This window comes from Caldimicrobium sp. SLHALR3 (assembly GCF_058692735.1).
Genome location: NZ_CP182484.1, coordinates 1,474,072 through 1,531,742, shown reverse-complemented (window position 1 = coordinate 1,531,742; position 57,671 = coordinate 1,474,072). Strand labels below are relative to the sequence as shown.

Below are 57,671 nucleotides of genomic sequence, written 5' to 3'. Positions count from 1 at the left end.
GCGATTTTAGTAAAAAATAAGGAATCAAACATTTTAATTGACACAGGACCTAATTATTCAAAGAATTTTAATTGGACAAAAATCTATTTAGTTCCGGTATTAAACAAACTTGGTATAGATGTAATAGATTTGGTTATTATTTCTCATCCTGATCTTGATCATAGTGGAGGATTAAGCACTATTAAAGAATATTTTTATGTAAAAAAAGTGATTTCAGGAAATTTTAAGCCAGAGGATTGGGAAAAGACTGACATTTTGGTTTTACCAGAGCCTGTTAAAAAGCCAGAATCTATTAAAATAAACGAGGCAGAAATTTTTCTTTTTCCCGGTGATGAAAATTATGAAGATATAAATAGAGAAAGTTTGGTTGCTTATTTAGAATACAAAGGTTTAACGGTTCTTTTTCCTGGAGATGTGGATAGATTGAGATTTTATCGTATGAAAGAAAATAAAGAAATTTTGCCAGCAGAAGTTTTAGTATCTCCTCATCACGGATCAAAATACAGTATGGATAGTGATATTTTAGAATGGCTAAATCCGAAGGTTGTTTTAACTTCAGGTAGAGGAAAAAATTTTCCTCATGAAGAATATCTTAAAGTATTAAAAATTTTTGAAAAACCACATTTTTCAACTGAAAAAGTTGGAGCTATTTTCATTTTTCCAAAAGATGATTATTTTTTAGTATGTTTTGAAAAGGAAAGAAGAAATAATTTTTTATTTGCGACCTTTTTTCCTTTAGTTCCTGTATATTTAGAAGATAATAATTGTAAACGATTTGAATATCATAAAAATTTGATAAAATAATCAAAACTTTAAAAAGGATATTTGCTATGAATAAATTTGAGACCTTTGAGCACGGTGCAGATATTGGAATAAGGGGATATGGTAAAGATCTTTGTGAAGCTTTCTCTAATATTTTAAAAGCTTTAGCTACTTTACTTGTTGAAAAAATAGAGTGGAAAGACATAGAGTTAAAAGAAAAGTATCAAATAGAAGCAGAAGCTGAATTTCTTGATGAATTATTGGTAGTTTTTATAAACAAAGTTTTGAGTCTTTTTTACCTTGAAAAGGTGATTTTTTTTGATTTTAAAGGAAAAATAGAAGAAAAAGAAGAAAAATACATTTTAAAAGGAGAAGTTTTAGGCGAAAAGTATTTTCCTGAAAAATTTGGTTACGGTGTTGAGGTAAAGGGAGCTACCTTTACCATGGCAGATGTTAGAAAAGAAAATGATTTATGGATAGCACAGTGTGTAGTAGATGTTTAAAGAGGCAGTTCAAGTTTTAGAATTAAAAGTACCTAAACCTAAGTTAGGAGAAGCTAATTTTGATTCTCAAAATTTACTTCAAGCCTTAGAAAAGTATCAATTAGGAATAGTGGAAATACCTTTGTATATTTTGAAAAAATTGCCTTTCATTTTAAGAGAAAAAGATTATAAAGTTTGGGTAATTCTTGCTAAAAAAGAGAGGTCTTGGGAAATTTTAGAAATATTTTCTGATTTTCCTGAAAGTGTTTTAGGAGTAGCTATAGATCTTGGCAGTACTACAATAGCTTTTTATATTTACGACTTCATTAAAAAAGAAGTTATTAAAGAATTTTCCATACTAAATCCTCAAATTGAAATAGGAGAAGACATTCTTACGCGTTTACATTTTGCCAAAAAAAGAGAAAATCTGGAATATATAAATAAATTAACCATAGAAGCTATTAATAGAGAAATAGGAGATATAGAAAAGAAAATTTTTTATTTTAGTATATGCGGAAATACAGTAATGACTCACTTTTTTACTGGACTTCCAGTTAATTATTTATTTGTTGAGCCGTATGTTCCTGTTGCTGATTGGTATGATTTGTATAATGCGAGAGAATTGAACTTAAAGGCTCATCCATTGGCTAAAGTCTTTATATTTCCTTCTGCAGGAACATTTTTAGGAGGAGATATTATAGCAGGATTATATTTTAGTGAAATTTATAAGAAGGAAGATGGGTATTATTTTTATATTGACATAGGCACAAATGCCGAAGTTGTTTTAGGAAACAAAGATTTTTTATTAGCTTGTTCAGGAGCTGCAGGTCCTGCTTTAGAAGGAGGGATATTTGAATGCGGCTCTCAAGCAAAAAAAGGAGCTATAGAAACTGTTAAAATAGATGTTTCAAAAAAAACAATTGAATACAAAACCATTGAAAATTCTCCTCCTGTTGGACTCTGTGGTTCAGGAATAATTGAATTAATAGCAGAGCTTTTTATTAACGGACTTTTGTCTTTTGACGGAAAGTTCTTATCATCAAATTTCAAAGAAAGATTTAAAAAAGTAAATAATGAATTAGCCTTTATAGTAGCTTTTCCAGAAGAAACTGCTAATGGGAAACCAATCTATATTAAAGAAAGTGAGATAAAAAGTTTTTTAAGATCTAAAGGAGCTATGTTTACTATACTATATCTTCTTTCTAAAAAAATAGGACTTAGTTTTGAAGAAGTTAAAAATTTTTATATAGCAGGAAGTTTTGGAAATCATATAAATGTAGAATCTGCGGTAACCTTAGGAATGTTACCTGAAGTAGCTTTAGAAAAAACTATAGGATTGGGCAATGCAGCTGGTAAAGGAGTGTTAAAGTTTTTAAAAGAAGCTAATTTTTCCGAAATAAAGGAGATAACAAAAAAAATTACCTATTTAGAATTGAATATAGATCAAGAATTTATGAAAATCTTTCCAGGTGCTCAATTTATTCCTAATGTTGATTTAAATATGTTTCCAAAAACAAAAGAAAAATTGAAAAAGAAGGGGTTATGTTTAAGATAGCTATTGTGGGAAGAGCAAATGTGGGAAAGTCAACACTTTTTAATACCTTAATAGGGGATAGAAAAGCAATTGTGGAAAGAACCCCTGGAGTTACAAGAGACATGATAGAAGGTTATATGGAAATAGAAGAAGAAAAAGGTGTTCTTCTCATAGATACAGGAGGTATTAATTGGGGCGGAAAAGATTTTTTTGATAAAGCTATAATTGAAGTAGTAGAGAGGTGTTTAACCGAGGCTGATTTGGTTTTATTTGTAGTTGACGCAAAAGAAGGATTAACAGGTGAGGATTTAAGCACTGCTGAATATTTAAGAAAAAGAGGTAAAAAAGTTATTTTAGTAGTAAATAAAGTTGAAGGGAAAGAAGATAGAGAAAGGGCTATAGACTTTTACAGCCTTGGCTTTGAAGATGTAGTTTTTATCTCTGCAAAAAATCAAAAGAATATTGAAGAATTAAAAGGGCTTATTAAAAAATATGCTAAGGATAAACTGGAAAAATTACCAGAAGATGAGGCTATTAAAATTGCTATTATAGGAAGACCAAATGTGGGGAAAAGCACCCTTATTAACAAACTTTTAGGCTATGAAAGGATGATAGTTTCTGAAATTCCTGGAACTACAAGAGATTGTGTAGATGTTTTGTTGAGCCTTCCAGATGGCAAAAAATATCTTTTGATAGATACCCCTGGAATAAGAAGAAGAGCAAAAATTGATAAAAGAGTAGAAAAATTCAGTGTGGATAAGGCTTTAGATACTATTAAAAAGGTTGATATAGTTCTTTTAATGATTACTGCTGAAGAGGGTATAACCAATCAGGATCAAAGATTATTAAGACAGGTTCAAAAAAACTATAAAGCCTGTATACTTCTCGTAAATAAGTGGGATCTTTTTGATAACAGGAGAGAAGCAGGAAATCTTATGTTAGAAAACATAAAGTATGGAATAAGATTTATGTCTTGGATTCCAGTTTTAACCATTTCTGCAAAAACTGGAAGGAGAATTAATCAAATTTTTCCTTTAGTAGAAGAAGTTTATTTTCAATATACTACGAGAATTAAAACAGCAGAGGTAAATAAGGTTTTGGAAGAATTAAAGGATAAGTATACTTTTAATGTGAAAGGAAAGAGGGTTAAATTTTATTATGCCACCCAGGTTGATATCAAACCTCCTACTTTTGTAATTTTTACAAATATAAACTCTGAGGACATACCTAAGCATATAGAAAAATTTATAGAAAGTAGTTTTCAAAAAAATTTAAAATTTGATAAAGTTCCGGTAAGAGTAATTTTTAGATTAAGAGATTAAGGAGAATAAGCCTCTTTAGTTTTTTGAGAAAGAGAAGTAGGTGGTTGAAAGTGAATTACTAAAGTAATTCTTCTATTTCTTGGATCAAGGGGGTTATCTTTAAATAAAGGAAAGTTATCGGCATATCCAGCAACAGATATTATTTTTTCAGAAGAAACTCCGTTTTTTTCTAATTCTAACATAGCAGAAAGTGCTCTTGCTGTTGATAATTCCCAATTTCCAAGCTTTCCTCTTTTGGAAGGCACTGCATCAGTATGCCCTTCTACTTCAATAGTAACATTCATATCTTTTAATTCTTTAGCAAGAACTGCTAATATTTTTTTTGCCTCTGGAGTTAATTCAGCACTTCCACTGTAAAAAAGTGGTTTATTAACGAGCTCTATTATTTCTAGCCTAATAGTTTTTCTTTCTTCTTCTACATTTATAAGAACATGTTCTCTGAGAGACTTAAGATAGTTTTCAATGATCTTTTTAAAATGCTCAGCTTCACCTTTAACGGGTGGTAATTCTTGGGAAATAGTGGTTAATTTTGAGGAGGTTATTTTCCCACTTCTATAGTATTCCATAAGCATACTTACTCCTGCTTTCTCAAATATATTAAACTTTCTAAAATAAGCAGCTATTTGAGCTCTTTGCTTTGGTTCCATTATAGTAATAAGTCACATCAGAAGAAAAAAGGTCATCATTCCAGCTAAAAAATCTGCATAAGCTACTTTCCAAGAACCTCCGTGATGTCCAGCAACTATTTTTTTAACCTTTTTGATAATAATAGGAGGAGTGCTCATTTTACTACTTTTTACCTCTTATTAGGCTTTCTAATTCTTCAAAAGATGGTCTTAAATGAGGGGAGATATTTCTTCTTGCGAATTCAACTGCTATTTGAGGAGCACCTCCTCCAATAAAGTGGACAATAGCTACTTTTATTACATTTAAATATTCTCTATGCTGTTGACAAAAAAAATCCATTTTTTGAGCAAGAGGTGCCATAATTCCGTAACAGGTTAGAATTCCAAAAAATGTTCCAGCAAGAGCAATAGAAAGGTGATGACCTAATACCTCTGGAGGCTCATCAATCTTTCCCATAGTTAAAATAATCCCTAAAACTGCAGCAACCAAACCAAGACCAGGCATAGAATCAGCTAATCTTTCCAATCTCTCTACAGGATTTCTAAATTCCTCGTGAATTATTTCTATCTCATTTTCAAGAAGAGCTTCAAGTTCAAAGTGAGTTATGTTAGTAGTCAGAATAGATCTAAAGGTATTTTTTATAAAATCAAGGGCTATGTGATTATTCAGAATTTTGGGATAGGCTGAAAAAATTCTGCTTGCTTCTGGATTTTCTATATCCTGTTCAATAGAGATCAAACCCTCTTTTTTAATTTTTCTGAAAATTTCATTTAAAAGAAGTAAAAGATCTATAAAATCTTGTTTGGTATAAATTTGAGGTTTGGTCATGGCTTGAATAGCTCCTTGAATTATGCCTTTTAAAGCAGGACCAGAGGAGGCAGTAAATAAAGCTCCAAAGGCTGCTCCAAATATAATTAGCCATTCAACAGGCTGAATTATAACTGAAAAATTGCCGCGCTCAAGCGCATACCCTCCAAATACACATACTAATACTACAAATAGTCCTACTATGGATGGCATTATTCAGACCTCAACTCTCTAATTAATTCCCTTTCTTTTTGAAGGATAAAATAACTGATTTTTTTCCTTATATCTTTAGGAAGGTTTATGAATTTTACTGCCACCTCATATATTTTTTCCTCTTTTTTTTCACACCTTAAAACTTCACCATAAAGATAAAATCCAAGAGGTTGATAAATATCCATTACAGTCTTTATTTCAACAAAATCACCTATTTCAAAAGGGATCTCTGAGGGAAATCTAACACCTTTCTCACTAATATTAACCTTTAGAAGAGGTAAATCATTAAAACCTTCTTTTTCTCTTGTTAAAAAATTTATTAGATAATCTAACTTTGCGTTTATTAACTTTAACCAGGAGTTTAAACTTTCATCTATGGTATCTTTAAGAGGAATGTAAGAAAAAATGGGAACATCTCCTACAATACGGGCAATTTTGTTCTTTATATCTTCAGAAGAAATTTTTTTGACTTTAAAAGGTAAAATCACATCTATTCTAACAGCTTCTCTTTCCATAGTTTTAAATTAAATTATCTAATATAAAATTCGGAAAAAGTAAAAAAAACTTTAATTACAAAATACAACTTAGAATTTTTGTAAAAATTCAAATTTTTTTACATTATATTAAGGAAATTTAATCTTGACAAGAGAAAAAGGTAAATAATAATTTATTTTAAGTTTTTTTAAAAATTAAAATTTAGGGGGTGTAACATGCAGCATGGTGTAATTTATGTAGTAGGGCATAAGAAACCTGATACTGATTCTGTCTGTTCTGCCATTGTATTTGCTTATCTTTTGAATGAGTGGAAAAAAGCAGGTTGTAAGATTATGAAGGTTGAAAAAGAGGCTGTTCCTGTTATTCAAGGTGAACCTAATGCAGAAACAAAGTTTGTTTTGGAAAAATTTGGTGCTAAAGTTCCTGAAATTATGACAGATGGAGAAGGGAAAACAGTTGCTCTTGTTGATCATTCAGATAAGGTTCAAAGCTTAGATAACATTGATAAGGCTGAAATTGTAGCAGTGGTTGATCATCACAAAATTGGAGATGTAACCACTCCAAATCCTATACTTTTTGTCAATTTTCCTGTAGGATGCACAGCTACAGTTTTGAAATTCCTTTTTGATAAAACAGGGGTTGCTATTCCTAAAGATTTAGCAGGGCTTTTACTTGCTTCTATTTTAAGTGATACCGTTGTTTTTAAGTCTGCTACCACAACCCCTATGGATAAAGAAGTAGCAGAAGAACTTGCTAAGATTGTTGGGATAGAAGATATTGTAAGCTTTGGTGTAGAAGTAAAATCTAAGCTTTCTGATGTCTCTGGCATGACAGCTAAAGATATTATCATGAGAGATTTTAAAGATTACAACATGAGCGGTAAAAAGGTAGGGGTTGGGCAAATCGAATTGATAGATTTGAAAATGGTAGAAGGTAGATTTGATGAGATTTATGATGAATTAAGCAAGATCAAAGCTGAAGGAGCCTATCATACTGTAGTTCTCATGCTTACTGATATTATGAAAGAAGGAACAGAATTGATGGTTATTACAGATGAACCAAAAATTGTCGAAATTACTTTTGGTAAAAAATTAGAAGGTAAAAGTGTTTGGCTACCTGGTGTGATGAGCAGAAAGAAAGAGGTTGTTCCTCCTCTTGAAAAAACTTTTGCCAACCTTTAAAAAAGAGGGGGCTTTAAGCCCCCTTTAATAATTATAGATAGTTTCTATTTTCAAACTTATATCTACTGCTTTTACAGAATGAGTTAAAGCTCCAGAAGAAATAAAGTCTATTTCAAATTTAGCAAATCTATCTACATTTTCTAAGGTTATACCCCCAGAAACTTCAATTTTAATATCAGGCTTTTTCTCTTTTATCATTTTGATTGCTTTTTTTAATTCATCTTCTGAAAAATTATCTAAAAGCACAATATCAATTGGGGCGTTAGAATTTAAAAGAATTTCCAATTCTTCTAAACTTTTTACTTCTATCTCAACTTTTAAGTAATGGGGAAGATCTTTTAATTTTTCAATAACTTCCTTTATTCCTCCCAGAGCTTTGATGTGATTATCTTTTATTAATATTCCATCCGAAAGAGAAAATCTGTGATTTTTACCCCCACCTATTTTAACAGCATATTTTTGGAGCAATTTTAGTCCAGGAAGGGTTTTTCTGGTATCAAGAAGAATTACGCAATAGGGATTGAGTTTATGAACAACCTTACGAACATAAGTGGCAATACCACTGAGATGTTGAAAGAAATTAAGGGCAACCCTTTCACCTTTTAATATGTTTTTTATATTTCCCTCTACAAATCCGAGTTTAGTTTGAGCTTTTATTTCTGCCCCTTCTTCTACTTGCCAAGTAATTTTTATTTCAGGGTCTATAACATAAAAAACTTCTTCAACAACTGGTTTTCCGCAAACCACTAGGTCTTCTTTAGCTAAGAAATAAGCCTTTCCGTAAAGATTGGAAGGTATCAATATTTCTGAAGTAATATCACTAAAAGGAATATCTTCGTTGAGGGCTGATTCTATTAGTTTTCTAATTTTCCATTTTTCTATCAATTTTTAAAACACCTCTGGAAAAATAAAATATAAGTCTTAATTTTTATCATAACCTAAGAAATTTTAAAGTGAAGTCTGGGGGGATATTTGATGGAAGAAATTGTAAAGGAACCCCAAGCTAATAACATAGAAAATAAAGAGATATCTGAAGAGCCACAAAAGGAAGAGATTTCTGAAAAAGAATTAAAAATGGAAGAGGAAATTAAGTATTGGAAAGAGCTTGCTTTGAGATACGCTGCTGAGGTTGAAAATTTAAAGAAGGCTTTTAAAAGAGAGAAAGAGGAATATTATAAATTTGCTTTGGAAACTGTGTTTAAAGAATTGTTGCCAAGTATTGATAATTTAGAAAGAGCTCTAGAAGCTTTTAAGCATACAGAAAATAAAGAAGCTCTAAAAGAGGGGGTTGAGTTAACTTTGAAATCTATAATTCAAAGTTTGGAAAAGTTTGGATTAAAACAATTTATGCCCTCAATAGGAGAGCCTTTCCAGCCTTACTTACATGAGGCTTTATCAACTGAGGAACATCCAGAGATTCCTGATGGTGGAATAATAAAAGTTTATCAGAAAGGATATAAACTTCATGACAGAATTATAAGACCTGCACTTGTTTGTGTGTGTATGAGTAAAGAAAAGAAAGAAACGAAAGAAGAGAGTTCACCAGAAGAGAACGAAGAAAATATAGTAGAAAATGAATAAATAAAAGGGGGGAGAAAAAATGGCAGGAAAGACACCAATTGTTGGAATAGATTTAGGAACTACTAATTCCTGTGTTGCCATATTTGAAGGAGGGGAACCTAAAGTAATACCTAATCGCGAAGGAACAAGGACTACACCTTCAGTAGTAGCATTTCAAGAAAGTGGAGAAATATTAGTAGGACTTCCTGCCAAAAGGCAGGCTATAATAAATGCCGAAAATACTATTTTTGGAATTAAAAGACTTATGGGAAGAAAGTTTAATGATCCTGTAGTTCAGGAGTGGAGGAAAAGAGTTCCTTATAAAATTGTTGAAGCTCCGAATGGGGATGCTCATGTAGAAGTGAGAGGAAAGAGATATAGCCCTCCAGAAATTTCAGCTATGATTTTAAGAAAGCTCAAACAAGATCTTGAAGAATATTTAGGACAGGAAGTGAAAGATGTAGTAATAACTGTGCCGGCTTATTTTGACGATTCTCAAAGACAAGCAACTAAGGATGCCGGAAGAATTGCTGGACTTAATGTTATAAGAATAATTAATGAACCTACGGCAGCATGCTTAGCTTATGGATTAGAAAAGAAAAAAGAGGGGCTTGTTGCTGTTTTTGATCTCGGAGGAGGAACTTTTGATATCTCAATCTTAGAAATTGGAGAAGGTGTTTTTGAGGTAAAAGCAACTGCAGGAGATACCTTTTTAGGTGGAGAAGACTTTGATATGAGAATTGTAGATTATATTGCTGAAGAGTTTAAAAAGGAGCATGGTATTGATTTGAGAAAGGATAAGATGGCTTTACAAAGACTTAAGGAAGCTGCAGAAAAAGCTAAGATAGAACTTTCAAGCACCTTAGAAACAGAAATTAATCTTCCCTTTATTACAGCAGATGCCTCTGGTCCAAAGCATTTGGTTATGAAACTTACCAGAGCCAAACTTGAAAGTTTAGTTGAAGATCTTATTGATAAACTTGAAGAACCCTGTCGTATAGCTATGCAGGATGCTGGAATTACTCCCAAGGATATAAGTGAGGTAATTCTTGTTGGTGGAATGACTCGTATGCCAAAGGTTCAACAGAAGGTAAAAGAGATTTTTGGGAAAGAACCGGTTAAAGGGGTTAATCCTGACGAAGTGGTAGCAATGGGTGCTGCTATACAAGCAGGTGTATTAAAAGGAGAAGTTAAAGATGTTTTACTTTTAGATGTAACTCCTCTTTCTCTTGGAATTGAAACTCTTGGAGGAGTATTTACAGTTATAATTCCAAGAGGAACAACCATTCCAACCAGAAGAAGTCAGATTTTTACTACAGCTGCTGATAATCAAACTGCAGTTACTATTCATGTTTTGCAAGGTGAAAGACCCATGGCAAAAGATAATAAAAGTATCGCCCGTTTTGATCTGGTAGGAATACCTCCTGCACCAAGAGGAGTTCCTCAGATTGAGGTTACCTTTGATATAGATGCTGATGGAATTTTACATGTAACTGCTAAAGACCTTGGCACAGGAAAGGAACAATCTATTGTAGTAAGACCTTCTTCTGGTTTATCTGAAGAAGAGATTCAGAGAATAATCAAAGAAGCTGAACAATATGCAGAAGAGGATAGAAGAAAGAAAGAACTTGCGGAGGCTCGCAACCAAGCTGATAGTTTGATTTACTCTGTGGAAAAAACTTTAAGAGAACTTGGGGATAAAGTTCCAGAAAATCTTAGAAAAGAAGTAGAAGAAAAAATAGCAGAATTGAAAAAGGTTATGGAAGGAGAGGATATTAATGCCATCCGTAAGGCAAGTGATGAATTAACACAAGCATCTTACAGACTTGCTGAAATGCTTTACAGAGAAAAAGCTTATGGAGCTACAGGAACTGCAGGAGGAAAAGAAACATCAAAAGAAAAAGGTAAAGACGAGGTAATTGATGCTGATTTTGAAGAAATGAAATAATTTATAATAGGGGAAGTAAAACCTTCCCCTCTCTCTTTTTATGGAATTTTCTAAAATAGCTATCTCAATGGGATGCCCCGCAGGTATAGGTCCTGAAATAATCGTTAAAACTCTTTATTATTTTCAACAATATAAGCCCGAAATTTTAAAAAAAATCATTATTATAGGAGATCAAAAGGTTCTTTCAAAAACCTCTTTTAACTTAAAAATACCTATTCCCAGTGAAGTGGAAATAGATTCTATTTCTTATTTAGATGTAATTCCAGGTAATCCAACTTTAGAAGGATATAAAGCTATGGCACAATATTTTGAAAAAGCTATTAAGTTAGCAAAAGAAAAAAAAATTCAAGCTATTGTTACAGCACCTATTAGTAAAGAAGGACTCAATAAAGTTGGTATAAATTATTCTGGGCATACAGATTGGTTAGCTAAGGAATTTAATGTTGATAAATATGTAATGGCATTTTACGGAGAAAAAATGATAGTGTCATTAGTTACTACCCATATTCCTTTAAAATATGTCCCTCAAAGTATAACTTTTGAAAAAATAATAGATACCGCAAGACTTTCTTATGAGTTCTTAAAAAGGTTGAAAATAGATGAGCCTAAAATAGCGATTTGTGGGCTAAATCCTCATGCTGGAGAGGAAGGCTTATTAGGAAATGAGGAAAAAACTATTATTGAAAAAGCTGTTAAAATATGCAAAGAAGAAGGTATTCCTCTTTATGGACCCTATCCTTCGGATAGCTTGTTTTATTGGGCTTATAAAGGAAGATTTCATTTAGTAATAGCTCTTTATCATGATCAAGGTCTAATACCCTTTAAACTTCTTCATTTTGAAGACGGAGTAAACATTACTTTAGGACTTCCTATTATCAGAACTTCACCTTGTCATGGCACAGCCTATGATATAGCAGGTAAGGGAATAGCAAATCCTCAAAGTTTTATCTCAGCCTTAAATCTTGCTTTAAAACTTATTTCTAATTAAATTAAATCTTGCTATTTAAAATAAACAATTTAAAATTTCTTAAATTATGTTTAAAAAAATTTTTTTTATTCTTTTTGGTTTTCTCTTATTTTTGTTTATAATTTCAGGCTTATTAATTTTAAATTCCAATTATTTTTTAAATAGCCCTAAAATAAAAACAAAACTCTTTAGTTTTCTGAAAAAGAATTACCATATAGAACTGAATTACGACAAAATTAAAATTGACCTTTTTAAAAAAAGAGCCTCAATTAAAAACTTATCTTTTAATTCTTCTCAATATGAATTGTTATTGCCAGAGGGGAAGTTTTATTTTTCACTTAGAAAATTTTTAAAACTAAATTTTATTCCAGAAGAAATTATCATCCCCAATGGATATCTAAAAGTTTATAAGAGTAAAAAACCTTTTAAGCTGGAAGATCTTACCAAGATTTTTTCAAGGCTTTATCCTTTTTATTTAGATGTAAATAACATAACCTTAGATTATGAAAGCTCCGAAGGTTGGATCAATTTTAAAAAACTAAATTTAAAACTTAAAGTAGATAAGTATCAAGCTCTATACGAGGTAGAATCCAAATCTAATTTATTTGAAAAAACAACCCTAAAGGGGAGGTTCAATTACAAAAATCTATACTCCGAAAACACTCTTGATGTTAAAAACTTAGATCTTTCTAATTTTAAAAAATTAGCTGATTATGGAATTTCAAAAACATCTTTAAATGTTAAAAGTGAGCTGGTTTTTGAGAAAGGAGACCTTAACATATCATTTGTATTATCAGATCCCTATATAATTTTTAAAAAAGCTCCTTCTGAAAGATTATTAGGAGGTTATTTAGAAGGAATTTTGGTTTCTAATAAAGAGAAAACAGAAATAACTTTAAATCCTTTAATAATAAATTATCCCAAAATAGAGGGTTTTTTAAATTTAATCAAAGATAAAAAAGGATACAAAGTTTTGGTAAGTGCCAAAAGACTCAACTTGGCAGATATTGAAAATCTATTATTAAAATTATTTCCTGAAAACAAAGAGGTCAAAAGTGTTTCATCTATTATAAGAGAGGGAGAGTTTTACGATGTTAAAATAGAAAGTTCAGGTAAAAGTATAAAAGATATTTTTAATACTAAAAATTTGGCTATAAAGGGAGTTTTAGATAAAGGAAAGATAAAAATTTCTGAACTCCCTTTGGACTTTGAAAATATTAATGGAGAACTTACTTTTGAAAAGAATATTTTACACTTTAAAGGGGATTCTTCAGTTAATAAAAAAACCCCTTTAAAGGTAAAAGAATTAACCTTGGATTTGGGGAGAGAAAATCCAGATTTATTTATTGAAGGCGATTTTTATACCTCTGCTGAAGAGTTCATTGATATAATAGCTCACTTTATTAAAAATCCAAAGGATTTAAAAAAATATGAATTTAAAGGGGATTTAAAAGGAAGTATAAAACTAACAGGAAAAGTTACAGATGTAAAAGGTAAGATAGAAGTTTCTTTAAATGACCTTTTAGTTAAAACTCCTTATTGTGAAGATGCGTTTGTTTTAAAAGGGGGAACTCTAAGTTATGATTTTAGCAAAATTTTTGTTGAAAATTTAAATATAATTTCTAAAAATGCTTATGTTGGAGAATTGAGAGGCAATTTTGATTTGAAAAGCTTTGATGTAGAGCTTTTAGCTAAGAATGTATGGATATCTCAGGAATTTGTAAAAAAAGCAAGTGAAAAAAGTGAAAAAATAAAGGATATTTTTTCCAAATATAGTGTTTCTTTTGACAAAATAAATATAGATTATTTAGAATACAAAGATAACTTAGGCTATCTTAAAGGAGGGAACAGTTCTCAGATAGATTATTTTAACAAAGATATTGTAGTTAAAGGTGTTATAACAGGTCTTACCTTCAAAATTCCTTATAAAAAAGAGAGTTTTGATTCGCAAATAAAAGAGCTTCCCTTTATGTACGAAAAAGGAAAAGTTATTTTTGGTAAGAGTTTAGTTAATATAGAGGATTCAATTTTTGAAGTAGAGGGTAAAATAGAGAATAAAAAGGCTTTTATTCAGGGAAAAGGTAAATTAAATGAGGGGTTAAAAAATAAAATAGAAAAATTTTCCAAAATTCTATCTAAAGCTTCTATAAAAACTCCCATAGAATTTAATCAATTTAAGCTTATTTATGATAATGGAACATTGCAGTATTTTGGAGATCAAGACTTTTTTGGAGCCAATGTCATGCTTAGTTTAAATTTAAATAAAAATAAGGATTATTTTGATTTTGATTTAGCATTTTTAGATAAAAATTCAGACTTTAAAGTTCAATTTAAAAAAGAGCTTTCCCAAATAGATTTGAAAGCTAAAGGATACCTTGAACTAAAAGAGTTTTTTAAAATTTTTGAACAAAGAAAATACGAATTTACTGGCAAATTAGAAACCGCCTTAAATTTAAGTGTTACTGGGGATCTAAAAGTTAAAGATGTTAAAGATTTATTCAATTTATACTTAACTTCTAAAGTAATAAACTTGCAAGAAAGTTATTTAAAGCTTGAAAATCTTAAGTATTTTTATAATGGAACTCCTCTTTTTTTAGTATCCTTAGCTGGCAACTTCACTGATGAAAATTTTAAAATACCAAAATTCTCTTTAAAATGGAATACCCACTATATTGAAGGGAATTTTGAGGTTAAAAAGAAAAAAAATTACCTTTATTTAAGTGGGGATCTTTTTGGAGAAAAAGCAGATCTCAGAAAGTTTATAAAAAAGGAAAAGATTACAGAAGAATCCAAAGATGTTTTTCAAATTTTTAACGATATCCCCTTAATAGCGGATTTTAATTTTCATATAAATGAATTGATACTTCTCACATCTCATCAGTTTCAAAATATAAATGGAGAGATGAGTTTTGATAATCTGAATAAAATATTAATGATTAATGTACCTGAAATTCATTTCTGCCAACTTAATTTACAGGCTATATATGAAAAAACTGTAGATACTCAATACATTTTTATAGAAGTCTTACCTTCTAAGGGGGACTTTTTAGACCTTTTCTCGTGTTTATATCCTGAAGAGATGCCCAAAGTTATTCTTGAAGGTCCTTTTAGGCTTGAAGGTTACTATTATGCAGAGGGTGACAAAGAGAAAATGATTAAAAAAGGTGTAGGAGCTATTGAGGTTAATTCTGATAAGGGTTATATATATAGAGCTCCGCTTTTAGCAAGAATATTTGCCTATCTTAGCCCTATTGATTTATTTAGGGGAAAAGTGCCAAATTTAGAAAACAGACTTTTAGAATATGAAGAACTTGATGTAAAGGCGGTAATTAACGATACCAATTTGAGAATAGATAACGGTTTTTTATCTGCTGTTGGTTTCAGGCTTTTTAGCGAAGGAAATGTGGATTTGTCTACCGAGAAACTAAATTTAACCTTTTATATATCTCCCTTTAAAACTATAGATGTGATTATAGAAAAAGTTCCTCATTTAGGAAAGTGGATTCTTGGTAAACCAAGGATGTTAATTTATTTGCCTTTACAGGTAACGGGAACATATAAAAATTATACCATTATTCCTTTACATCCAAGCAGTGTAGGTAAGGGAATATTTGATTTTATTTTTAGAATTTTTGGTATTCCTGAAGAGTTTTATAAAGAAGCAACTCAATTTAAGGAATTAAAAAAGCAGGAATTGCTTGAACAAAAAGAAAAGCATGAAAAGATTAACCAAGTTCCCTGAGATTTTATATGAGGACAAGCATATACTGGTGATTAACAAACCAGCTGGATTGATTGTTCAGGGAACAAAAAAAGAAGAATCGCTTTTAAGTATCTTAAAAGATTTTATAAAAGAAAGAGAAAAAAAGCCAGGAAATGTGTTTTTAGGTGTAGTCCATAAGTTAGATAAGGTAGTTTCTGGTGTAATGGTAATTGCTAAAAGGAGTAAATCAGCAAAAAGACTTTCTGAAAGTTTTCAAAAAAGGGAAGTGAAAAAGTTTTACCTTGCAGAGGTTGAAGGCATTTTAGAGGGAGAGGGGATATGGGAAGACTATTTGTTATGGAATGATAAAAAAAGGAAAGCTGTAATTTTAAAAAAACCTTTACAAGATGCCAAAAAGGCTATTACATTTTATCACACTCTTTATCATTTAAAGGATAAAACTTATGTGCTTCTTTTTCCTCTTACAGGAAGAAAACATCAACTCAGGGCAGTTTTAGCAGAAAGGGGTTATCCTATAGTGGGGGACAAAAAATATGGTTCTAAAAATATTATTTTAAATGGAAAAGCTATACTTTTGCACTCTTTATATTTAAGTTTTCCCCATCCTATGACTAAAGAAATAGTTGAGTTTTGGGCAGAAGCACCAGAGTATTTTCTTTTGAATTCCAGACAAAAAAATAAAATTTTTGAGACTATTAAAAGAGTGAATAAATATTGGGATAGTGTAAAATATAGGAAAAACAAAATTTTAATATAAAAACAAAAGGTGGTGATAATTTATGGAAAAAAATAATAATGAGGAATTGCCTATTCTTTGTGCTACCTGTGCCTGGAGAGGGGTTTGTGTTAAAAAGTTTTCTTTTGATAATACTACCTCTTTAAAATGTCCAGACTATACCCCAGATCCGGAACTTAAGAAAAAGAAAAAGGAGTTGGAAAGTGATAAAAAAGAAAATTAGTGAGCTTATTGAGGATACCGTAAGGGAAATATGGGGAGAAATAGGTGAAATTAAGTTTGAAATAGAAAAACCAAAAAGAGAAATTTATGGAGATTATGCTACAAATGTAGCTTTGGTTTTAAAAGGAAAATTAAATATACCTCCTCTTGAGATTGCAGAAAAAATAGTTTCTAAGCTTCGCAAAAAAACTTCAATTTTTTCAAAAATAGAGGCTGTATCCCCAGGTTTTATAAATTTTTGGATCTCTCCTGAATATTACACAGAAAATTTAAAGAAAATTTTAGAACTTAAAGAAAAATATGGAAGTTTAAATCTTGGCAAAGGTAAAAAGGTGCTTGTTGAATTTGTTTCAGCTAATCCTACAGGACCGCTTCATATTGGACATGGAAGAGGAGCAGCCTATGGAGATGCTTTAGCAAGAATTCTTGATTTTACAGGTTACAAGGTGGTAAAAGAATATTACATTAATGATAAAGGAACTCAAATGAACATTCTTGGAGAATCGGTGTATTTAAGAGCTAAAGAACTTTCGGGAGAAAAGATAGATTTTCCTGAAGATTATTATAAAGGAAAATATATTTACGATATAGCTAAAGAGGCCCTTAAACTTTATCCTGAACTTTTATCTTTAGAAAAAGAAAGGGCAGTAGAGATTTGCAGAGAACTGGCCATAAAATTAATCTTAGAAGACATTAAAAAAGATCTTGAAAATTTTAGAGTTTTTTATGACAATTGGTATTCAGAAAAAACCCTTTATGAAAGCGGAAAAGTGGAAAAGGTTTTAAAACTTTTAAAGGAAAAGGAACTAATATATGAAAAGGAAGGAGCCTTTTGGTTTAGGTCTACTCTTTTCGGCGATGAAAAAGACAGAGTAGTTGTGCGTTCAAATGGAGAAACAACCTATTTTACCGGAGATATAGCTTATCACTACGAAAAATTTCAGGAAAGAAATTTTGATATAGCTGTAAATGTATGGGGGGCTGATCATCACGGATATGTTGGCAGACTAAAAGCAGCTTTGCAGGCTTTTGGAATTGACCCAGAAAGATTAAAGGTTATTCTTATTCAAATGGTTAACCTTGTTGAAGGTGGCGAAATAAAAAGTATGTCAACTCGAGAAGGAGAGTTTCTTGAATTAAAGGAATTAATAAAAAAAGTAGGAGTTGATGCAACAAGGTTTATTTTTCTTTCGAGATCAGCAGATACTCCCTTAGATTTTGATGTAGATCTTGCCAAAAAGGCATCTCAAGAGAATCCAGTATATTATGTTCAGTATGCTCATGCAAGGATCTGTAGCGTATTTGAGAAAGCAAAAGAAAATGGTATAGAGAATTTATCTTTTGAAAAAACAGAATGGCAGTATCTAAAAGAAAAAGAAGAGATAGAGTTACTAAAAAAATTAGAGGAATTTCAAGAAGTTATTGAATCTGCCTCAGAATCTTTAGCACCTTATAAGATTACTTATTATCTTCTTGAACTTGCCAAACAGTTTCATGAATATTATTCCAAATATAGAATACTTACGGAGGATTTAAAATTAACCCAAGCTCGTCTTGCACTTTGTTTAGCTTGTAAAATAGTTTTAAAAATAGGGCTAAATCTTTTAGGAGTTTCAGCTCCTACTAAAATGTAAATAAAAATGTAAATAGGGGGTGGATTATGGAGGAAAAGAAAGTTAAAATTGAAATTAGTAGGTTAGCTCTGGTTTTTATTGTTTTATTCGGTTTATCCCTTTTGATTTGGAGTTTTGTAATAGGTGTATGGGTAGGTACAAAAATAGGTGCTAAACCTGAAAAAGAAGTAGCTCTGGAACAGCCTCCTGTTATTCAAGGACCAGTAACTCCTCCATCCTCAGTATCTAATGAGACTGTCCCTCCTTCTCCAGTATCAAATGAGACTGTTTCCCCTTCCCCAGCTAAAACTGCTCCCTCTCCCTCAATTGTTAAAAAATCTGTTGAAAAAGAAAAATCTGTAGAAAAAGAAAAATTTCCTGAAAAAGAAAAGGCTACAGAAGAAAAAAAACGAGTTGAGTATAAGAAAAAGGAAATAGCGAAGATTGCTTCTGAGATAAAAAAAACAGAAACTTCATTTTATTCACTTCAGGTAGGTGCTTTCTCAAATAAAGAAATTGCCGAAAAGTTGAAAAATACAGCCGAAAGCAAAGGATATCAAGCATTCATAAAAGAATCTCAGGTTAATGGAAAGCTTTTATATAAAGTATATGTGGGCAAATATCCTACAAGAGAAGAAGCTCAAAAATATATTTCTCAGATAGCAAGTGCTTTAAAAGTAGAAAAGCCTTTTGTGGTAGAAATAAAGTAAAATGTTAAGAAAGGCTAAAATATCAGATATCAAGTATATATATAAACTTATTTTACATTTTTCAAAAAAAGGAGAAGTGCTACCAAGACCTTTGGCTGAACTTTATGAGCATGTTAGAGATTTTTTTGTGTATGAAGATAAAGATTTAATTGTAGGAGCTTGTGCACTTCATATATGTTGGGAAGATTTGGCAGAAATAAGATCTTTGGTAGTGAGTGAGGAGTATCAAAAAAGAGGAATAGGGGTCCAATTGGTAGAGGCGTGTATAGAGGAGGCAAAAACTTTAGAAATACCAAGAATTTTTGCTTTAACCAGAGTTCCTGAATTCTTTGAAAAGCTTGGTTTTAGAAGAGTGGAAAAAAATGAATTACCACATAAAATTTGGGCTGACTGTATAAGATGCAGCAAATTTCCGGAATGTGATGAAGTTCCTGTGGTTAAAGAAATATAAGGTTTTAAAAACTCTTGACTTTTTTAAAAAATTATATAAAAATATTTTTTGAAAATATTGAAATAAAAATTTTGTTTAAAAATATAATAAAAAATAAAAAGGAGGTGGTTACATGCCTATAGTAGAATGGAAAGGGAAAAAGTTTGAAGTTGATGAAGACGGTTTCTTACAGGGTGGTCTTGAGGCATGGTGTCCAGAATGGGTTGATTATGTAAAGCATCTTGAGGGTATTCAGGAACTCACAGAGGAGCATTGGAAATGCATTAACTTTCTCCAGGATTATTATAGGAAAAATGGTGTAGCTCCTATGGTTAGAATTTTCTCTAAGGTAACGGGGTATCCTTTAAAGAAAATTTATGAGCTTTTTCCTTCTGGTCCTGGAAAGGGTGCTTGTAAAATGGCAGGTCTTCCCAAACCAACAGGTTGCGTATAATTAAAGTTTTCCAAATTTAGACTCTACCGGGGGAGTAAAAAATTTAAAATTTACTCCCCCTATTTTTGTTATGCATTTTTTGCTAAGGTTTTTCTTTTTTGTAGGGTTATTTATATTTATTTTTACAAATTTTTCTTTTTCTCAAAAGAAGCTTGATCTTAATAGAGCCACTTTTGAGGAGTTAGAGAGCCTTCCTGGAATTGGTCCAAAAATAGCCAAAGAGATAATTGAATACAGAGAAAGATTTGGTCCTTTTAAGTCTCTTGAAGACTTATTAAAGATTAAAGGTATAGGTCCTAAAAGATTTGAGATTCTCAAAAAATATTTAAAAGTTGATAAGGATGTATCCCAAATATCAGAAGAAAATAAAAAACATAACGAAAAGGGAAGTGTTGATATTTATTATTATAAAGATGAAAAAGGGATAATTCATTATACTCAGTTTCCTGAGTCTGTGCCGGAAAAATATAAAAATACATTAAAAAAATTAGAATAATTTAGAATAATCTTGCATGTTAAAGTCAAGTCTAAAAAAATATACAGATGTTCAAGAAAAAGCCTGTCATCCGAAAGAAACTATAGAGAAGGTATTAGAGAAGTTAAAGAAAATTGATATACCTGTTCTTAAGGAAATTTTTAGAATAGATAATTTAGACAGAATAGGTGTTCCGGTGTATGTGTGTAAAGTTTATGAAGAGATAGGGAATTTATTGGGGATGAGTGAGAGTTTTGGCAAAGGTATAACTTCTGAACAGGCAGAAGCAAGTGCGCTTATGGAATTGATAGAAAGGTATAGTAATTTTACTTTCCTTTTAAAAGAAAATTTTTTTGTGGAGTCTTACAATAATTTATCAAAAGAAACTATACCACTTGAGTTTTTTTTAGCTCCTTTGCCTGATATTTTTAAAGAGAATGGTTTTTTTGAAGAGCTTAAAAATATTAAACTGCGCTGGAACAAGGCTTATGATCTTGTAAGATCAGAAATAGTCCTATTTCCTTTATACTGGTTTTATCGTATTTATGGAACAACCGGCTGGGCAGCAGGGAATACACTGGAAGAAGCAACTCTTCAGGCACTCTGTGAGGTTATTGAAAGACACTGTATTTCTGTAGTTATGGAAGAAAAACTTGAGGTTCCTACCATAGAAATTAATTCTATAGAAAATCCCTTATTAAAGGACTTAATTGGTAGAGTTTTATTTTCAGGAATTGAAATTGTTATTAAAGATTTTTCTTTGGATTTTAAAATTCCTACTATTGCTGTGATTACACATGATCCTTTTGCTCCTACTTCAACCCTTAAAATTTATGGAGCTGCCGGAACACACCCAAATCCTAAATTTGCTTTGATAAGGGCTTTAACTGAATTAATTCAGCACAGGGCTCAGGTTCTTTATAGGGAGAAAGTTTTAAAAAAGCCAGGTGGTCCAACTTATTGTTTTTTGAATTTCCAAAGTTTAGGGGATGCGGATTTTCTCTTAAAAGGAGAAAAAAAATCTTTTGATAAATTACCATCTTTTTCTCATCCAGATTTCAAGGTAGAAATAGAATACGTGGTACAAGAACTTTATAAAAAGGGTTTAAAACCATACTTGATAGAAACCACTAATCAGTTATTGGAAATACCTTCAGTAATTGTTGTTATTCCTGGAGCTCGTCTTAATCGTCCAAGCACAAAACTTCATCCCTATTTATTAATCTCTCGTCAACTTATGGATATTAAATCTTATAAAGAAGCCCTTTTTTATATTGAAAAGACTTTTAGAGAAGCACCAGATTATAAAAATTTACCCCAAATTCTTTCTCAAGCAGCTATATGTGCAAAATTAGCAGGAGATTACAAAAAGTCTATGGAATACTATGAAAGTTTACTTGAGATTTCCCCGCAACTTATGCGATCTTCTAAATTTGTTAATGAATTTATGGAAGTTTTGGAATTAGTTTCTGCAAGTTCATAATATTTTATTTTTAGCGAAGCTTGAAAAATTATTAAAAAGGTTTATTTTAAATTTAGTTCTTTGAAAAAATTGGGGGCGATGAGGGCTCGACGGGGATAGGTAGGGTTAAACTGCAGGCCGTGGTCGCACCCGCCACGTAAAAAAGGGTGCAAAAACACAACTGCCAACGAATATTCTTACGCCTTGGCAGCCTAAGTAGAGCTGCCACGCAGCTTTAAACCTTGCCCGTGGGTTTAAAGCTGTGTGACTTATACGGGCTTTGGCTAAAGGATTTGGTAGGGGTCCTTTAGCCGAGAATTAAACTCTACCTGGTAGAAAGTCAGGGTGCCTGTGCCCTGCTTTCTACGAGATTTAAACACAGGCTAAGCCTGTAGAAGTTTAACCTGAACTATCTCCGGACGCGGGTTCAATTCCCGCCGCCTCCACCAATTTTTAAGTCTTTGGTAAAATAACAACTTCTACTTTTCCTTTTAATGCCTCTGCAAAATGTTTTGCATCTCTTTCTGAACCAACAATACTTCCATAATGCATTGGAATAGCTATTTGTGGTTTAATAGTAAGAGCAGCTTTAACTGCCTCATCAGCAGTCATTACATAGGTTCCTGATACAGGTAAAAGAGCTATATCGGCTTTTATACCTTCCATCTCCGGTATAAAGTCTGTATCCCCAGCATGATAGATACTTATACCTTCAACTTCAACAATAAAACCTAACCATCCCTTATCTTTTGGGTGGAAGGTTTTTCCAATATTATAAGCAGGAACAGCTTTTACCTTAATTCCCTTTATTGTTTTTTCTTCACCTACCTTCATTATTTCTATCTTACCAGAAAGCATTTTTGCTGAGTCCTTTTCTGTTACTATAACGGTGTCCTCTTTTTTAATCTTTTTTATATCCTCTGGGGAGCAGTGATCATAATGAGGATGGGTAATAAAAATAATATCTGCTTGGGGACCGGATTTTATTTGAAAGGGATCAAAATAAATTATCAAATTACTTTTGATTAAAAAACTATCATGCCCTAACCATTGTATTTTTTTAATAAGTTCTTTAACCATTTTTTTCCTCCTGCTATAGTTCTTTATTTTAAATTATCTAAGTTTTCCGAGCCTGGGGGGATTTGAACCCCCGACCCCCAGCTCCGGAGGCTGGTGCTCTATCCGCTGAGCTACAGGCTCATCATCATATAAATATAAATAAAATTTTTTTTCATAAATATCCACCTGTTGATCCAAAACCACCTCTTGAGAGTTTTTTAGGAGGAAAGTTGACTTCTTCTATCTCTGGATTTCCTACTTTTATAAAAACAGCCTGAGCTATTTTCTCATGAGCTTTTATAGTGACCTTAGTTTTACCCAGATTCACAACAGGAATCTTTATTTCGTCTTCTTCTCCACAATAATCAAAATCTATAATACCTGCAGAATTTGGCATAATTAAACTTTTCTTTTTAAAAAGAGAAGATCTTGGAAATATAAAAAGAGCATAAGGAGGCTCTGTCTGTATTACAAGTCCGGTTCTAATAAGTGTAAATTCTCCTGGTTCTAAAGAGACTTCTTCTAAACTAAATAAGTCATAACCAACAGACCTTTCAGTACTCTTTTCAGGTAGTTTAGCTCTGGGGTCTTTCTTCCATACTCTTATTTTCATGGTCATTTTACTCCTTTAAAAAATAAGATAATTTGGTTAGTGCTATAGAAAAGGAAAAATTTTCAATTTTAACTTTAGGATTTTCCATAAAAAGAGGAACATTACTGAGATTCAGAATAGCTCTTATTCCTCCATCTACAAAAGCCTTTAAATAAACCTCTGGATTATCCTCCGTAGTAATAACTCCTATATCCACTTTCACGGCATTTATTATGTAAGGAAGTTGATCTAGATTATAAACTGAGATGCCGTTATATACTTTACCTATGTTTTCCTCTTTTATGTCAAAAGCAGCTAAGAAATAAAATCCATCTTTCTGAAGTGATTTATTCTGAAGAAGAAAGATCCCTAAAGGGCTTAAACCTCCTAAAACTAAGTTCCATTCTTGGGCTCTTCCTAAAAAATTTTTAAGACTAAACTTCAGACTTTTAACACTATATCCTACTCCTTTAGTTCCTAAGGAGCCTACAAAGCTTAAGTCCTTTCTTAATTGAGCAGAATTTACCCCACAATTTTTGGCAAGATCTTCAGAACTTATAAAATCTATATTCTTTTTTTCAAGAGCTTCAAGCACTTTAAGATAAATAATTAATCTTTCTAAAGTATTTTCTGGTATATTTTTTATCTTCATTAAGGTTTCTTAATTTGGTTTTATAAATTTTGGAATATTTATTTCATAAGGAGGGAAGATAATCCCTTTTTCTGTTATAATCGCGGAAATTAAATTATGGGGAGTTACATCGAAAGCAAGGTTACAGGCTTTTGATCTGGGAGGTGCGATTTTACTTTTGTAACAAGTTAATACCTCTTCAGGGGGACGAACTTCTATAGGAATCTCTTCTCCACTTGCTATTTCCAAATCAAAGGTAGAAGATGGGGCAGCTACAAAAAAGGGGATATTATGAAAATTTGCCAATATTGCCAAGGAATAAGTTCCTATTTTATTAGCGACATCTCCATTTTTTGCAATCCTATCTGCTCCAACAATAACTGCAGAAATTTTACCTTTTTTCATAAGAAAACCTGCAGCATTATCAGTGATTAAAGTATAAGGAATTTTTAATTTGTAAAGTTCCCAAGCAGTAAGTCTTGCTCCTTGTAAATAAGGACGAGTTTCATCAACAAATACTTTAATTTTTTTATTTTCTTCATAGGCTTTTCTTATAACACCAAGAGCAGTGCCATATCCACCAGTGGCTAAAGCTCCGGTATTACAATGCGTAAGTACTCCTCCCTCTGGAAGAAGATTTTTTCCGTTTTCACTTATAGCTAAATTTGCTTCTATGTCTTCTTCCCATATTTTAAAAGCTTCTCTTTCAAGTAATTCACAGAGATTTTGGAGTTCATTTTTCGTTATTTTTTCTTCAAAATCTTTAAGAAAATCAAAGGAAATCTTTCTCATTCTGGAGACAGCCCAGAAAAGATTAACAGCAGTTGGACGAGCGGTTGTTAAAAGATTGCTAATATTTCCTATTTTCTCTTCAATTTTTTGAATTGATATTTCATTACTTCTTAGAGAAGATAAGAAATTTTTAAATTCTATAACAAACCCAATGGCAGCACAAATTCCTATAGCTGGAGCTCCTCTTATTATCATTTCTTTAATAGCATTTCTTATCTTTGAAAGATTATCGCATAGAAGATACTTCTCTTCGAAAGGTAATTTTCTTTGATCCAGTAAATAAAGCCCCTTTTCAGTCCAAAACCAGGTTTTAATTATATCAGCCTTGGCAGGCGCTTTTATATTTTGATTTTTTAAAAAAGAAAATTTCATTTTTCTAACAATTCAATTAAGATATTATTCACTACCTTAGGATTTGCTTTACCTTGTGTTTTTTTCAATACCTGTCCAACAAAAAAGCCTATAACTCCCTTCTTACCAGCTTTGTATTTTTCTACCTCTCTTGGATTTTCTGCTAACACTTCTTCACAAATAGATCTTAGCTTATCCTCAGAACTTTCTTGCACAAGACCTCTTTCTTCCACTATTTTTTGAGGTTCAACCCCTGTTTCGTATACTTCCGGAAAAATCTGTTTTGCAATGGTTATAGAAATTACTCCTTTTTCTACAAGCTCAAGAAGTTGGGCTAAGTTTTCAGGTCTAAGGTTTGTTTCACTAATATCTTTTCCATCACGATTTAAATATCTTAAAACTTCTGTAAGCATAAAATTGGATACTGCTTTAGGATTAGGATAAATTTTTACTGTTTCTTCAAAAAAGTCTGCTAAAGTTTTTTCTTCCACCAAAATATCAACTTCATAAGGGGTTAGATTATAAGTTTCTAAAAATCTTTCTTTTTTTCTTTCTGGTAATTCAGGTAATTCAGCTTTAAGTTTTTCAAGAAGTTTTTCATTAATCTTAATTTCTATTAAATCAGGGTCAGGAAAGTAACAGTAATCATGTGCCTCTTCTTTTCCTCTCATAGGATGAGTTGTTTGCGTAGCTTCATCATATAGTCTCGTTTCTTGAACAACTTCTTTTCCCTCCAGGAGAAGTCCAATTTGTCTTTTTATTTCGTAACTTAAAGCTCGCTCTACATGTTTGAAGGAATTCATATTTTTAAGTTCAACTTTTGTTCCGAATTTTTCACTTCCTTTTGGTTTAACAGAGACATTAGCATCGCATCTTAGACTTCCCTCTTCCATGTTCCCATCGCAGATTCCAAGGTATCTCAAGATTCTTCTTAATGTTTTCAAATAGGCTACTGCCTCTTCTGGAGAAGAAATTTCTGGTGCACTTACAATTTCAAGAAGAGGAACTCCGGCTCTATTGAAATCTACATAAGAATAGGGTTTTTTTTCATCATGTATGAGTTTACCTGCATCCTCTTCCATATGAATTCTTACCAGATTTATCTTTTTCTTTTTTCCATTAACTTCAATTTCAACAGCTCCGCCCTCTGCAATAGGCAATTCATATTGAGAAATTTGATAATTTTTAGGAAGATCAGGATAAAAATAGGTTTTTCGAGCCATTATAGATTCTAAATTAATTTTGCAATTTAAAGCTAAAGCAAGTTTTAAGGCATACTCTACAGCTTTTTTATTTATTACAGGTAATACCCCTGGAAGTCCCATACAAATAGGGCAGACCTGAGTATTGGGTGGATTACCAAATTTAGTAGAACAGCAACAAAACATTTTAGTTTTAGTGCTCAATTGAGCATGAACTTCTAAACCAATTACTGCTTCAAACTCCATAAGAGCTCCTTTTTTTTTAAATAAAATCTTACAATTTTTTCTCTTTTCTGTCAACCTCAATAACTTACAAAAACTTATCTTATTGCCTCTTTTATTATTCCTCCACCTAATAGAAATTTGCCTTCATAAAAGGCACATACCTGTCCAGGTGTTACTCCTTTTACAGGGTTTTCAAAAAAGACCTTATATTCCTCATTTATTTTTACAATAGATTTAACTTTTACTAAAGGAGCTCTATATCTTATTTGAGCAAAAGGATTTTCCCATTTTTCTAAAGGAAGATGTAAATTTAAGTTTTCAAGAATAAGCCCCTCAGAAAATAAGTCTTTTTCTTCGCCCAAAATAATTCTATTTTCCTTAGCATCAAGTTCAATAATATAAAGGGGTTTCCCCAAGGGTATTCTAAGTCCCTTTCTCTGACCAATAGTAAACCAATGAATACCTAGATGGGTTCCCACAATTTTTCCCTTATACATAACGACTCCCTTTTTCTCAGGAAGATAATCAGATAAAAAGGCTTTCAGAGATTTTCCCTTTAAAAAGCAAATATCCTGAGATTCTTTGTAATCCAAAAAATTAAATAGGTTTTTACCAAGAGACTTTACCTCTTCTTTTGTCAATTCACCCAAGGGGAAAAGTAAATAAGGTATCGTCTCGCGATTTATAAGAGATAAAAAATAAGATTGGTCTTTATTTTTATCTTTTGCCTGTTTTAAAATTAAATTACCCTTATAAGTATCTATCCTTGCATAATGACCGGTTGCAAATTTTTCTATTTTTAATGTTTTTACAGCAAAATCTAATACCTTTCCAAATTTTATTTTTCTATTACACCATGCACAGGGATTTGGAGTTTTACCCTCAGCATAAGAACTTACAAAATAATTAATTATCTCTTTTTTAAAATATTCCTTTAAATCTAAAATTTGATAAGGAATTTTTAGAAAATCTGCAACAGTTTTAGCTTTATTGATTGTTTCTTTTTGTGATTCAAATATTTCAAAAGTGATTCCTAAAAGTTCATATTTTTTTTCTTTTAGAATGTAAGCTGCAACTGCACTATCAATTCCCCCGCTTAAGGCAATAGCTGTTTTCATTTTCAAATTTAGAGATATAATATTTTAGAAAATTAATTTAAAATTATACTATATCCCTTTTCAAAGTTAAATCCTCAGGAGAAAAAATATGGAATTAAAGAAAAAATTTCTTTTGAGTTCTAAAAAAGTTATAGCTGATAAGGCAAAGCCTCCAGAGGAAACAATAAAAGAAGTAGAGGAAAGGCTTAGGTTAACTGGAGTTAGAATTTATAAGGGTCTTAAAAGGATTGACAAGGGTAGACTTGGCATTCCCATTTATTTAAGTCTTTATGATATAGATGGTCAGAAGGTTACAGGCAATTTTAAACAAATGGGGAAGGGAACCACCGAAGCACTTTCTCAAGCAAGTGCACTTATGGAACTTGTTGAAAGATTTTCTCTTTTTTCTTTTTATAAAGAGATTGAAAAAAGGGGAATTTTTTCTTCCTTTGAAGAATTAAAAGAAAAAGCCATTCCTTTTGAAATATTTTTAAAATCTGTAGAAGATGACGAATCCAAAGAGGTAAAAAATTTTGCGATTAAATACTTAAAAGAAATTCCATTTTACTTTGTAAGAGCTTTTGAGGTAAGAACAGGAAAGGAAAAATTTATTCCCTTTCACTGGTTTTGGTTAATTTATGAATACAATGGTTCTGCAGGAGGAAATACCTATCCAGAGGCTTCGGTTCAGGCTATTTGTGAATTAATAGAAAGGCATACTAATGCCTTATCAGTGAGAAAAAATACTCCTATGCCTGCCATTAGAAAAGAATCAATTGAAGGAGAAGGAAAAAGGCTGTTAAATTGTTATGAAAGATTAAACATAAAGGTATGGATAAGGGATATGACTTTTGGAATGCCTGTTCCAACGGTTGCTGTAATGGCTATGGATCCTTCTACCTATCCCGAAAGGAGTGAAATAGTATATGCAGCAGGAACAGCAACTTCTCCAGAAAGAGCATTGATAAGGGCTTTTACCGAAGTAGCTCAGCTTGCAGGAGACTTTGATACAGAGGGTAAATATGTAGAAAGCGGACTTCCTAAATTTAAAACCTTAGAAGAAGCCAAAAATGTTATTGAATTTTCAGCTGAAGTAGATCTTAAAGACCTTCCTAATCTTTATTCTGAAGACCATGTAGAAGAATTACTTAATTTATCTGAAAAACTAAAAGAACTTGATTATGAGGTTTATTTAATAGATATAACCCATCCCCAACTAAATATTCCTGCAGTTTATGCTATAATTCCTGGAATTTTATTTAGAGAAAGGACAAAAATTTCTTATCTTTATCAAATGATAAGAACTTTAAGTCTTTATTTATCAAAAGAAAAATTAAAAGACTTTTTGGAAAGTATAATAAAGGAAGTTAACAGGTATTATCTTTGGGCTTACTTAGGGAATCTTTACAAAAACATGTCTAAACAGAATGAAGCCATAATCTGTTATGAAAAAGCTTTAGAGCTTTCTCCACCACCGGAGGATAAAGTAGCTATTATTTCTCATCTTGCAGATGTTTATCTTAAATTAGGAGAGTATCAAAAGGTTTTAAGTTTTGTTGAGATGGCATTAGAAATAAATAATGAGGTTCCAGAACTTTATAATATTTTAGGAAGAGCCTATTATAAACTCGGAGATTATATGAAAGCTATGGAAGCATTTTTGAGAGCCGTGGATTTAAATCCAGCTTCAGCTATAGATTATGCCAATATAGGTTATTGTTTAAAGGCTATAAATTACATACCTATTGCTCAGATTTACTTTAAAAAGGCTCTTGAAATTGATCCAGAATTGACTATGGCTAAAAGAGGATTAGAATATTGTGAAGCTATGCTTAATTCTAAAAATTAAGGAGGTTTTTAAGAGAAAATGATATATAAAAAAGGTTTATATTTGAAATTCCCACCAGAAATTGTTGATAAACCAATAGTTTACAAATTAGTTAAAGATTTTGACCTTGTTTTTAACATTTTAAAAGCAACAATCACCCCCGGGAAAGAAGGAATTATGATAATGGAACTTGAGGGAACCCCTGAAAAGGTCAATAAAGGTTTAGAGTATTTAAGAGAGATAGGTGTTGAAGTAAGTTCTTTAGAGCAAAAGATAATAAAAAATGAAGAACTTTGCATACATTGTGGAAGTTGCACAGCTGTATGTCCTACTCAGGCACTTTATGTGGATAGAGATTCCTTTAAAGTTATTTTTGATCCTCAGAAATGTACAGCCTGTGAATTTTGCGTAGCAGTTTGTATTACCAAAGCTATGGAAGTGCATGTAGAAAGTAATATAGAAAGGGTATAAATATGGCAAAACTTGATCCCTTTTTTAGATTGATGGTTGATACACAGGCTTCAGATCTTCATCTTTCAGCAGGAAATCCTCCTCTTCTTAGAGTTCATGGAGAACTTCAGAGAGTAAGATATAAAGTATTAGAAGAAGATGAATTAAGAGAAATGCTTTATGAAATAGCTCCTGAAGAGATTATAAAAAAGTTTGAAGAAGAAGGAGAGGTTGATTTTGGATATGAAGTTCCTGGGCTTGCAAGATTTAGAGTTAATTATTTTCGTCAAAGAAGAGGTATAGCAGCAGCATTTAGGCTTATTCCTACTAAAATTAAAACCATAGAAGAATTGGGACTTCCTCCACTTTTAAATAAGCTTGCTTTGCTTCCAAGGGGGCTTGTTCTTGTAACAGGTCCTACAGGTTCTGGTAAATCAACCACGCTTGCAGCTATTATAGATTATGCAAATAGAATGCGTTATGATCACATTATTACCATTGAGGATCCTATTGAATTTGTGCATGAGTCCAAAAACTGTTTGGTTAATCAAAGAGAGATAGGAATTCACACCAAAAGTTTTGCCAATGCTTTAAGAGCAGCTCTAAGAGAAGATCCTGATATAATTCTTGTAGGAGAGATGCGTGATTTAGAAACTATAGCACTTACCATAGAAGCTGCTCTTACTGGGCACTTAGTATTTTCTACCCTTCATACTATTGGTGCTGCGCAAACTGTTGCCAGAATAATAGATGCTTTTCCACCTCAGGAAAGAGACCAAATAAGAGTTTCTTTATCAGAGGCTTTAAGAGCGGTTATTTCTCAAACTATGTTTAAAAGAATTGATAAACCAGGAAGAATAGTAGCTACAGAAATAATGGTAGCTACTCCTGCTATAAGAAATCTTATAAGAGAAAACAAAATACATCAAATTCCCTCCCTTATTCAAACAGGTAAGAAATTTGGTATGATGTCCTTAGATGACTGTATTATGGATTATTTAAATAAGGGATATATAAGTCCTGAAGAAGCTTTTATAAAAGCAATAGATAAAAGTAGATTTTTACCTTTTGTAAAAGATAAAGAAATTGCTGATTTTACAGAAATGCCTGGATAAGTATGCTTACAGAAGTTGAAATAAAAGAATTACTTTATAGGCTTGCACATTTAGAGGAAGGTCTTTCTGATATTTTCATTCTTTCCGGTTATCCTTTTCAGGTAGTAGTTTATGGAAAAGTTAAGTCTGTATTTTTTGAAGATTTTCCTGTAGAAAAACTTTCTCCCTTCCAAACAGAAACCATAGCCTTTACTCTTCTTAAAGAGAGACCTCGCCTTTTCAAAAAACTCATCAGAGATGGATATGCAGATCTTTCGTATTTTTTAGATGATGAAACAAGATTTAGAGTTAACATTTTTTCACGCCAAAAAACTTATAACATTATAATGAGAAAGCTTGAAAGCAGAGTTAGGTCAATAGAAGAATTGGGATTACCTGAGGTTTTTTATAAAATTGCTCAGGAAAAATATGGAATTGTGCTTGTAACAGGAGCTACAGGACAGGGTAAGACGACTACCTTAGCTGCCATTCTTAATGAAATAAACAAAAATGAAAATGTACATATAATTACTTTGGAAGACCCTATTGAGTATATTCATAAACCTATAAAAGCCACTATTAATCAAAGAGAACTTGGAACAGATTTTTCAAGTTATGCTGAGGGTCTTAGAGCAGCTTTAAGGGAAGCTCCCAATGTAATACTTGTTGGTGAGATTCGTGATAGAGAAACTATGGATATTGCTTTAAATGCTGCTGAAACTGGTCACTTAGTATTTTCCACTCTTCATACTATAGGAGCCTCCCATACTATTCAAAGAATTTTAGGATTTTATTTGCCTGAGGAAGAACATACCATAAGATATAGATTAGCTGGAGCTTTAAAATGGATTGTAGGGCAAAAACTTCTTCCCAAAATTGGAGGAGGAAGAATTCCTGCATTTGATATCCTATATAATACTTTAAGAGTAAGGGAAATAATTCTAACGGGGGAAAAGGAAGGTAGAACTTTCTACGATGTAATGACACAGGGTGCTCCTTTTGGCATGAGAACCTTTGATCAGGATTTAATAGATTTATATAAAAAAAGACTTATTGAAGAAGATGTAGCGATGATACATGCTATAAGAAAAGATAAAGTGAATAGAGAAATAGAATTGATAAAAAAACAGGGGGGTATAGAAGAAGCTGTAATTTCTCTTGAGTTGGGTGAGAAAGGAGTTAAATGAAAGAAATAGAATACCGTGATTATCTTATAGAAAAACCTTTATGTTTGATTTATTGGAATTTGTCATTACCTTTTGACAATCTTATAAACTATTTTTCTAAAGACTTTGAGATTAGAGAAATTAAAAGTTTTGAAGATTTGATGTATTGGTGTAAAATAGCCTTGATAAAAGTAGTAATTCTTGGTGCTCAAAAATTAGAAGAAATTGAAGACTTTTCAAGATATTTGAATGAAAAAATGCCTATAAGTAAAAGAAGAGAAATTTTTTTAATCTATGTATTACCTAATGCAAAAACTTTAGATCCCAGGGAAACTTTTTTATTAAGTGCTAATTTGGTTTTATCAGAAAAACACCTTTCTGATTTTGAAAAAATATATCAAAGAGCACTTCAATACTGGACTCAGCTTTATAAAGATTTTAAATCTACTTATGAAAGATTATTAAAGGAAGAAATTTAAAGAAGGAGGTCTTATGATAAGAAAAGCGGTTATACCTGTTGCTGGACTTGGGACAAGAATGCTCCCTATTACAAAGGTGGTTCCTAAGGAACTTTTAAACATAGTTGATAGACCTACAATTGAATATGTAGTTGACGAAATCATATCTTCTGGAATAAATACTCTTATATTTATTATATCCCAAGGTAAGGGAGGAATTATTGATTATTTTGATACAAACTTAAGTTTAAGAAGCTTTTTGAAAGAAAGAGGAAAAACAAAGCTTCTTAAAAAAGTTGAAGAAGTAGAAGAAAAAATAGAACACTTGATAGAAGTAAGACAAAAAATTCCTGAGGGGCTTGGACATGCTGTGCTTATGGCTGAAAGGGCTGTAGAAAATGAACCCTTTGCTGTGGTATTAGGAGATGACCTTGTTGATGCAGAAATTCCGTGTCTTAAACAGATGATAGAAATTTATAACCAACTTTCTAAAAAAACCAAAAATCACAGTATCATTGCTGTTGAGGAGGTTTCTGAAGAGGATGTTTATAAATACGGAATAATTGAAGGAGAAAAAATAGAAGATAACTTACTTAAAATAAAAGGGGTAGTAGAAAAACCCTCTCCTGAGGAAGCACCTTCTAATTTAGCTATTATAGGGAGATACATATTTGATCCAGTAATTTTTGAATTTTTAAAAAAAATTCCCAAAGTTCACGGAGAATATCAGCTTACCGATGCCATTCAGCTAATGATAGAAAATGGATACGAAGTTTATGCCTATTTGTTTAAAGGTATAAGATTTGACACAGGAAATAAAGAAGGTTTTTTTAGAACAGTTCTTCATTATGCTACAAAAGACCCTAAATTAAAAGAAGTTTTAATAAGATTTGTAAATGAAAGAAAAATCTGTTAATGTATTTGGTTGATGTAGTTTTACCTCTCCCTCTTTATCAAAGTTTCTTTTATTTAAGTGAAAAATATATCATACCAGGTATAAGAGTTTTAGTTCCCTTTAAGAATTACAAATTAATAGGTATAGTAAAAGATTGTTTTGAAGTTACAGAAAAAGAACTCTCTAAGGAAATAGAGTATAAGTGGGTAGAGGAAACATTAGATGCAGAGCCTTTAATTCCTTTTAATTTATTTCCCTTATTAGAGTGGGTGTCTCAGTATTACCTTACTCCTCTCGGATTAGTCTATAAAATAGCCTTACCTCCTGGTGTTTTTTCTTTACCACAAAAAAGGATCTACCTTACCGAAAAAGGAAAGGAGGCTATAAAAAAGGGTTATCTTCCCGAGGAATTTTCATTAATAAAAAAGAAAGGATATAATTTAAAGTACTTTTTAAGAAAAACCGGTCTTACACTTAGAAAAATTAATGAATTTAAAGAAAAGGAATGGATTTTTGTAAAATCAGAATTTCCCAAAGCTAAAATTCCTACAGAGGTTTTTATAAGGCTTAAAAACGAGATAGAGTTAAGTAAAGAAGATAGAAAAAATGAAATCATTGCTTACATTGAAGAAAGGATAGAAGTTCCAGAAAAAATATTAAAAAAGAAATTTTCATCAAAAGAAATAAAGAAGCTCTTAGAAAAAGGGATATTAGAGAGAGTTGAATACCCTAAATTAAGAAAGATAGTCCTCTCTTTAGAGATTCCGAAGGAATACAAACTTACCTTTTCTCAGAAAGAGGTCTTTGAGGGAATTAAAAGTTTAATATCTCAAGAAAAATTTAATCCAGTTCTTCTTTATGGAGTTACAGGAAGCGGAAAGTCCTTTATTTATATAGAACTTGTTAAAGAGGTTTTAAAAAAGAACAAAAAAGTTCTGGTTTTAGTTCCTGAAATAGCTTTAACTACTTATATGGAAATGTTACTTTTAAACTATTTTAAAAATAGAATTGCTCTACTTCATAGTGGTCTTTCTAATTCTGAAAGATTTGGGGAATGGATGAGAATACTCAGAAACGAAGCAGATATAGTGATCGGAACGAGATCTGCCATATTTGCTCCTGTAAGTAATTTAGGTCTTATTATAGTTGATGAAGAACATGATCCTTCTTACAAAGAAGAGACTTTACCGTGTAAATATCATGCAAGAGATTTGGCACTTGTTAGAGGAAAAATGGAGAATATTCCCGTAATTCTTGGTTCTGCAACTCCAAGTATTAAAAGTTTCTATTTTGCTAAAAAGGGAAAATACCATCTTTTTATGCTTAAGGAAAGACCATTTGTTAGTTTACCTGAAGTAAAGTTTATTGAAAATAAAACCTTTAAACTTATCTCCGAAGAGCTCAAAAAAGAAATAGAAAATGTTTTAAAAAATGGAAAGTCAGTCTTTCTTTATTTAAACAGAAGAGGATATGCCCCTCTTGTTGAATGCGAGGAGTGTCATTACATTTGGAGTTGTCCAAATTGTGGGATTCCTCTTACTTATCATAAAGAAGAAAAAGCCCTTTTATGCCACTACTGTAATTTTGAGATAAGCTCTCTTACTCTTTGCCCTTCTTGTAAAGGTTTTAAGATAAAATTTAAAAAAGCGGGAACTGAAAGAGTAGAAGAAGAAATAAAAAAAATCTTTCCCGGAACAGAGGTTATAAGATTAGACAGGGATGCAGTCAATACAGAAAAAAAATTATTGCAGGTTTTAGAAAAACTTTATAAACCTAATCCTAAAATTATAGTTGGAACACAAATGGGTGTTCACGGGCACAATTTCCCAGAAGTAGATCTGGTAAGCATTTTGAGAGCAGAAGAAGGGCTATTTCTTCCTCATTATAAGGCATCTGAAAGAACTTTTCAGCTACTCATTCAAGCATCAGGAAGAGCAGGAAGAAAAAAAGAAAAGGGGAAAGTGCTTTTTCAGAGTGCTATAAAAGATCACTATGCTATAGAGTGTGCTCTTGAGCAAAATTATGAAAAATTTTATGAAGAGGAAATAAGATTAAGAAAAAAATTTCTTTTTCCTCCCTTTGTGAGGCTTTTAGTAGTAAGAATTGAAGGCATAAAAGAAAATAAAGTAAGGGAAAAATGTGTAGAAGCTAAAATGATTTTAGAAAATCTTATTTCAAAGGCGGATATAAAAGAGGTAGAAATATTAGGTCCTGCTCCATGCCCTTTTAGAAAATTAAAAGGTTTTTACAGATGGCACATAATTTTAAAAACAAAAAACTACAAAAAGTTGAACAGCCTTCTTTTTAAATTTATCAAAGAATTTAAAGTAGCAGGTTTAAAACTAATATTTGATGTAGATCCAGAAGATTTATTATAAATATTTACTTTTTTAAAAAAGGACGTATATTAATTCTTGTTATGCTTAAAACGCCTAAATATAAAATAGAGAAGATTGAACCTTCAAAAAGTTATAAATCCTTTTATGAGTTTAATCTTAAACCCGCGGAACTTGAAGCTTATCTTGATGAATATATAGTTGGGCAGAGGGAAGCCAAGGCTATTATTTCAACTAAGATCTGCACTCATTTTCATAAGATTAAAAATTTTCTTTTAAATTATGGTAGAGAAGATAAGATAGAATTTATAAAAAATAACATATTTATTATAGGACCTTCAGGTGTAGGAAAAACTTATATGATAAAGCTTATTGCTAAAAAAATTGGTGTTCCCTTTGTTAAGGGTGATGCTACCAAATTTAGTGAAACTGGTTATGTAGGTGGAGATATAGAGGATCTGATAAGAGATTTATATTGGGAAGCCAATGGAGATTTAGAAAAAGCTCGATTTGGGATAGTTTTTCTGGATGAGATTGATAAAATTGCATCTTCTGGAGAAACGATAGGTCCTGATATTTCAAGAACAGGTGTTCAGAGAGCCTTATTAAAACCTTTAGAAGAAACAGAGGTAGAAATTAAACTTCCTCAAGATAGTTATAACCTCTTTGAAGTTTCAGATACTTCAGGAAGAGCAAAAAGAAAAAAGATTACCCTTAATACAAAATATGTTCTCTTTATTGTAAGCGGAGCATTTCAGGGGCTGGAAGAAATTATCAAAAAAAGAATTAAAAAACAGGGTTTAGGCTTTATTTCTGAAATAGAAAGTAAAGAAGAAATTAAAATTAATTATTTGAAGTTTGTTACTCCTGAAGATCTTGTTAATTATGGATTTGAAAGAGAATTTGTAGGTAGATTTCCTGTTATAGCAGTTTTTGAACCTTTAACAGAGGAAGAATTATACGAAATTCTTGCTAATCCTAATGATCCTATATTAATAAACAAAAAAAGAGATTTTAAAGTTTACGATATAGACCTTGCTTTTACTGATTCTGCCTTAAGAGAAATAGCTAAAATAGCCTATAAAGAAAATACAGGTGCCAGAGCTTTAGCACGCATTTTAGAAAAGATTCTTATTCCTTTTGAAAGAACTCTTCCATCCTTATCTTTAAACTTCTTAGGAGTTACCAAAGAAGTCGTTGAAGATCCTTATGGTGTTTTATCAGCTATGAATGATTCCCCTTATAGTTCAAAATGGAAAGAAAATTATTACAAGGCTTTGGAGGATGAAAAAAGAAGGGTAGAAAATTACTTAGTAAATAGACAAAGGTTTTTACAAGAAAGAAAATTGGAAATTACACCCAAAAGATTAGAGTTGATATTTAAGCTTTATAAAGAAAAAGATATAGAGGTAAATGAGGCTGTTGAAGAAATTTTGTCTATCTGGAGACAGATTAAAAGTTATGAAACGGCATTTGAAAGAAAAAATTTTATCAAAATAGTTTTTACTGAAGATGCTATAGATAATATATTAGAAGTAACGATTAAAAATAATTTAGAAGTATTTGCATATTGTGAAAATATAATGTCTAAATTAGAGTATAGTGTAAATTATTTAAAAGAGATACGCGGAAAAGACATAATTTATATAAATTCTTTAGCTTTTAAAGATATAGAAGCGTTTATAAAAGAATATCTTTTAGTTTGAAAATGATTAAATGATATATTTAGCTCTTTCTGAGAGTCTTTACAATAAATTAGCTAAAATTTTAGAAGAATTTAAAATAAAATATAAAATTATAGAAGATGGAGAAACTTTATTAGAGCTTGCTAAAAAGGAAAAGCCAAAACTTATTATTTTAGAAAAGGATTTACCACTTCTTGATGGTTTTGCGGTAACACTACTTTTGAAATCTAATGAAAAAACAAAGGATATACCTGTTTTAGCTATTTGTAAATGTAAATATAAAGAAGAAGAATTAAAGGCTAAAGATTGTGGAGCAGATGATATAATTTTTTGTCCTTTTGATGAAAAAGAGATAATAGAGAAATTAAAAAAATGGTTAAACAAGTGAGGTAACCTATGATAAGTATATCTAAACTTTATTGTGGCGCGGTTGAGGCTCTTGATCATATAAGATATGGAAAGACTTTGTCCAAGGATAAAAAACCTGTTGTGGTATGGAATGTTACAAGAGCTTGTAATTTAAGATGTATTCATTGTTATGCTAAAGCTGACAACAACCCAGCACCAGATGAACTTTCAACTGAAGAAGGTTTTAAGCTTCTTGAAGATCTTTCTCGTTTTGGCTCTCCTGTAATTCTTTTCTCAGGCGGAGAACCTCTGGTTAGGCCTGACATTCTTGATTTGCTCAATAAAGCAGTTAGCTTAGGCTTAAGAACTGTAATTTCTACAAATGGAGTCCTCATAGATGATTTACTTGCTAAAGAACTTAAAAAAATTGGTGTATCCTATGTAGGTATAAGTCTTGATGGATGGAAAGAAGTTCACGATAAATTTAGAGGTGTTAAAGGGGCTTTTGAAAAAGTGATCTCAGCTATTGAAGCCTGCAAAAAAGAGAATCTTAAAGTTGGACTAAGATTTACTATGAGTAAAATTAATGCTAAAGAAATACCTAAAGTTTTTGAACTCGTTGAAAATTTGAAGATTCCAAGAATATGTTTTTATCATTTAGTTTACTCTGGTAGAGGATCTAAACTTATAGAACAAGATCTTACCCATGAAGAAACGCGTTATTGGGTAGATTATATTATTGACAAAACTAAAGAACTTCACGAAAAGGGTATAAAAACCGAAGTTTTAACAGTTGATAATCACGCTGATGGACCATATCTTTATTTAAGGATGAAAAGAGAGAATCATCCTAAGGCAGAAGAAGTATATGAGCTTCTTAAAATAAATGGAGGGAATAATAGTGGAGTTGGAATAGGTTGCGTTTCTTGGGATGGAACAGTTTATGCAGACCAATTCTGGCGTACCTTTTCATTTGGGAATGTAAGAGAAAGACCCTTTAGTGAAATATGGATGGATACTTCAAATCCACTTATGGCAAAACTAAAAGAAAAGAAAAAATATGTTAAAGGAAGATGTGCTAAGTGTAGATTTCTTGATCTCTGTGCTGGCAATTTTAGAGCAAGGGCTGAAGCAGTAACAGGAGATATATGGGCTCCTGATCCAGCTTGTTATTTAACTGATGAAGAAATTGGAGTATCATAGGAGAGAAAAATGAAGGACAGAATAGAAAGAGCTCTAATAAGTGTTACAGACAAAACAGGCATCGTAGAATTTGCTAAAGAACTTGAAAATCTTGGTATTGAAATTATTTCAACCGGTGGAACTGCAAGGGTTTTAAGAGAAGGAGGAGTAAAGGTTATTGATGTTTCTGAAGTAACAGGTTTTCCAGAAATACTTGAAGGAAGAGTAAAAACACTTCATCCGAAAGTTCACGGAGGAATTTTATTTAAAAGAGATAACGAAACTCATGTAGAAACTGTAAAAAAACTTGGTATTAAATCAATAGATCTTATTGTGGTTAATCTTTATGCTTTTGAAAAGGTTGTTGAAAAAGAAGCAGATCTCGATACAGCTATAGAAAATATTGACATCGGCGGACCAACTTTGATAAGAGCAGGAGCTAAAAATTTTAAATATGTTACTGTAGTTGTTGATCCTCAGGATTATTCTAAGGTCCTTGAAGAGATAAAAAAGTATGGAAATACAACCTTAAAAACAAGATTAGAATTGGCAAAAAAAGTTTTTAAACTGACAAGTAGCTATGATCAAATGATTTACAATTATCTTTCTAAAATTAGTATTTAATGTTTTGTCTTACTTTAGCAGAAAAAAGCTACGAAGGTATTGTTAAAAAAATAAAAAAAGCCTCTAAATATACTGATCTTTTTGAAATAAGAGCTGATTATTTGGAAGATTCAGAAATTCCAAAATTAGAAAGTCTTATTAAACTTCCTTATAGGTTTCTGTTCACTTTTAGAAGTTATGAAGAGGGTGGTTATAAGAGGATATCTGACGAATTCAGGTTAAAGTGGCTACTTTGGGCTATTAGAAAAGATTTTTATCTCGTTGATATAGAATGGAAACTACTTAGAGATTTTTTTTTTTCAAACTTGAAGGTTTTGATTTTAATAAAATTCTTGTATCTTATCATAATTTTGAAGAGCTTCCGTCTGAGAGATATTTAATTAAACTTCTTTCGGAGATGAAAAAAAGAGGAATAAAAAGGGCAAAAATAGTTTGTATGTGTAAAACCTTGGAAGAATCCTTTAGGCTTCTTAATCTTATCTTTAAAGCAAAAGAAATGGGAATAGAGTTAATAAGTTTTGGTATGGGAGAAAAAGGTAGATTGAGCAGAATTTTATCCTTATTTTGCGGTTCACCTTTTACTTATGTTATTTTTTCAAAAAAAGAGATGGTTGCTCCTGGACAATTTGACATAAAATCTGCCAAGAAAATTTATAATACACTTAAAGAAATAATAGGATAACAGAATATGTATGAAGTATATGGAATTATTGGAGATCCTGTAAGTCACTCTTTATCCCCTTTAATGCATAATCTTGCATTTAAAGAGAAAAACATAAAAGCAGTATATGGAGCTTTTCAGGTAAAACCTTTAGACTTAGCTAAAGCTGTAGAAGGGATAAGAGCTTTGAATATAAAGGGAGTATCTATAACTATTCCTCATAAAGAAAAAATTATGGAATACTTAGATGAGATAGATGAGGTTGCTGAAGAAATCGGAGCAGTAAATACAGTTTTGAATAGGGAAGGTATTTTAAAGGGATACAATACGGATTGGATAGGGGTTTTAAAGGCTTTTGAAGAGAGTGGGGTTGAACTTAAAGATAAAAGAGTTGTTGTAATAGGGGCAGGAGGAGCTTCTAAAGCTGTTATTTACGCTCTTATAAAGGGAGGAGCAAAAGAAATTTTTGTTTATAATCGTACCTTTGAAAAAGCTATAATTTTAGAAAAAAAATTTGGAATAGTTGCCAAACCTTGGGAAGAGTTAGAAAATGCCTTCGGAGAGGTTATAATTCAAACAACAAGTGTAGGACTAAGATCTTGGGAAACCCCAGTAGAAGAAAAAGTTATTTCTCGTTTTGAAGTAGCTATGGACTTAATTTATTTACCTTTGAAAACAAGGTTTTTGTCTATAGCAGAAAAATATAATAAAAAAATAATTGACGGACTTAAAATGCTTCTTTATCAAGGAGTAGAACAATTTAAACTCTGGACAGGCATTGAGCCTCCAGTAGAACTTATGAAAAAAGTCATTTACGAAGAGGTTAAAAAATTGGAAAAGGAAATCAAATGGGCTTAAAAGAGATTAAACCTTTAAAAAGTTTTAAAAAACTCTCTATCAAACTTCCTACTTCTAAAAGTTTAACTCAAAGGGCTTTGATATGTAGTGCCCTTGCTAAAGGCATTTCTCAAATTGTTAATCCTTTAAAAAGTGAAGATACGCTTTTATTGAAAAAGGCTTTAGAAGATGTAGGAGTAAAAGTAAATGAAGAAAAGAATGTGTGGAGGGTAGAAGGAAAATTTCCTCCTTTGCTTTTGGAAAAAAGAATCTATTTAGGTAATAACGGAACGGGAGCAAGATTTTTTATTGCTCTTTCTTCTCTTGGTAAGGGTAGTTATGTAGAAATTTATGGAAAACCAAGGCTTCACGAAAGACCTATGGGTCCTTTAATTGAAAGTCTCAAAAAACTTTCTGCCCATATTGAATGCCTTGAAAAAGAAGGTTTTTTACCTGTAAGGGTAAGAGAATCAAAACTTATTTCTCAAAATCTTATTCTTCCAGGAAACATAAGTAGCCAGTTTATTTCAGCACTTCTTCTTATAGGACCATATTTACCCAAGGGTTTAAGTCTTACCATTGATGGAGATCTCGTATCAAAAGCTTATGTAGAGCTTACTATTGATGTTATGAAAATTTATGGAGTAGAGGTTAGCTTTTCTGAAAACACCTTAAAAGTTCCTGCTTCAAATTATAAGGCTACAAATTATGAAGTTGAGGCAGATGCTTCAACTGCTTCTTACTTTTTAGCTCTTCCCCTTATTTTAGGATGTGGTGAAGTAATTGTAGAAAATTATAATCCCTTTTCTAAGCAAGGAGACATAAAGTTTTTAGAGTATATAAAGAAAATGGGAGCAAAGGTAGAAGTTTTAAGTCCTTTAGGAGTAAAAGTAGGATTTGAAGGTATACTTAGAGGGGTTGAATTAAATCTAAGTGATACCCCTGATTTATTCCCTACTATGTGTATTTTAGGTGCTGTGGCAGAAGGTAAAACTATTCTTAAAGGAGCTCCGCATCTTCGTTACAAAGAAACAGATCGTATAAAAGCAATGGTTACAGAGCTAAGAAAACTTGGAGTTAAAGCTGAAGAGTTACCAGATGGTGCTATAATTGAAGGAAATAAAGAACTTAAACCAGCAATTATTAATACTTATGATGATCATCGTATAGCTATGTCTTTTGCCATTCTTGGTTTAAAAGTAGGAGGTATAAAAATAGAAAATCCAGAATGTGTTACCAAGTCTTTTCCAGAATTTTGGGAATATTTAGAAAGGATTTATGAATAAAATTGTATTAATAGGATTTAGATGTGTAGGGAAAACGACTATAGGTGAAAAATTGGCTAAAATTTTGGGATGGAATTTTATTGATCTTGATACAGAGATTCAGAGAAAGGAGAAAAAAACTATAAAAAAAATGGTTGAAGAAAAAGGATGGGAATACTTTAGAAGGTTAGAAAAAGAGGAAATGAAAAGGCTTGAAAATTTAAAAAATGTGGTTGTTGCTCTTGGGGGAGGAAGTGTATACCACCAAGAAGAATTGGAAGCTTTATCCAAAAAAAGTTTAGTAGTGTGGTTATACGCTTCAACTGATGTAATTTTAAAAAGAATAAAAGAGGATGAAAAAACTGCCTCTCAGAGACCAGTTCTTAAAAATTTAGATTTGGAAAAAGAAATAACAGAAGTTTTAAAAGAAAGAATTCCCCTTTATGAAAAATTTTCTCATATAAGAATAGATACGGATAAAGCTTCTCCTGAAGAGGTTGTTAAAAAAATTTTTAAAAAATTTGAAGAGGTCTTAAAATGAAGGTTGAAAGTTTAATAGTTGGGCCCTTAGAGGTTTGTTGTTACATAGTTTATTGTGCTGAAACCAAAGAAGGGGTTATAATTGATCCAGGTGATGCAGATCCAAGAATAGTTGATAAAGTAAAAAAGCTTGGTTTAAAAATTGTTGCAATTCTTGGAACTCATGCCCATGCTGATCATGTAGCGGGTGTAGAATATCTAAGAAAGGAATTAAAAGTACCTTATATGGTGCATAAATTGGATGACGAATTTTTTAGAGATCCTGTCAATTTTTCTATGTTTAAGTCCTGGGGATTTCCAGAAAATCCAAAAGCAGATAAGGTTTTGGAAGAGGGAGATATAATTGAATTTGGGAAAGAAAATTTAAGAGTGATACACACACCTGGGCATTCTCCTGGTTCAAGCTGTTTTTATAATGAAAAACATAAAATTCTTTTTACAGGAGATACCCTATTTGTAGAAGCTGTTGGTAGAGCTGATCTTCCTGGAGGTAATTATTTTCAGATGATGGATTCAATTATAAAAAAGCTTCTCGTTCTTCCTGATGATACCAAAATTTATCCAGGGCATGATTACGGACCAAAGCCTGTCTCTACCATAGGAGAAGAAAAGAAAAACAACCCCTTTATACAGGAATTTTTACAGGAGTTTTAAGTTCTACCTATACCTGAATAACTAAAGCCGAGTTTTTTAACTATAGAAGGTTCATAAATATTTCTCATATCTATTAAAATAGGTGTTTTCATAACTTTTTTAATCTGGGAGAGATCAAGAAACCTAAATTCATTCCATTCTGTAAGAATTATTATAGCATCAGAATCTTTAGCACACTCTAAAGGAGTATTTGAATATTCTATATTCAAGTTTCCTATAGCCTTTTTAAATTCTTCCATAGCCACAGGATCATAGACTTTTACTTTAGCTCCCCTTTTTATAAGCTCAGGAACTATTACAAGAGCAGGACTTTCTCTGACATCGCTTGTATTTGGTTTAAAAGAAAGACCAAAAATGGCTATTGTTTTTTCGGATAAATCTCTCAAAAATGTTTCTAATTTTTCTATTGCTCTAAGTTTTTGCCTTTCGTTAACCTCAAGGACAGCTTCTAAAATTTTAAAGGGTGAACCCACTGATCTTCCGTGATGAACTAAAGCTTTAACATCTTTTGGAAAACAAGATCCTCCAAATCCTGGACCAGGATTTAAAAACTTTACTCCAATTCTTGGATCAAGTCCCATACCCTGAGCAACCACTGTTACATCAGCTCCTACTTTTTCACAAAAATTAGCAATTTCATTTATAAAGGTTATTTTAGTTGCTAAAAAGGCATTAGAAGCATATTTGATAAGTTCTGCAGTTTCAAGATTGGTAATGATAAAAGGAGTTTCTGCTAAATAAAGGGGACGATAAATATCTTTTATAATAGCTATCGCATAAGCACTTTCTCCACCTATTATTACCCTATCTGGGTGCATAAAATCTTCAATTGCTGCTCCTTCTCTTAAAAATTCGGGATTAGAAATTATATCTACGGCTACATCACTTTTTTTATTAGCATCAATAAGGGATTTTATCCAGCGATTAGTCCCAACTGGAACTGTGCTTTTTGTAACAATAACTTTATACTCATCTATTACTTCTGCTAAAGAAAGTGCTACTTCTTTAATTTGAGTTAAATCTGCAGAACCGTCAGGATTTGAGGGAGTTCCTACACAAATAAAAATAACTAAGGAATTTTTGACCGCCTCTTCAAGATTTGTAGTAAAATAAAGTCTTCCTGCTTTTAAATTTTTTTTAACTAATTCTTCTAATCCTGGTTCATAAAAGGGAATTTCCCCTTCTTTTAACATTTCAATTTTTTCTTTATCTTTATCTACACAGATAACTTTCATTCCAAAATCTGCTAAGCAAGCACCTGAGACAACTCCTACATAACCTGCACCTATAACCGCTATATGCATAAGGGAGCCTCTAATTTTAGATCTCTAAGATTTGATATGTTTTTTAGATTTTAAATTTTTTACTACAAAAGTTCTTTTTTTTAACTTAACTATAATTTTTTTCTTATGAGCTCTTTTTTTAGAATACTCTTTTTTGTATTTTTTGTGAATTTTAGACTGGAGTTTTGGATATCTATATCCATTGCTTACTAACACACTGCTATTTACAACTGTGGTTAAATAAATTGGCGCTGCTTGATGAGTTAGAACTAATTTTGCAAAATTTATAAGATTTTTAGAATCCTTCCATAGAGAATCCCGTGTGGGAGCTCCTAATATAGAGGTTATAATTAATCTATCTTTTATGTAAACTCCGTTAACCAAACAATGTTTAGATAATCTTGTAAAACCTGTTTTTCCTCCAATTACATTTTCCTCTCCCAATTCTGGATCACCTAAAAGTTTATTAGTATTTTTAATAACTAAAGTTCTTCCATTTTCAGAAGTAATTATTTTTACAGGAGTATTTATGACTTCTTTTATAAAAGGATATTTCAAAGCTTCATAAAATATTATGGCAAGTTCATAGGGTGTGGTATACTGATCAGGAGCAGGTAATCCAGAGGCTGTAACAAAATGTGAATTTTTAAGACCAAGGCTATAAACCTTTTTATTCATTAAAATTGAAAAATTACTTTCTGAACCAGCTACAGCTTCGGCAAGAGCTACAGCTGCCTGATTGGAAGATTTCATAAGCATAAGATATAGAAGATCTTTTACTGTATAAACTTCGTTTTCGTATAATTTAGGAGCAATACTTGGTGTTTGAGCTGCATTTTTGGATATTCTAACTTTATCAGATAAAGAAAGGTGGTCAAGAACTACCATAGCTGTTACTAATTTTACAGTACTTGCAGGAGGAATTTTTAGATGAGGATTTTTAGCAAAAAGAACTTTACCTGTATTCCCATCTATAACTACAGCACCAATAGCATCTATATTAGGTATATTTGAATCTTCTGAAGCTATAACCAAATTTGTTGAATTTGTTAATAACAATATAAAAATTAATAAACTAAAAAAAAGCTTTTTCCACTTTTCTGAAAAATTCAAAAAATTTTTACAAAACATATAGAAATTTTATTTGGAATAAGATTTTTGTTTAAAATATCATAGAACTTTTTAAAAGTCAACTTTTAAAAATTGAAAAAAATTTAGAAAAAAATTAATAATTTATAGTTTTGTTTAAAAATTTTGAAAATTTTAATAATTTATTAAATTTTTATTAAATTTCACCAACTTAAATATAAATTACTTCCCCTATAAAGGTCTATCAAAACTTTTCTTCATAGAACTTAACTCTCACCACTTGTTAGGAGAAAAATAAAGTTTTTACTTGGAGACCTTCGGCAGGTTGTGAACCTATTTTTGCGTAAAAGCTACCTCTTTTGCGTAAGAAATACCCGTTGTAATCGTAAAAACTGCAAAGGCTGTAATAATGTGTAAAAAATCTTTTTCATTTTGTTTCCGTTTTTTAATTCTTAGTATAACAAAAATAGTAGATAAATCAATTAAGCAGAAAAAAATCTCTTTAGAGGAGGGGAAGGTAAAAAAATTACATAAGAGGATAGAAAGAGAAAGATGCTATTTAATTGTCAAAGAGCTTAACCTAAAAACTCTCTTAAAACTGCCAACTTTAAATTTTTTACATCACTTTTTTTAAAAAAATCAAGTTCTACACTTACCAGTTATCACTCCTACATAAATGGAGGTTTATTTAATCTTTCTTTAACAAACCCCTCAAACCAAGTTCTCTTCTTAACCAGTTAAAGGGCTCTTCTGAATAGAACAACCTAAAAATAATCCAATTAACTTGATAAGGATGCAATTTTAAGTTTTCATCAAGTTTGAAAAGTTTTTGGTCGTATGAGTACTTTAATTCTCCTGTAAAAAGAAAACCAAGTATTGAAACTCCTTCTTTGTGAATTATCTCAAGGTCTTCATCTGAAAAGTAAACAATTTTTTCAGGCTCTTTATATGTTTTTTCAATCTCTTTCCCGGTGGAAGGGTCTTTATATAAAATTTTTCTTTCTATTACGGGAAGCTTTTCATAAGTAAAGTCAAAGGACTTTTCAAGATGAAACCTGGGACAAATAATACTATTTTCGTTTATTTTACAGAAAAGAGCTTTTGTTTCATAGCCAGAGAGATACTTTTTGGAAAATTCTTTAAAGGCTTTGTTACAGGGTTCTCCCCAAGGTTTATCAAAGGCAAGGTATTTTACATCAAGACCATCCTTTACCTTAAGGTCAAAAAAGTAGGCAGGAAAGTCCCAGGAAAAAACCCGTAATGCATAATCCTTTCTAAGAAAGCCATAAGAGCAGGCATAATTTCCAAGAAAGAGCACCAAGTGGTCAAGCTCTTCTACCTTCTTTGCAGGAAAAACATAATACCTATAGCAGACCTTATTAAAAAGCTCCTTATCAGTAATATAGGCTTTAAGAGTCTCTTTGAAAAAGTTTTTCTCTTCTGGTGAAAGATTCCTGTAGGTCACATTGAAATTTTTGGCTTCAATAAATTTTCTCAATTTATCTTGAGCTTCAGAAATTTTTTTAACAAGGTTTTCACATTCCTCAAATGAAAACTTTATTGTATCAGCTTTTACTTCAGAAACCTTATAAAAAAGTGAGAGTAAAAAGAATAAAAGTAAGAGAAAATAACTTTCTTTTTTAAAAACACCCTTTTTCATAGGCTAAACCTCCTGCGAGCTGGAATGTAAAAAAGGAGGGAAGGGATCCCTCCTGAAAGGAGTTAGAGAATTAAAAAATTTCTGCGACCTGAGTAGCAAGTTTTTCAGCAATGACTGGTGCTGCCTCTTCTTTCTTCAAGTTCGTCTTTATAGCGGTTGCGGCAATTCTTGTGCGATAGGTCTGATAATTGGTCTTCACTTCCTGAGTTGTAACGAGAGTGGTAGAAGTGCCCTGTTTGGCCTCAGTGCGAAGTTCTCCAACCATGGGTTTATCAGTCTTTTCCTGCAACTGCACATCAATTACTCCAGCATAGGTCTCAATCTTTATGGCAGACCCAATTACAGCGCCTCCCACATATCCAAGGGCAGCTCCTGCTGCAGCAAGAATTAGAGCCTCAACATCCCTTCCACCTCCTGCCCCAGCTCCTGCAAGTGCACCAACTACAGCTCCAGTTGTAGCACCTCCTTTTGCCCCAGTCTTTCTATAATAATCCATGTAAAGAATATTTATTTGAAGAATGTAGCCTGCCTCAAGGGGATTTTCAACAATCTGATAACCCTTGGCCTTAAGCTTTTCAACGAGCCTTGTTTTGACCATTTCAGGATTGACTTCTTGAAGGTCTGAGGTGTTTCTCACCTCCACATAAATGGTTTTGTTTTGCGCCCTTTTTACCGGGTCAAGAAAAATAGTATCAGTCATTTTTAGCCCCACCCTTAAGTCCCTGTGTTCAATAGCTTCAGGAATGGTTGCACACCCTGAGAGCTGGAAAATTAAGATAGCAAGAAGTAGATAAGTCAAAAGAAGTTTAACCCTCACAGACATAGCAACCCCTCCCTTTTAACTAAATTCTCTTTATTTAGCTGTAATCTTTCCTTTAAGAGGAATCTCCATAACAAGGTCTTGAGAGCCTTTAAACTCAAGAACAAGCTTATATCCATCAAGGGACTCTGTATTCTCGGGAACTTCAAAATAAAGATATCCACTTGCGATGTCTCGTGCGTTAATCATTGAAGCTTTAAATTGTTTATTTACTAAGTCTTGGAATATTTTTTCGTTAACCGAGGCAGAGTGAGCAGCAGAGATTCCAGCTCCAATTGGTCCAGCAAGTAATAACCAACCAACAGCCCTTCCAACCACACCTTTTTTCACACTATCAGCTGCCTTATTGGCATCAAGCTGAGAAAATACTTTTCCATCTGAAGACTTTAAGTACACTTTACTTAAAGTGTAGGAGTTTGGAGAGAGATTGGTCACTGTGACATGAATTGGGACAAAGCCTTTTCTTGCAAGGTCATCCCTGTCAAAGATTCTCTTTGCATCTTCCTTGGAAACTACAGGCACTGCAAGGACCTTAAGTTCTCCTTTCTCCTGACTGACTGCATAGGGATGCTCAGGTGTAGGATTAAAACTCTGGGTTGTATAGCTGGCACAACCTGAAAGTAGACTTAAGGCAAGCATCAAAGTAGCACCTTTTTTGATAAAATCCTTTTGCATAGCACCACCTGGTTATCCAAACTGCACATTAGTGAGCTGTGCAGTCGTCCCTGCACCAGGTACAGGAACTCGTCTCTTCACCACCCTCTCCCACTTCCCCTCAACCAATACCGGTTTGAGGGGAGAGAAGTCTCTTGCAAAAGACTTCCCAAGGAAAGGGAAGGTGAGGACTGCCCTGAGAACTCTCCAGCTTTTTTGTCCCTCAACGGGACCCCTCACAGGCTTGTTCCCTCCAGAGGCCTGATGTTGGGAAGCTAGATCACTCTCAGGGCTTTTTAATCTTTCAATTTCTTTCCTTACGATCTTTATATCAAAGTTTATTTTCTTAAGCTCTTCTTTTATTGGATTTTGCTTCCACTTGTTGGTTTCTTTTCTTAATTTTTCCTTTAATTCTTCTTTTCTCTCTTCCAACCTGTATAAGCAATACATCAAAAAGTCTTTCCTATTTAAAAGTTTTAAATAGTTTTCAGGTATCTCTTCTCTAAATCCCATTCCTCTTCTACCTATTACGAATGCTCCTGCCACGTCCTTATCAATGCCGTATTGTGGAGCATACTTAAGTTCCCCTATTACTGAAGTAAATGCAGGATCTACTTTGATAACCTCTATTCCACTTCTTTTTGCTAGAACTTCTATCTTCTCAAGTATTCCCCTGTAGATAAACTGCTGTAACCTCTTTCTCAGTTTCCTTCTTACGTCTCCCCTGCTTCCTTTAGGTATTTTTCTGAGATTTTCTATTACAATTGCTCTTTGCTTTTCTTTGGCTAAGTTGACGATACTGTGAGCTACTTTCCAGGAAAGTATTTCCCTCTCCCCTTTGCTCTTATCTATAAGACAATCTAAACTTATCTTTCCATAGCTTTTGAGGTTTCCATCTTTACCTACTTCTGCATAAGCCAGGTGAAAGGGGCTTGCATTTACGTCTATTCCTATAACTCCACTCTCTTTCGTTATTTCTACTTCTGGTAGTTTCTCTTCAAAGCTTACAAATGCATAAATTTTTCCATTCCTCTTCTTAAGCTCAACCGAATAAGGAACGTAATTTTTTGTGGCTTCTCCAATGAGAAGAATCTCAATAAAGTTAACCCACTTATCTCTGTCCGCTCTTCCTTTCTGAACATTTCTGTAAACCTTTGCGTATACGTAATTTCCCTTACCCGTATTAATCCTTAAGCATAGCTCTCCCTCTATGAAAACAAATCTCAGGTTTAAGTTTCCTTTTTTTGCTCTGTCTCCTCTTGAATATGTCGTTCCCTGTCTTTTCTCTTTCCACTTTTTTCTTAACTCCTCTAACCTTTTCCCTGTTAGATGCCTTTTGTGGAGTTTTTCAAATAACTCCCTTCCTCCAAACACGACCTTTTTCGGATTCTGTCCTCTCTCTTTACAGCCCTTTAAAGACTCATTAGCCTTCATTATGGCATCGTCACAGTATCTTGAATTGAGGGGAAATACTGATTGCAGATGTTTTTTCAGTTCTTTTCTTTCCCACCCTTCAAGAAGCCTGTTGTATGCATATCTCGTACAGGACGAAAAATTTCGCATAAGCTCCAATACTTCTTCCTCTTCTTTTGTCTTTCTAAATCCCAGTCGGGAGGATAGCGTTATCATTTCGCTTTTTCCCTCCAAGTGAACCGTAAACTCTTGCCGCAAAAGAGGTAACTATTGCTATTAAATCTTCTGCAAGTTCTTTAGTTCTATCCTCTTCGTTTTCCTCACCATTCAAAACTATCAACTCCACTCCAAAGCTTTCGAAGAAAAACTTAAGATACTCATACCCAAACCTTGCAAGTCTATCAGGGTATTCAACACTACTTTTTCCACCTCTCCCCTTTTTACCATGTTAAGAAGCTTTCTGAGCTGTCTTCTGTTCTCGTTTACTCCGCTTGCTATCTCTGAAATAACTTCGTAGTTCCATCCTTTTGACTTTGCAAAGTTTTCAAGTCTCCTTATCTGGTTAGTGAGGTAATCTTTCTGCTTTTTCGTGGAAACTCGAGCATAAAGAACTACTCTGGGCCTGGGGTTTTCTTCAAGTATACCGAGTAAATTCTCTACGTCTTCCTTTTTGTATCTTCTCTTGCCTCCAGGTGTTTTTATAGACTTAAGAAGTCCTCTTTTTCCCAGTTCAAGAGTGTATTCCTGTGAATGCCGTAAAGCTCTTTTACTTTTTGTGCAGTTAATAACATTGATAACAATTATAATATAACTGTACAGTTTTGTCAACAAATTATCAACTGTTGTCAGCTCCTCCTTTGGTATTTTTACTATTTTATATAATTAGATTTTTTCTGAAAATCTGACATTTTGGATCTTGCCTATGGAAATCATTTGAATATAATATCCTAAGAAATAACACTTATTAAGAGGACCCTTTGAAAAGGATTGCTGAGCTTCCTTTTAAAAAGCTTTTGCCCCGCCTAAGTGAAGGTAAAAAGTTTCTCGGAATTCTTAACAGACCAATTCTTCAAGAATTTGAAAAAACCTTTGCGGTTGACCTTGGCACAAAAAAGGGAAGAAGATTTAGACCCTGTATTTTTTGGAAGGATTCAAAGAGGGACTTTGTTTTCGTATTCTTGACCTCTCTCCCCACCATTAACTTTGTTAATCTTAATCTTTGTCCTGAAAAGAAAAGGCGCTGCAAAGAATTCCATTTTTACGATTTTTCCTTTATATTGTTAAATAGAGAAAGAAAAATTCCAGAGATTAAATTAAAAAGACTTGATTTGATTGAAAAAATCTATTTTTGTGGTCCCTGTGAAGACCTTGACTTTCTTGAAGAGTTTTTTAAAAAATAAATGAAGGATTTAAAGCCACAAATTGAAAAACTTTTACAAAATCAATTAAGCCAAAAGGAGTGGGAGAGCTTTTTAAAAACTCTGCAAAAATTGATTAAACGGGTTTTCAATCAAGCCTTTACTCCTCAAATAGAAAAGCTTTTTATAAAATACTATGGATCTGACTACTTAGATGACCTCTCTCAGGAAGTAATAAAACGATTGCTTTTATATAAAGAAACCCTTTTGAAACTTGATTTTCTTAACGAGCTTTATCTCATGCGAACCATTTCCAATGTTATTTACCTTCACCTTTCTTCAGAGTTCAAGCTGATTGAGAAAGAAAAGAATCTTGAAGAATTAGCAACTAATGATCCAGAAGAAGGGGAAGAGATTAATTTTCTTGAGAGTTTCTCTCCTGTTTTTGTGAACTATCTCTGTGAGTTAAAAATTCAGGACCTTTTGGTAAGGCTTGATGAGGCTTTAAATGAGAAAGAAAAGGAAACTCTCTGTCTATATCTTCTTAAACTTTATGAAAAGGCAAAAGGGTTTAGTAAAAAAGAGATGAATTTACATTATAAAAGATGGGAGAGGCTTAAACCTAAGTTGAAAGAACTCCTTGCTGATCTTGATTTGGAGGACCAGCAAGAGGTTTCAGAATTTTGGGAGAGGGTTTTGTCAGAAATTTGCAAAAAAGGTGGTTATGTTAAATAGTAGAGAAATGGTGGAGACGGTGAAATTGCATAAAAATTAAGGATTGTCATGGTTAGCAAGATTAATAAAGGAAAAAGTAAACAGTCTGTTCTTCGGGATATACTTAAGGATATGAGGGTTTTGATGAAGGATTTTAAAATTTTTGAAGTTAGCAAAAAAACTTCTCCTGAACCTTATCAATTAAGGCGTCTTTCTGCCACTTATCCCCTTTACTTTGTTCTTTTAGAGAAAACCCAGTTTTATCAGGAATTCATTTATATGTGTATGCCCTTTTCTGAGGATATAGAGTTGAGTTTTATTAATAAGGATACTCCTATGTTGCAAATTCCGCGTCAAAGGACGCTTATTGCCGGTCTTCCCTTTTGGGTCTATCTGACAGAAGAGTTTTTAGAAAAGTATACTGAATTGATTGGTACTTTACCACAGGGTAATATTGAGAAATTTAAAGAATTTGCCGAAAACACTCCTCTTGAAAAAATTACAGGCACAACCAAGGAATATCTTGAGGACTTAATGCGTCTTCTCGCTCCTTTTAACACCGCAAGTCTTTTCACAGCCCTTGAAGATCTTGAGGCTTATTGGGAGGCTCCTCAAGAGATTTCTTTTGATTTTAAGGCTGCAGAAGACCTTGCTGAATACGCCTATGCCCTTGCTGCCTCATCTAAAAAGGTCTTTAGAGGAAAGAACTGGTTTGGCATTGTGGAAGAGTCCCCTGAAAACAAGGCCATTTTAACTCTTTATTTACCTGTGGAAGCCGTGGGCAAAAAAGTGGTGATTAAGCTGAAGGGTCATCTCCTCTTTGAGGGGCTTCTTGAAAAAGACAAACTAAAAATTGAGCTTCCTCTTTTACCAAATTATACCTTTTTGGAGGAGCATCTTGAGGTTCAGATTTGATGCCTTTGAAGAGGAGCACTTTCTTGAATTTTTAAAACAGAGTCTTTTTGATGACTTAATAGAGGAGGTTTTAGCCTACTTTTACCACTTTTCTCCAAAGATTCAGCTTGAGCTCATTCTTTATCTAAGAGAAAGGTTTAAGGATGAGCTTTCCCCAAGGGTGCTTTCTCGTGCCTTAAAAATAGACTATGAGTCTTCAGAAAAGATTCTTCAAGGAGAAGCCAGAATTTTTCCCATTCTTCTTATTGAGCCCTCTTTTAGTTATCCTTTTAAAGTTAAGGAATCAAGGGCTCTTGTTATACCCCATACCAAAAAACTCATTACCAATCTCCCTGAAATTAAGAAAAAACTTCAGGTGATTAAGAAGCTTATAGAAAAGAACTTTGCCGTCTTTTTTGAAGACCATTTCACCGGAGAAAGCTTTCAATTACCACTGCTTGTTTCTCTTGCCGTAAAAACCACGCCTCCAAGACATCTTCGTTTTACTGGAAAGGTTAACTCAAAAGGAATGATTCTTCCTGTTGACCATGAGACTGAAAAAGAAAGGTACTGCAAAGAAAGGGGGCTTACTCTTATAAGTCCAGTAAAAGTGAAAAACTTTGAGACTATTAAAGCTTATCTTGAAAGAGACTCCTGGGACCTTCCTTTCTATGTAACCTCTTCAGGGCAAGAAGAATTTAGCTCCTTCTTTAATGCCTGCGAGTTTGAAAAAGAATATGGGAGGCTGTCTTTTCTTGATGGTCTTGAATTATTCTATAATTTGAAAAAAGAAGATTTTTTCTTAATCACGGGAAAACTTAGCAAAAAAGAGGATTGGGAGACCTTTGCCAGGATTTTTTATAATAAAATTCAGTATTTAAAAAATAATCTTCCAGGTGGCAAGGTTTTTCATCTTGGGATAAGAGGAGCAGTTGCTTTTGCCTTTTCCCTTGGCATTCTTTTCTCACATTTTGACCCCTTTATCTTTTATCACTATCAGACCCTTGAGGGACGCCCTGGCTATCATCCTATTCAAGTTACCTCTCCCCGAATTCTAAAAATGCGTTTAAACAAATACGAATACCTGAAACCCTATTATGAAGAACAGGGAGACGAACTTGTGGTGATTTTCAATTTTTCTCATCACGAGCCTCTTGCAGATGTCAGAAAATATATCCTTGAAAGGGTTGAAAATCCATCTTTTGCCGTTTTGGAAACAGAATACAAGGGGAATCTTCCTGTTTCAGCTTTTCTTAAGGTTTCAGCTGAGGCTGCAAGCTATCTTCAGGACCTAAGACGAGAGCGCTCCTTTACAAGATTCCATTTCTTCTTTTCCTGCCCTGTTGCCATAGCCTTTCTCGTAGGGCTTGCCTTTGGTCATTATGCAGATGGCATGATTTATAATTACGAAAAAGAAGAGGGTTTATATAAACCAGTTTTGGAACTCAAAACCTTAAGAGAAATTAGAGAAGAGATGTCAGAAAGGGACAAAAAAGGTGATTAAATATAAAAGAAAAGAAAGAATTTGGGATATGATGAGGAGGAATAAAGATGTATTCAATTAAATTTGAATGTGAAGTTATAACCCCTATGTTTATGGCTGGGGCAGATGGAAAAACTCCAGAACTTAGAACTTCAGAATTTAAAGGGATGATGCGATGGTGGTGGAGGGCAATTAAGGCGGAAGATGATATTGATAAATTAAGAGAAGAAGAAGCTAAAATTTTTGGTGGAACAGGGGAAAAAGAAGGAAGAAGTAAAGTTAAGATAAAAGTCTTTTGTAGTAACTTAGAAAGCAATATAGGAAATAACTTAAAATTGGATTATAATTTAAACTGGAGATTCGATAAAACCTCTAATTCTCTTATAGGGGAAGACGCTGGTATAGGATATTTACTCTACTCCACTGTTTTATTAAATCGAGAAAGAAGTTATATCAAGCCTGGATATCTCTTTGAATTAAAGCTTTCCTCTTTTACCAAAAATGAATTCAAACAAGCACTCGCGGCCTTATGGCTTTCAATTTATCTTGGCGGTTTTGGAACAAGGGCAAGGAGGGGAGGAGGGAATATAATTGTTTTAAACAATCCTGAAAATGATTTTGGACTTGATTTCATTACTAAAGGGAACACTTCAAAAGAGATTGCCAATTGGATAATAGAAAATCTTAAAAAAGCCTGCAAAATGATTACAGGCGACGAAAAGCCAGAAAAATTTGCAGTATCTTATTCAAATCTAAGTTTTTCAAGATTTATTATTAGCAAGAAAAATTTTACTTCATGGAGTGAGGCATTACATGATATTGGAAAAATCTTTATGGATTTCAGAACCAGACACAAAAAAGAAATCTTTGATTCAGCGGTTTTTGGATTGCCAGTGCTCCACAGAAGTTCTGATACAATAGTTTTAGGTGGTAATTTTGATAAAAATAATAAAATAAAAGAAAAAATTGAAAGAAGAAGCTCACCTCTTTGGATTAAGGTTATAAAATCGCAGGGGAAATTTTACTGGATGGTTTTAAGATTGTCTGGAGAATTTCTTGAAGAGGGGAAAGTTTTATTAAATGTGGAAAGAAAAAATTCAACTATTAAAGATTCACAAAAGCCTGATTATAGATTGATAGATGAGTTCTGGAATGTCCTGAAAAACGATTATGGAGAAGAATTTATCCTATCAAAACCTAAGGTTCTTGATAACATTATAGAAAAAATTAAAAAAGAGACAAATCCTAAAAAAATTATCCTTTTTGGGTCAAGGGCAAGAGGAGATGCTTATAAAAAATCGGATATTGATATAGCAGTGGATATTGACAGACCTTTGAGTTTTCCTGAACTAAACATTGACATTGTTAACTTAAATAAAGTTGACCAGAAATTGCATGAAAAAATAAAAAAAGAAGGGGTTATTATTTATGAGAGAAAGGGTTAAAAGATATTTTGAAGATTTTGAAAAGGCTTTAAAAAATCTTGATGAAGCAGTAAATATAGCAAGTACAGACATAGAAATAGATGGAGCTATTAAAAGGTTCGAACTTTGTTACGAGATCTCATGGAAACTTATCAAAGAATGGCTTGCAGACAAAGGTATAATATGCAAAAACCCCAGAGATTGTTTCAAGTATGCTTATGAAAACAATCTAATTAAAGATGAGAAGATTTGGCTTGAAATGATTGAGGATAGAAATGAACTAGTTCATACTTATGCCTCGGAAGAATCAAGAATTATATTTGAAAGAATAAAAGAAAATTATCTTGAGGCTTTTAAGGAACTTTACAAAATTATTAAGGGAGAAAAGTCATGAAAGAAGATAAAAATATTTTTCCAAAAAAACTTAAAGCCTTTCTCCACGACCCGATTGATAAATGTTTAGATATTAAAGATCACGAAAATAGAGCCCGAAAATACGCAGAGAAACTTGGTATAAGTGATATTGAAGAAGCTGTCGGGCCTGACCATATTGCATCTTGTATGGAAAGGAGTTTGCTTCCAAAGGAAAAGGTTTATCAGGACTTTAACGAAATTAGGCATCCATTAAGTGAAAAAGAAATAAAAATTTCAATATCAGAAAATAATAAAAAAGAAATTTTTCAGATAACTGAAAATGTTTTTGAAAGCATTGGTGAAAAAGTCTCATCTTTAAATGATAAACAGAAATTTTTATATTTATGGAGAAATTTGCAAGAGGAGTTAATTGAAAAATCAAAAGGTCAATCTTGGCGAAAATATTTGTCAGTACTTCCAGCAGATACAAGAATTCCTGACCATTCTATATGGGAGCACCTAAAAATAACATCAGCAGTTAATGCTTGGTTTGATAAAGAAACTGATTTACTAATTCAAAATAACTCACTTTTTTTATTTACTATTGGACCTGTGCAATTTTTTATCTCTCAGGCAAGAAAGACTCAGGATTTTTATATGGGAAGTTTTATCCTTTCATTTCTTACTTTTAAAGCGATGGAGGTTTTAATAGAAAAATTTGGCCCAACAAACATAATTTATCCAGACTTATATAGACAACCGCTAATGGACTGGTGGATGCAAAAAAATTTAAAAATAGCAGTGAAAGAATATAAAGAATCTGACCTAC

At 32.3% G+C, this 57,671-nt stretch carries 58 protein-coding genes, 1 tRNA gene, 1 other RNA gene and 1 pseudogene (2 of these 61 only partly in view); 42 read left to right on the top strand and 19 right to left on the bottom strand.

The annotated features are described in order from the left end of the window. The 4 genes in view from ACLGLP_RS08085 to der are tightly spaced (at most 26 nt apart) and all read left to right on the top strand, a layout consistent with a single transcriptional unit that may run on beyond the window. Window positions 1–804, top strand: partial view of a ComEC/Rec2 family competence protein gene (locus ACLGLP_RS08085; protein WP_492112771.1) — the 3' portion only. Its footprint begins 1,569 nt before the window's first position; the window shows 804 of its 2,373 coding nt (coding positions 1,570–2,373); the start codon falls outside the window, past its left edge; its stop codon occupies window positions 802–804. A 26-nt stretch (window positions 805–830) separates the two neighbouring features. Continuing rightward, window positions 831–1,265, top strand: coding sequence for an archease (locus tag ACLGLP_RS08080; protein ID WP_492112770.1), 435 nt, complete (start codon window positions 831–833; stop codon window positions 1,263–1,265). Further along, on the top strand, window positions 1,258–2,799 hold the full coding sequence (locus ACLGLP_RS08075) for an ASKHA domain-containing protein (RefSeq protein ID WP_492112769.1): 1,542 nt from the start codon (window positions 1,258–1,260) through the stop codon (window positions 2,797–2,799). The genes ACLGLP_RS08080 and ACLGLP_RS08075 overlap by 8 nt, the downstream gene beginning before the upstream one ends. Then, a complete protein-coding gene (gene der / locus ACLGLP_RS08070) occupies window positions 2,787–4,100 on the top strand; it encodes a ribosome biogenesis GTPase Der (RefSeq protein ID WP_492112768.1) in 1,314 nt (437 codons plus the stop codon). Before ACLGLP_RS08075 ends, der begins: the two co-directional genes overlap by 13 nt. Here the strand turns inward: der and ACLGLP_RS08065 are convergent. From ACLGLP_RS08065 to ACLGLP_RS08050, 4 genes are read right to left on the bottom strand one after another with little or no spacing between them, the layout of a single operon-like run. Further along, window positions 4,097–4,747: an OmpA/MotB family protein gene (locus ACLGLP_RS08065; protein ID WP_492112767.1), complete on the bottom strand. Its 651-nt coding sequence runs from the start codon at window positions 4,745–4,747 to the stop codon at window positions 4,097–4,099. The two genes, der and ACLGLP_RS08065, sit on opposite strands and share 4 nt — an antisense overlap. A gap of 12 nt (window positions 4,748–4,759) precedes the next feature. Beyond that, complete coding sequence (locus tag ACLGLP_RS08060; protein WP_492112766.1) at window positions 4,760–4,885, bottom strand: flagellar motor protein MotB; 126 nt, start codon at window positions 4,883–4,885, stop codon at window positions 4,760–4,762. A gap of 4 nt (window positions 4,886–4,889) precedes the next feature. Next, the gene (motA, locus tag ACLGLP_RS08055) at window positions 4,890–5,747 is read right to left on the bottom strand and encodes a flagellar motor stator protein MotA (RefSeq protein WP_492112765.1); all 858 of its coding nucleotides are present in this window, start codon (window positions 5,745–5,747) and stop codon (window positions 4,890–4,892) included. Then, window positions 5,747–6,262: a PilZ domain-containing protein gene (locus tag ACLGLP_RS08050; RefSeq protein WP_492112764.1), complete on the bottom strand. Its 516-nt coding sequence runs from the start codon at window positions 6,260–6,262 to the stop codon at window positions 5,747–5,749. The genes motA and ACLGLP_RS08050 overlap by 1 nt, the downstream gene beginning before the upstream one ends. Window positions 6,263–6,457: 195 nt before the next feature. Here ACLGLP_RS08050 and ACLGLP_RS08045 point away from each other — a divergent pair, with 195 nt between their 5' ends. Beyond that, window positions 6,458–7,423 carry a manganese-dependent inorganic pyrophosphatase gene (locus tag ACLGLP_RS08045; protein ID WP_492112763.1) on the top strand — a complete coding sequence of 322 codons (966 nt, stop codon included), beginning with the start codon at window positions 6,458–6,460 and terminating at the stop codon, window positions 7,421–7,423. A gap of 24 nt (window positions 7,424–7,447) precedes the next feature. Here the strand turns inward: ACLGLP_RS08045 and nadC are convergent, their stop codons facing one another. Beyond that, entirely contained in the window at window positions 7,448–8,308 is an 861-nt protein-coding gene (gene nadC, locus ACLGLP_RS08040) for a carboxylating nicotinate-nucleotide diphosphorylase (protein ID WP_492112762.1), read from the bottom strand. 90 nt (window positions 8,309–8,398) lie between these two features. Between nadC and ACLGLP_RS08035 the strand changes: the two genes are divergently transcribed. The 13 genes from ACLGLP_RS08035 to ssrA all read left to right on the top strand — a co-directional run bounded on the left by ACLGLP_RS08035 (window position 8,399) and on the right by ssrA (window position 22,173). Further along, window positions 8,399–9,004: a nucleotide exchange factor GrpE gene (locus tag ACLGLP_RS08035; RefSeq protein ID WP_492112761.1), complete on the top strand. Its 606-nt coding sequence runs from the start codon at window positions 8,399–8,401 to the stop codon at window positions 9,002–9,004. Between the two features lie 19 nt (window positions 9,005–9,023). Further along, entirely contained in the window at window positions 9,024–10,931 is a 1,908-nt protein-coding gene (dnaK, locus tag ACLGLP_RS08030) for a molecular chaperone DnaK (protein WP_492112760.1), read from the top strand. Window positions 10,932–10,971: 40 nt separating this feature from the next. After that, window positions 10,972–11,919 carry a 4-hydroxythreonine-4-phosphate dehydrogenase PdxA gene (pdxA, locus tag ACLGLP_RS08025; RefSeq protein WP_492112759.1) on the top strand — a complete coding sequence of 316 codons (948 nt, stop codon included), beginning with the start codon at window positions 10,972–10,974 and terminating at the stop codon, window positions 11,917–11,919. A gap of 46 nt (window positions 11,920–11,965) precedes the next feature. Then, window positions 11,966–15,640: a hypothetical protein gene (locus ACLGLP_RS08020; RefSeq protein ID WP_492112758.1), complete on the top strand. Its 3,675-nt coding sequence runs from the start codon at window positions 11,966–11,968 to the stop codon at window positions 15,638–15,640. A 28-nt stretch (window positions 15,641–15,668) separates the two neighbouring features. Then, entirely contained in the window at window positions 15,669–16,379 is a 711-nt protein-coding gene (locus ACLGLP_RS08015; protein WP_492112757.1) for an RluA family pseudouridine synthase, read from the top strand. Between the two features lie 22 nt (window positions 16,380–16,401). Next, window positions 16,402–16,581 carry a hypothetical protein gene (locus ACLGLP_RS08010; RefSeq protein WP_492112756.1) on the top strand — a complete coding sequence of 60 codons (180 nt, stop codon included), beginning with the start codon at window positions 16,402–16,404 and terminating at the stop codon, window positions 16,579–16,581. Next, window positions 16,562–18,214: an arginine--tRNA ligase gene (gene argS / locus ACLGLP_RS08005; RefSeq protein ID WP_492112755.1), complete on the top strand. Its 1,653-nt coding sequence runs from the start codon at window positions 16,562–16,564 to the stop codon at window positions 18,212–18,214. The genes ACLGLP_RS08010 and argS overlap by 20 nt, the downstream gene beginning before the upstream one ends. Before the next feature lie 26 nt (window positions 18,215–18,240). Next, window positions 18,241–18,903, top strand: a complete 663-nt coding sequence (locus ACLGLP_RS08000; protein ID WP_492112754.1) for an SPOR domain-containing protein — start codon at window positions 18,241–18,243, stop codon at window positions 18,901–18,903. A 1-nt stretch (window position 18,904) separates the two neighbouring features. Further along, window positions 18,905–19,354 (top strand): N-acetyltransferase, encoded by a 450-nt coding sequence (locus tag ACLGLP_RS07995; RefSeq protein WP_492112753.1) that lies wholly within the window; start codon window positions 18,905–18,907, stop codon window positions 19,352–19,354. A gap of 112 nt (window positions 19,355–19,466) precedes the next feature. Beyond that, complete coding sequence (locus tag ACLGLP_RS07990; RefSeq protein ID WP_492112752.1) at window positions 19,467–19,787, top strand: TusE/DsrC/DsvC family sulfur relay protein; 321 nt, start codon at window positions 19,467–19,469, stop codon at window positions 19,785–19,787. Between the two features lie 79 nt (window positions 19,788–19,866). Further along, the gene (locus ACLGLP_RS07985) at window positions 19,867–20,283 is read left to right on the top strand and encodes a ComEA family DNA-binding protein (RefSeq protein WP_492112751.1); all 417 of its coding nucleotides are present in this window, start codon (window positions 19,867–19,869) and stop codon (window positions 20,281–20,283) included. A 16-nt stretch (window positions 20,284–20,299) separates the two neighbouring features. Next, a complete protein-coding gene (locus ACLGLP_RS07980; protein WP_492112750.1) occupies window positions 20,300–21,745 on the top strand; it encodes a YcaO-like family protein in 1,446 nt (481 codons plus the stop codon). Window positions 21,746–21,816: 71 nt separating this feature from the next. Continuing rightward, window positions 21,817–22,173: a transfer-messenger RNA gene (gene ssrA / locus ACLGLP_RS07975) on the top strand. 4 nt (window positions 22,174–22,177) lie between these two features. On the opposite strand, the gene ACLGLP_RS07970 is transcribed toward ssrA, so the two are convergent. From ACLGLP_RS07970 to mnmA, 7 genes are all read right to left on the bottom strand, one after another. Further along, window positions 22,178–22,804 carry an MBL fold metallo-hydrolase gene (locus ACLGLP_RS07970; protein ID WP_492112749.1) on the bottom strand — a complete coding sequence of 209 codons (627 nt, stop codon included), beginning with the start codon at window positions 22,802–22,804 and terminating at the stop codon, window positions 22,178–22,180. A gap of 47 nt (window positions 22,805–22,851) precedes the next feature. Continuing rightward, window positions 22,852–22,924: transfer RNA gene (locus tag ACLGLP_RS07965), tRNA-Arg, on the bottom strand. 31 nt (window positions 22,925–22,955) lie between these two features. Continuing rightward, a complete protein-coding gene (gene dut, locus ACLGLP_RS07960; protein WP_492112748.1) occupies window positions 22,956–23,396 on the bottom strand; it encodes a dUTP diphosphatase in 441 nt (146 codons plus the stop codon). Between the two features lie 7 nt (window positions 23,397–23,403). Continuing rightward, the gene (locus tag ACLGLP_RS07955; protein WP_492112747.1) at window positions 23,404–24,027 is read right to left on the bottom strand and encodes a redox-sensing transcriptional repressor Rex; all 624 of its coding nucleotides are present in this window, start codon (window positions 24,025–24,027) and stop codon (window positions 23,404–23,406) included. A gap of 9 nt (window positions 24,028–24,036) precedes the next feature. Next, window positions 24,037–25,170, bottom strand: coding sequence for an S-methyl-5-thioribose-1-phosphate isomerase (gene mtnA, locus ACLGLP_RS07950; protein WP_492112746.1), 1,134 nt, complete (start codon window positions 25,168–25,170; stop codon window positions 24,037–24,039). Beyond that, the gene (gatB, locus tag ACLGLP_RS07945; RefSeq protein WP_492112745.1) at window positions 25,167–26,597 is read right to left on the bottom strand and encodes an Asp-tRNA(Asn)/Glu-tRNA(Gln) amidotransferase subunit GatB; all 1,431 of its coding nucleotides are present in this window, start codon (window positions 26,595–26,597) and stop codon (window positions 25,167–25,169) included. The genes mtnA and gatB overlap by 4 nt, the downstream gene beginning before the upstream one ends. A 74-nt stretch (window positions 26,598–26,671) precedes the next feature. Beyond that, window positions 26,672–27,694 (bottom strand): tRNA 2-thiouridine(34) synthase MnmA, encoded by a 1,023-nt coding sequence (mnmA, locus tag ACLGLP_RS07940; RefSeq protein WP_492112744.1) that lies wholly within the window; start codon window positions 27,692–27,694, stop codon window positions 26,672–26,674. An 88-nt stretch (window positions 27,695–27,782) separates the two neighbouring features. On the opposite strand from mnmA, the gene ACLGLP_RS07935 reads away from it, so the two are divergent. The 17 genes from ACLGLP_RS07935 to ACLGLP_RS07855 are packed head-to-tail and all read left to right on the top strand — an operon-like array spanning window position 27,783 to window position 43,696. Next, complete coding sequence (locus ACLGLP_RS07935; RefSeq protein WP_492112743.1) at window positions 27,783–29,522, top strand: YcaO-like family protein; 1,740 nt, start codon at window positions 27,783–27,785, stop codon at window positions 29,520–29,522. An 18-nt stretch (window positions 29,523–29,540) separates the two neighbouring features. Next, the gene (locus ACLGLP_RS07930; RefSeq protein WP_492112742.1) at window positions 29,541–29,972 is read left to right on the top strand and encodes an NIL domain-containing protein; all 432 of its coding nucleotides are present in this window, start codon (window positions 29,541–29,543) and stop codon (window positions 29,970–29,972) included. Between the two features lie 2 nt (window positions 29,973–29,974). Then, window positions 29,975–31,066: a type IV pilus twitching motility protein PilT gene (locus tag ACLGLP_RS07925; RefSeq protein WP_492112741.1), complete on the top strand. Its 1,092-nt coding sequence runs from the start codon at window positions 29,975–29,977 to the stop codon at window positions 31,064–31,066. A 2-nt stretch (window positions 31,067–31,068) separates the two neighbouring features. After that, window positions 31,069–32,232, top strand: a complete 1,164-nt coding sequence (locus tag ACLGLP_RS07920) for a type IV pilus twitching motility protein PilT (protein WP_492112740.1) — start codon at window positions 31,069–31,071, stop codon at window positions 32,230–32,232. After that, on the top strand, window positions 32,229–32,690 hold the full coding sequence (locus tag ACLGLP_RS07915) for a hypothetical protein (RefSeq protein WP_492112739.1): 462 nt from the start codon (window positions 32,229–32,231) through the stop codon (window positions 32,688–32,690). Before ACLGLP_RS07920 ends, ACLGLP_RS07915 begins: the two co-directional genes overlap by 4 nt. A gap of 13 nt (window positions 32,691–32,703) precedes the next feature. Continuing rightward, entirely contained in the window at window positions 32,704–33,585 is an 882-nt protein-coding gene (locus ACLGLP_RS07910; protein ID WP_492112738.1) for a UTP--glucose-1-phosphate uridylyltransferase, read from the top strand. Next, on the top strand, window positions 33,585–35,942 hold the full coding sequence (gene priA, locus ACLGLP_RS07905) for a replication restart helicase PriA (protein WP_492112737.1): 2,358 nt from the start codon (window positions 33,585–33,587) through the stop codon (window positions 35,940–35,942). The genes ACLGLP_RS07910 and priA overlap by 1 nt, the downstream gene beginning before the upstream one ends. Before the next feature lie 41 nt (window positions 35,943–35,983). Beyond that, window positions 35,984–37,606 carry an AAA family ATPase gene (locus tag ACLGLP_RS07900; protein WP_492112736.1) on the top strand — a complete coding sequence of 541 codons (1,623 nt, stop codon included), beginning with the start codon at window positions 35,984–35,986 and terminating at the stop codon, window positions 37,604–37,606. A gap of 10 nt (window positions 37,607–37,616) precedes the next feature. After that, a complete protein-coding gene (locus tag ACLGLP_RS07895; RefSeq protein WP_492112735.1) occupies window positions 37,617–37,973 on the top strand; it encodes a response regulator in 357 nt (118 codons plus the stop codon). Between the two features lie 8 nt (window positions 37,974–37,981). Further along, entirely contained in the window at window positions 37,982–39,136 is a 1,155-nt protein-coding gene (locus ACLGLP_RS07890; RefSeq protein ID WP_492112734.1) for a radical SAM protein, read from the top strand. A gap of 9 nt (window positions 39,137–39,145) precedes the next feature. Next, window positions 39,146–39,739 (top strand): IMP cyclohydrolase, encoded by a 594-nt coding sequence (locus ACLGLP_RS07885; RefSeq protein ID WP_492112733.1) that lies wholly within the window; start codon window positions 39,146–39,148, stop codon window positions 39,737–39,739. After that, a complete protein-coding gene (locus ACLGLP_RS07880) occupies window positions 39,739–40,119 on the top strand; it encodes a type I 3-dehydroquinate dehydratase (RefSeq protein WP_492112732.1) in 381 nt (126 codons plus the stop codon). The genes ACLGLP_RS07885 and ACLGLP_RS07880 overlap by 1 nt, the downstream gene beginning before the upstream one ends. Then, window positions 40,068–40,421 (top strand): type I 3-dehydroquinate dehydratase, encoded by a 354-nt coding sequence (locus ACLGLP_RS07875; RefSeq protein WP_492113743.1) that lies wholly within the window; start codon window positions 40,068–40,070, stop codon window positions 40,419–40,421. The genes ACLGLP_RS07880 and ACLGLP_RS07875 overlap by 52 nt, the downstream gene beginning before the upstream one ends. Before the next feature lie 6 nt (window positions 40,422–40,427). Further along, window positions 40,428–41,258, top strand: coding sequence for a shikimate dehydrogenase (locus tag ACLGLP_RS07870; protein WP_492112731.1), 831 nt, complete (start codon window positions 40,428–40,430; stop codon window positions 41,256–41,258). Then, window positions 41,249–42,523 carry a 3-phosphoshikimate 1-carboxyvinyltransferase gene (gene aroA, locus ACLGLP_RS07865; RefSeq protein WP_492112730.1) on the top strand — a complete coding sequence of 425 codons (1,275 nt, stop codon included), beginning with the start codon at window positions 41,249–41,251 and terminating at the stop codon, window positions 42,521–42,523. Before ACLGLP_RS07870 ends, aroA begins: the two co-directional genes overlap by 10 nt. Continuing rightward, window positions 42,516–43,043, top strand: coding sequence for a shikimate kinase (locus tag ACLGLP_RS07860; RefSeq protein ID WP_492112729.1), 528 nt, complete (start codon window positions 42,516–42,518; stop codon window positions 43,041–43,043). The genes aroA and ACLGLP_RS07860 overlap by 8 nt, the downstream gene beginning before the upstream one ends. Further along, complete coding sequence (locus ACLGLP_RS07855; protein WP_492112728.1) at window positions 43,040–43,696, top strand: MBL fold metallo-hydrolase; 657 nt, start codon at window positions 43,040–43,042, stop codon at window positions 43,694–43,696. Before ACLGLP_RS07860 ends, ACLGLP_RS07855 begins: the two co-directional genes overlap by 4 nt. Here ACLGLP_RS07855 and ACLGLP_RS07850 read toward each other — a convergent pair. The 7 genes and pseudogenes from ACLGLP_RS07850 to ACLGLP_RS07820 form a co-directional block, all read right to left on the bottom strand. Further along, window positions 43,693–45,000: a UDP-glucose dehydrogenase family protein gene (locus ACLGLP_RS07850; protein ID WP_492112727.1), complete on the bottom strand. Its 1,308-nt coding sequence runs from the start codon at window positions 44,998–45,000 to the stop codon at window positions 43,693–43,695. The genes ACLGLP_RS07855 and ACLGLP_RS07850 overlap by 4 nt on opposite strands. 24 nt (window positions 45,001–45,024) lie before the next feature. Continuing rightward, the gene (locus ACLGLP_RS07845; RefSeq protein ID WP_492112726.1) at window positions 45,025–46,110 is read right to left on the bottom strand and encodes a D-alanyl-D-alanine carboxypeptidase family protein; all 1,086 of its coding nucleotides are present in this window, start codon (window positions 46,108–46,110) and stop codon (window positions 45,025–45,027) included. 646 nt (window positions 46,111–46,756) lie between these two features. Then, a complete protein-coding gene (locus ACLGLP_RS07840; protein WP_492112725.1) occupies window positions 46,757–47,728 on the bottom strand; it encodes a hypothetical protein in 972 nt (323 codons plus the stop codon). 70 nt (window positions 47,729–47,798) lie between these two features. Then, entirely contained in the window at window positions 47,799–48,551 is a 753-nt protein-coding gene (locus ACLGLP_RS07835; protein ID WP_492112724.1) for a complement resistance protein TraT, read from the bottom strand. 30 nt (window positions 48,552–48,581) lie between these two features. Further along, complete coding sequence (locus ACLGLP_RS07830) at window positions 48,582–49,223, bottom strand: hypothetical protein (protein WP_492112723.1); 642 nt, start codon at window positions 49,221–49,223, stop codon at window positions 48,582–48,584. Between the two features lie 12 nt (window positions 49,224–49,235). After that, a complete protein-coding gene (locus ACLGLP_RS07825) occupies window positions 49,236–50,831 on the bottom strand; it encodes an IS200/IS605 family accessory protein TnpB-related protein (RefSeq protein WP_492112722.1) in 1,596 nt (531 codons plus the stop codon). Beyond that, a pseudogene (locus ACLGLP_RS07820) lies at window positions 50,800–51,406 on the bottom strand (IS607 family transposase). The gene ACLGLP_RS07825 and the pseudogene ACLGLP_RS07820 overlap by 32 nt, the downstream one beginning before the upstream one ends. A gap of 186 nt (window positions 51,407–51,592) precedes the next feature. Between ACLGLP_RS07820 and ACLGLP_RS07815 the strand changes: the two are divergent. From ACLGLP_RS07815 to cas10, 7 genes are all read left to right on the top strand, one after another. Beyond that, a complete protein-coding gene (locus ACLGLP_RS07815; RefSeq protein WP_492112721.1) occupies window positions 51,593–52,015 on the top strand; it encodes a hypothetical protein in 423 nt (140 codons plus the stop codon). Then, complete coding sequence (locus tag ACLGLP_RS07810) at window positions 52,016–52,708, top strand: hypothetical protein (RefSeq protein ID WP_492112720.1); 693 nt, start codon at window positions 52,016–52,018, stop codon at window positions 52,706–52,708. It begins immediately after the preceding gene. A 123-nt stretch (window positions 52,709–52,831) separates the two neighbouring features. Continuing rightward, complete coding sequence (locus ACLGLP_RS07805; protein WP_492112719.1) at window positions 52,832–53,602, top strand: hypothetical protein; 771 nt, start codon at window positions 52,832–52,834, stop codon at window positions 53,600–53,602. Then, complete coding sequence (locus tag ACLGLP_RS07800) at window positions 53,586–55,085, top strand: SAVED domain-containing protein (RefSeq protein WP_492112718.1); 1,500 nt, start codon at window positions 53,586–53,588, stop codon at window positions 55,083–55,085. Before ACLGLP_RS07805 ends, ACLGLP_RS07800 begins: the two co-directional genes overlap by 17 nt. A 47-nt stretch (window positions 55,086–55,132) precedes the next feature. Continuing rightward, window positions 55,133–56,509 carry a type III-B CRISPR module RAMP protein Cmr1 gene (gene cmr1 / locus ACLGLP_RS07795; RefSeq protein WP_492112717.1) on the top strand — a complete coding sequence of 459 codons (1,377 nt, stop codon included), beginning with the start codon at window positions 55,133–55,135 and terminating at the stop codon, window positions 56,507–56,509. Next, window positions 56,493–56,882: an HI0074 family nucleotidyltransferase substrate-binding subunit gene (locus ACLGLP_RS07790; protein WP_492112716.1), complete on the top strand. Its 390-nt coding sequence runs from the start codon at window positions 56,493–56,495 to the stop codon at window positions 56,880–56,882. The genes cmr1 and ACLGLP_RS07790 overlap by 17 nt, the downstream gene beginning before the upstream one ends. Next, on the top strand, window positions 56,879–57,671 hold the beginning of the coding sequence (cas10, locus tag ACLGLP_RS07785) for a type III-B CRISPR-associated protein Cas10/Cmr2 (protein ID WP_492112715.1). 2,036 nt of this gene lie beyond the right edge of the window; only the first 793 of its 2,829 coding nucleotides appear in the window; the start codon lies at window positions 56,879–56,881; its stop codon lies beyond the right edge, outside the window. The genes ACLGLP_RS07790 and cas10 overlap by 4 nt, the downstream gene beginning before the upstream one ends.

Coding starts and splice junctions, on each gene's coding strand:
- dnaK (WP_492112760.1), top strand. CDS start 9,024: ATGGCAGGAAAGACACCAATTGTTGGAATAGATTTAGGAACTACTAAT.
- ACLGLP_RS07790 (WP_492112716.1), top strand. CDS start 56,493: ATGAGAGAAAGGGTTAAAAGATATTTTGAAGATTTTGAAAAGGCTTTA.
- ACLGLP_RS07990 (WP_492112752.1), top strand. CDS start 19,467: ATGCCTATAGTAGAATGGAAAGGGAAAAAGTTTGAAGTTGATGAAGAC.
- ACLGLP_RS07835 (WP_492112724.1), bottom strand. CDS start 48,551: ATGTCTGTGAGGGTTAAACTTCTTTTGACTTATCTACTTCTTGCTATC.
- mtnA (WP_492112746.1), bottom strand. CDS start 25,170: ATGAAATTTTCTTTTTTAAAAAATCAAAATATAAAAGCGCCTGCCAAG.
- ACLGLP_RS07910 (WP_492112738.1), top strand. CDS start 32,704: ATGATAAGAAAAGCGGTTATACCTGTTGCTGGACTTGGGACAAGAATG.
- dut (WP_492112748.1), bottom strand. CDS start 23,396: ATGAAAATAAGAGTATGGAAGAAAGACCCCAGAGCTAAACTACCTGAA.
- ACLGLP_RS07850 (WP_492112727.1), bottom strand. CDS start 45,000: ATGCATATAGCGGTTATAGGTGCAGGTTATGTAGGAGTTGTCTCAGGT.
- ACLGLP_RS07955 (WP_492112747.1), bottom strand. CDS start 24,027: ATGAAGATAAAAAATATACCAGAAAATACTTTAGAAAGATTAATTATT.
- ACLGLP_RS07980 (WP_492112750.1), top strand. CDS start 20,300: ATGTTAAAGTCAAGTCTAAAAAAATATACAGATGTTCAAGAAAAAGCC.
- ACLGLP_RS07880 (WP_492112732.1), top strand. CDS start 39,739: ATGTTTTGTCTTACTTTAGCAGAAAAAAGCTACGAAGGTATTGTTAAA.
- ACLGLP_RS07810 (WP_492112720.1), top strand. CDS start 52,016: ATGAAGGATTTAAAGCCACAAATTGAAAAACTTTTACAAAATCAATTA.
- ACLGLP_RS08065 (WP_492112767.1), bottom strand. CDS start 4,747: ATGGAACCAAAGCAAAGAGCTCAAATAGCTGCTTATTTTAGAAAGTTT.
- ACLGLP_RS07855 (WP_492112728.1), top strand. CDS start 43,040: ATGAAGGTTGAAAGTTTAATAGTTGGGCCCTTAGAGGTTTGTTGTTAC.
- ACLGLP_RS08050 (WP_492112764.1), bottom strand. CDS start 6,262: ATGGAAAGAGAAGCTGTTAGAATAGATGTGATTTTACCTTTTAAAGTC.
- ACLGLP_RS07845 (WP_492112726.1), bottom strand. CDS start 46,110: ATGTTTTGTAAAAATTTTTTGAATTTTTCAGAAAAGTGGAAAAAGCTT.
- cmr1 (WP_492112717.1), top strand. CDS start 55,133: ATGTATTCAATTAAATTTGAATGTGAAGTTATAACCCCTATGTTTATG.
- ACLGLP_RS07920 (WP_492112740.1), top strand. CDS start 31,069: ATGCTTACAGAAGTTGAAATAAAAGAATTACTTTATAGGCTTGCACAT.
- ACLGLP_RS07930 (WP_492112742.1), top strand. CDS start 29,541: ATGATATATAAAAAAGGTTTATATTTGAAATTCCCACCAGAAATTGTT.
- priA (WP_492112737.1), top strand. CDS start 33,585: ATGTATTTGGTTGATGTAGTTTTACCTCTCCCTCTTTATCAAAGTTTC.
- ACLGLP_RS07900 (WP_492112736.1), top strand. CDS start 35,984: ATGCTTAAAACGCCTAAATATAAAATAGAGAAGATTGAACCTTCAAAA.
- gatB (WP_492112745.1), bottom strand. CDS start 26,597: ATGGAGTTTGAAGCAGTAATTGGTTTAGAAGTTCATGCTCAATTGAGC.
- ACLGLP_RS07860 (WP_492112729.1), top strand. CDS start 42,516: ATGAATAAAATTGTATTAATAGGATTTAGATGTGTAGGGAAAACGACT.
- ACLGLP_RS08075 (WP_492112769.1), top strand. CDS start 1,258: ATGTTTAAAGAGGCAGTTCAAGTTTTAGAATTAAAAGTACCTAAACCT.
- motA (WP_492112765.1), bottom strand. CDS start 5,747: ATGCCATCCATAGTAGGACTATTTGTAGTATTAGTATGTGTATTTGGA.
- ACLGLP_RS08020 (WP_492112758.1), top strand. CDS start 11,966: ATGTTTAAAAAAATTTTTTTTATTCTTTTTGGTTTTCTCTTATTTTTG.
- ACLGLP_RS07840 (WP_492112725.1), bottom strand. CDS start 47,728: ATGAAAAAGGGTGTTTTTAAAAAAGAAAGTTATTTTCTCTTACTTTTA.
- ACLGLP_RS07870 (WP_492112731.1), top strand. CDS start 40,428: ATGTATGAAGTATATGGAATTATTGGAGATCCTGTAAGTCACTCTTTA.
- mnmA (WP_492112744.1), bottom strand. CDS start 27,694: ATGAAAACAGCTATTGCCTTAAGCGGGGGAATTGATAGTGCAGTTGCA.
- ACLGLP_RS08035 (WP_492112761.1), top strand. CDS start 8,399: ATGGAAGAAATTGTAAAGGAACCCCAAGCTAATAACATAGAAAATAAA.
- ACLGLP_RS08080 (WP_492112770.1), top strand. CDS start 831: ATGAATAAATTTGAGACCTTTGAGCACGGTGCAGATATTGGAATAAGG.
- ACLGLP_RS08045 (WP_492112763.1), top strand. CDS start 6,458: ATGCAGCATGGTGTAATTTATGTAGTAGGGCATAAGAAACCTGATACT.
- ACLGLP_RS07970 (WP_492112749.1), bottom strand. CDS start 22,804: ATGGTTAAAGAACTTATTAAAAAAATACAATGGTTAGGGCATGATAGT.
- ACLGLP_RS07805 (WP_492112719.1), top strand. CDS start 52,832: ATGAAGGATTTTAAAATTTTTGAAGTTAGCAAAAAAACTTCTCCTGAA.
- ACLGLP_RS08000 (WP_492112754.1), top strand. CDS start 18,241: ATGGAGGAAAAGAAAGTTAAAATTGAAATTAGTAGGTTAGCTCTGGTT.
- ACLGLP_RS08060 (WP_492112766.1), bottom strand. CDS start 4,885: ATGAGCACTCCTCCTATTATTATCAAAAAGGTTAAAAAAATAGTTGCT.
- ACLGLP_RS07895 (WP_492112735.1), top strand. CDS start 37,617: ATGATATATTTAGCTCTTTCTGAGAGTCTTTACAATAAATTAGCTAAA.
- ACLGLP_RS07890 (WP_492112734.1), top strand. CDS start 37,982: ATGATAAGTATATCTAAACTTTATTGTGGCGCGGTTGAGGCTCTTGAT.
- ACLGLP_RS07830 (WP_492112723.1), bottom strand. CDS start 49,223: ATGCAAAAGGATTTTATCAAAAAAGGTGCTACTTTGATGCTTGCCTTA.
- ACLGLP_RS07915 (WP_492112739.1), top strand. CDS start 32,229: ATGAAAGAAATAGAATACCGTGATTATCTTATAGAAAAACCTTTATGT.
- ACLGLP_RS08010 (WP_492112756.1), top strand. CDS start 16,402: ATGGAAAAAAATAATAATGAGGAATTGCCTATTCTTTGTGCTACCTGT.
- der (WP_492112768.1), top strand. CDS start 2,787: ATGTTTAAGATAGCTATTGTGGGAAGAGCAAATGTGGGAAAGTCAACA.
- ACLGLP_RS07935 (WP_492112743.1), top strand. CDS start 27,783: ATGGAATTAAAGAAAAAATTTCTTTTGAGTTCTAAAAAAGTTATAGCT.
- aroA (WP_492112730.1), top strand. CDS start 41,249: ATGGGCTTAAAAGAGATTAAACCTTTAAAAAGTTTTAAAAAACTCTCT.
- pdxA (WP_492112759.1), top strand. CDS start 10,972: ATGGAATTTTCTAAAATAGCTATCTCAATGGGATGCCCCGCAGGTATA.
- ACLGLP_RS07885 (WP_492112733.1), top strand. CDS start 39,146: ATGAAGGACAGAATAGAAAGAGCTCTAATAAGTGTTACAGACAAAACA.
- ACLGLP_RS07825 (WP_492112722.1), bottom strand. CDS start 50,831: ATGATAACGCTATCCTCCCGACTGGGATTTAGAAAGACAAAAGAAGAG.
- ACLGLP_RS07995 (WP_492112753.1), top strand. CDS start 18,905: ATGTTAAGAAAGGCTAAAATATCAGATATCAAGTATATATATAAACTT.
- ACLGLP_RS07925 (WP_492112741.1), top strand. CDS start 29,975: ATGGCAAAACTTGATCCCTTTTTTAGATTGATGGTTGATACACAGGCT.